We start from the raw sequence: 57428 nt of genomic DNA, 5'->3' as shown, positions 1-57428 counted from the left end.
TCGTCATAAGCGGGATCAATCTGTTCAGCCTCAAGGGGCGGCGCTTTCGCATTGGTCAGGCGATTTTCGAAACCACGGGCTGGTGCCAGCCGTGTGCGCGCCTGCAAAACAACCTTGGCCCGGGCACGTTCCAGGCTGTGCGCGGGCATGGCGGAATCACTGCGCGAGTGTTACAAAGCGGGATCATTCGCCTCGACGATGGCGTGTCTGTCGAACCGGTCCCCGACAGTGGCTATGCTGCGTTCAATCCCGGTTGAAAACCGCTGTAGCGTGTTCTCATTCAGTAACGTCTACCTGACGAGGCCTTTATGACCAGCCGCCTGAAACCCGAAGACCAGAAGCATGTCGAAGAGTACCTGCAGTTGTCCCAACACCGTGTCGAGCGCCGGCCATTCCGGCCGTGGATGCTCCTGGTGCTGGTGCTGGCAGTGACCATTGGTCTGGGCCTGTTGAGCCGATTTATCAGTTACCTGACGCTATGAGCTGCATCGCGCTCGCTCGGGTAACCACACCGATTTCCTTTAAAAACCTTGCGAGCTATCCCTATGTCCCATCGTATTGTCATTGTCGGCGGCGGCGCCGGCGGTCTGGAGTTGGCTACCCGTCTGGGTAAGACTCTGGGCAAACGCGGCACCGCCAGCATCATGCTGGTCGACGCGAATCTCACGCACATCTGGAAACCGCTGCTGCACGAAGTGGCCGCCGGATCGCTGAACTCTTCCGAAGACGAACTCAACTATGTCGCTCAGGCCAAATGGAACCACTTCGAGTTCCAGCTGGGGCGCATGAGCGGGCTCGATCGTGAGCAGAAGAAGATCCAGCTGGCCGCCACCTACGACGAAAACGGCGTTGAACTGGTCCCGGCGCGGGAAGTGCCCTATGACTCGCTGGTGATCGCGGTAGGCAGCACCACCAACGATTTCGGCACCCAGGGCGCCGCGCAGCACTGCCTGTTCCTCGACACCCGCAAACAGGCCGAGCGTTTCCACCAGCAACTGCTCAATCACTATCTGCGCGCCCACGCCGGGCAGACCGATGTGGTCGAGCAGATCAGCGTGGCTATCGTCGGCGCGGGCGCCACGGGTGTGGAACTGGCGGCCGAGCTGCACAACGCCGCCCATGAACTGGCGGCTTACGGTCTGGACCGGATCAAACCGGAAAACATGCACATCACCCTGATCGAAGCCGGGCCACGGGTGCTGCCAGCGCTGCCTGAGCGCATCAGCGGGCCGGTGCACAAGACCCTGGAGAAACTCGGGGTCAACGTGATGACCAACGCCTCGGTCAGCCAGGTCACCGCTGACAGCCTGATCACCGCCGATGGCAACGAGATCAAGGCCAGTCTGAAAGTCTGGGCCGCCGGGATCCGCGCACCGGGTTTCCTCAAGGATATCGACGGTCTGGAAACCAACCGCATCAATCAGCTACAAGTGCTGCCGACGCTGCAGACCACCCGCGACGAAAACATTTTCGCCTTCGGTGACTGCGCCGCCTGCCCGCAACCGGGCTCGGATCGCAACGTTCCACCACGGGCCCAGGCTGCGCACCAACAGGCGTCGCTGCTGGCCAAATCGCTGAAACTGCGCATCGAAGGCAAAACCCTGCCGGAGTACAAGTACACCGACTACGGCTCGCTGATTTCGCTGTCGCGCTTTTCGGCGGTGGGTAACCTGATGGGCAACCTGACCGGCAGCGTGATGCTCGAGGGCTGGCTGGCACGGATGTTCTACGTGTCGCTGTACCGCATGCACCAGATGGCGCTTTATGGGCCGTTCCGCACAGCGATGCTGATGCTCGGCAGCAAGATCGGACGCGGCACCGAGCCACGCTTGAAGCTGCACTGATGTAAAAACACCGTGGGGGCGGGCTCGCCCTCACGGTGTTTTGTTTTCTACTGTATCTGCCCTCGCTTTCCCCACCTTCGCTTACAAACGCCCCGCTCCTCGACACAGACGCGATACACCGCCACCGCTTAATGGCCACACCCGAGCACACCTGCTCCGGCTTGATCGCCCTTAACGTGTGGTTGCGCAGTGCAACCGAAGGAGAATGCAATGTCCCGTACTTCGAAAATCGGCAAAAACTCCCTTGGCCTGGTCGGTGCCGTACTGGCCGGCGGCATGATGCTGTCCGGCTCGGTGTTTGCCGCGCAACCGCTGGCCCAGGGCTACATGGTCGCTTCGGCCGAGACCTCGGTGAAAACCCCGGAAGGCAAATGCGGTGAAGGCAAATGCGGCGATGCGTCGATGGCCAAGACCGACACCGATGGCGACGGCAAGGTCTCCCGCGCCGAGTTTCTGAAAGTTGCACCGAAGTCCGACTTCGACAAGATCGACACCAACCACGACGGCTTCATCGACGAGCAAGAGGCGTACAACAACGTCAAAGCCAATTTCGAAGCCAACGGCAAGAAAATGCCGAAAGGTCTGTTCGAACACCTGAAAGACCAGGACGGTGCCTGATTTTTCAGACGCTCGACAAAACAAAGCCGCGCTTTCTCTGACGAGAAGCGCGGCTTTTTCACGCCTGCATGATTACAGCTGGAAGCGTCGCACCATGCCCTGCAGGGCATTGGCCAGTTGCGACAGTTCATGGCTCGACGCATTGGTTTGATCGGCACCCGCCGCCGAGCGCACCGACAGATCGCGAATGTTCACCAGGTTGCGATCCACTTCCCGCGCCACTTGCGCCTGCTCTTCGGCGGCGCTGGCGATCACCAGATTGCGCTCGTGGATTTCGTGTACCGACGCCGTGATCGCCTGCAACGCTTCACCGGCCCGCTCGGCCAGCACCAACGTGGTGGCCGCCCGCGAGGCACTGGCCTGCATCGACTCCAGCGCCAGGCTCGAACCGTTGCGCATGCCCTGCACCATTTGCTCGATTTCCTGGGTCGATTGCTGAGTGCGATAAGCCAGCGCGCGAACCTCATCGGCAACCACCGCAAACCCGCGTCCGCTCTCCCCGGCTCGCGCTGCTTCGATGGCAGCGTTGAGCGCCAGCAGATTGGTCTGCTCGGCGATCGCTCGAATCACGTCCAGCACTTTGCCGATGTCCTGCGACTGGTTGGCCAGCGATTGCACCAGTTCGCCGGTGTGCTCGACTTCGCTGGCCAAGGCGTTGATGGCCCCAGCAGTTTCGCTGACCCGTTCCTGACCCAACTGCGCCGATTCGCTGGACTGGCGGGTGGCGTCGGACGTCGACACCGCATTGCGGGCGACTTCCTCAACCGCCGTAGTCATCTCGTTGACGGCGGTGGCGGCCTGTTCGATTTCGTTGTTCTGCTGTTGCAGTCCTTGCGTGCTGTCGTGGGTGACCGCGCTCAGTTCGTCGGAAGCGGTCGCCAGTTGCGTGGCCGAGCCGCTGATGCCCTGCAGGGTTTCGCGCAGGTTCTGCTGCATGGTTGCCAACGCCTTGAGCAACCGGCTGACCTCATCGTTGCCGTGAGTTTCGATCGGGCGGGTCAGATCGCCTCTGGCGACGTGCTCGGCCGCATCGACAGCGACGCTCAGGGGGCGGACGATGCTACGGGTGAGCAACATGGCCAGGGCCACCGTCGCCAGCGCCGCCAGAGCGATGAACAAGGTCACGATGGTGCGCGAGGTTTCGTAGTGGGCCGCAGAGTTCTGGCTTTCGGCGGCGACCTGGCGGGCGAACAGATCCGCCAGGTCGTTGAGTTGTTTGCCGGAGCCGTCGACCACGGTTTTCATGTCCACCAGCAGCAGTTTGGTCAGCTCGTCGCGCTTGCCCTGCTCGGCGAGGGTGAACGACTGGGCGATCCCGGTGCGGTAGGCGGCAAAGGTTTTCTTGAACTGTTCATACAACTGCTGACCTTCCGGGGTGGTCACCAGTCGATCATAGGCGGCGATTTTTTCGCTCAACTCTTTGTCCCGGGTGTCCATCTGGCTGCGGTACGTGGCGATGTTGGCCGGATCCTGATCCAGAGCCATGCGTAGGGAGATGGTGCGGATGCGCAGCATGATCTCGCGAATTTCGTCGCCGCCACGAATGCTCGGCAACCACTGCGTTTCCACCGCCACTTCACTGTCGCGGATGCTCGACATCTGCCCCAGCGCGAACACCCCGAGCAACGCCACCAGTAACGCGATCAGGGCAAAGCCCAGAGCGGCGCGGGGAGCAATATTCAACTGACGAAGCAACATGACGAACGCCCTTTTTCTTGTATTGGCAGAATTCAGGGGCGTTTGATTCAGCAGGCCCCTTTCGTTAGCGGGCTATCGGCAAGTTGTATGACGACTTGAATGAAACATTTCCGGAGGGCAAAAAAAATCCCCGTATCTTTCGATACGAGGATTTTTAATATGGTCGGGGTAAGGGGATTCGAACTCCTGACATCCTGCTCCCAAAGCAGGCGCGCTACCGGACTGCGCTATACCCCGGTAAAAAAAAGGCGATCTTTCAAAGATCGCCTTCTTCGATCAGCGCTTTTGGCCTCTGATCTTAAGATTCGATCCCAGTGTTACCTGGTTTCAAAAATGGTGGGTCGTGTGGGATTCGAACCTACGACCAATTGGTTAAAAGCCAACTGCTCTACCAACTGAGCTAACGACCCAAAAATGGTCGGGGTAAGGGGATTCGAACTCCTGACATCCTGCTCCCAAAGCAGGCGCGCTACCGGACTGCGCTATACCCCGGTTTGAAATTGGCTCCGTGACCAGGACTCGAACCTGGGACCCAATGATTAACAGTCATTTGCTCTACCGACTGAGCTATCACGGAACTACACATTTCAATTTACTACGGTGAAACTTGCAGCTTCTCGACATCGTTTTCGCATCGCTGCGTTCGTGTGTCTGAGGCGCGCTATTCTACAACCTAGAACACCTCTGTCAACCCCCTAAATTGCTTTCAAGTTAATGATTTGCAACTTATTTCAGATTTCTGCCCAGTGAGCTGAAACCCTGTTGGTGACTGACTGCGGGGCGCACTTTACAAGCCTTTTCCTTTGAGTTCAACAGCCTGGCGAAAAAAAAGGCCTCGCATTGCGAGGCCTTGATGACGACACCACCGTCGGGCGTCAGTTGAACGTGATCTCGTCGTTCTCCACGACGCCGGTCGCGGTCTCGCCTGGCAGGAAACGTCCCGACAGAATCAACTGTGCCAGCGGGTTCTCGATCCAGCGCTGGATCGCCCGCTTCAGCGGCCGTGCACCATAGACCGGGTCGTAGCCGACGGCAATCAGCTTGTCCATCGCTTCCGGGCTCAGTTCCAGCTTCAGCTCGCGCTCGGCCAGACGGCTGCGCAGACGGCCCAGCTGGATCTCGGTAATGCCCGCGATCTGATCCCGCGCCAATGGCTCGAAGATCACTACTTCGTCGACGCGGTTGATGAACTCCGGACGGAAATGGGTGGAAATCGCATCCATCACCGCTGCCCGTTGTGCTTCACGATCACCGACCAGTTCCTGGATCTGCATCGAACCGAGGTTGGAGGTCATGACGATCACGGTATTGCGGAAGTCCACCGTGCGGCCATGGCTGTCGGTCAGACGGCCATCCTCCAGCACCTGCAGCAAGATGTTGAACACATCCGGGTGCGCCTTCTCGACTTCGTCCAGCAGGATCACCGAGTAAGGCTTGCGCCGTACCGCTTCGGTCAGGTAACCGCCCTCTTCGTAGCCGACGTAGCCCGGTGGCGCACCGATCAGCCGTGCCACGGAATGTTTCTCCATGAACTCGGACATGTCGATCCGCACCATCGCCTCTTCAGTGTCGAAGAGGAACTCGGCCAGCGCCTTGCACAGCTCGGTTTTACCGACACCGGTCGGGCCGAGGAACATGAACGAGCCGCTCGGACGATTCGGGTCGGACAACCCGGCCCGGGAACGCCGCACCGCATTGGCTACCGCCACCACCGCTTCGTCCTGACCGATCACGCGCTGATGCAACAGGCTTTCCATCTTCATCAGCTTGTCGCGCTCGCCTTCGAGCATTTTCGACACGGGGATGCCGGTCCACTTCGAGACGACCTCGGCGATCTCTTCTTCGGTCACCTTGCTGCGCAGCAACTGGTTTTCGCTCTTGCCGTGCTGGTCGACCATTTGCAGGCTGCGCTCCAGATCCGGGATCACCCCGTACTGCAACTCGGCCATGCGGTTCAGGTCGCCTTTACGGCGCGCGGCTTCCAGTTCCTGACGGGACTGTTCGATCTTCTGCTGAATCTGCGCAGAGCCCTGCACCTCGGCTTTTTCCGAGTTCCAGATTTCTTCCAGATCGGAGTACTCACGCTCGTGGCGATCGATTTCTTCCTGGAGTTTCTCCAGACGTTTCTTCGCCGCGTCGTCACTTTCTTTCTTCAGTGCCTGGGATTCCACCTTCAGTTGAATCAGGCGCCGCTCCAGGCGATCCAGCACTTCCGGCTTGGAGTCGATCTCCATGCGGATGCGGCTGGCCGCTTCGTCGATCAGGTCGATCGCCTTGTCCGGCAGCTGTCGGTCAGTGATGTAACGATGGCTGAGCTTGGCTGCCGCGATGATCGCGCCGTCGGTGATCGCCACCTTGTGGTGAACCTCGTAACGCTCCTTGAGGCCACGCAGGATCGCAATGGTGTCTTCTTCGCTCGGCTCGTCCACCAGCACTTTCTGGAAGCGCCGCTCGAGGGCCGCATCCTTCTCTATATATTGGCGGTACTCGTTGAGCGTGGTCGCGCCGACGCAATGCAGCTCACCACGGGCCAGAGCCGGCTTGAGCATGTTGCCGGCGTCCATCGAGCCTTCGCCCTTGCCGGCGCCGACCATGGTGTGCAGTTCGTCGATGAACAGAATGATCTGCCCTTCCTGCTTCGACAGCTCGTTGAGCAGCGCTTTCAGGCGCTCTTCGAACTCGCCGCGATACTTGGCGCCGGCAATCAGCGCACCCATATCGAGGGACAGCAGGCGTTTGCCACGCAGGCCGTCCGGCACTTCGCCGTTGATGATGCGCTGGGCCAGCCCTTCGGCAATCGCGGTTTTACCCACGCCAGGCTCGCCGATCAGCACCGGGTTGTTCTTGGTGCGGCGTTGCAGGACCTGAATGGTGCGACGGATTTCATCGTCACGGCCAATCACCGGGTCAAGCTTGCCTTCTTCGGCGCGCTTGGTCAGGTCGACGGTGTATTTGTCCAGCGCCTGACGCGATTCTTCGTGGTTGGCGTCATTGACCGCTTCACCACCGCGCAGGTTGTTGATCGCATTTTCCAGCGCTTTTTTGCTCACGCCCTGGCCGAGCAGCAACTTGCCGAGCTTGCTGTTCTCGTCCATCGCGGCGAGCAGCACCAGCTCGCTGGAAATGAACTGGTCGCCCTTCTGCTGGGCCAGACGGTCGGCCTGATTGAGCAGACGCGCCAGATCCTGCGACATGTTGACGTCGCCGGTCGGGTTCTGGATTTTCGGTAATTGATCGAGCTCTTTGGTCAGCTCTTTACGCAAGCTGTTGACGTCGAAGCCCACCTGCATCAACAGGGGTTTGATCGAACCACCCTGTTGTTCAAGCATGGCTTGCATCAAATGCGCCGGCTCGATGGCTGGATGATCGTGGCCGACGGCCAAAGATTGGGCATCGGACAACGCCAACTGCAATTTGCTGGTTAAACGGTCTATACGCATGGGTCACCTTCCTTTTGAGCAGGCCGGACCTAAAAAACCATCCTGAATAAAGAAACCTGCCAGATACCGCTATAGATGCGGTCGATTCTGGAAGATTCAAGCGTCAGGGAGTTGATGCAGGTCAGAGAGTTTAGCGGGTAAGCCAGACTAAAGAGGCGAAGCGACCAGTGCGAGGCGCACGGCGATAGGAAAAGAAGCGCGGATCGGCCACTGTACAGAAACCGCCACCATAAACAGCGGTTACACCGCGGACTGCCAGACGCAGCCGCGCCAGCTTATAGATGTCAGCCATGAACTTGCCGGCGTTGTGGCTCGGGACAAAGGCTGTCTCGGCTTCGGGCAATTGATTGATGAACACCTCCCGGACTTCCGGGCCGACTTCAAAGGCTTGCGGGCCGATGGCCGGGCCGAGCCAGACCAGAATGTCTTCGGCAGGCACATCCAGACTGTCGAGGGTAGCCTCCAGCACGCCGGCCGCCAATCCACGCCAACCGGCGTGAGCGGCAGCAACGCGAGTGCCGGCACGGTCGCAGAACAGCGCCGGCAGGCAATCGGCAGTCATCGCCGCACAAGCGATACCGGGCGTTGCCGTCCAGCTGGCATCCGCCGTGGCCACCACGGACGGATCAGCATGCGCCACGGCAATCCCGTGCACTTGCTGCAGCCAGGCAGGTTTTATAGAGAAGTGTTCGGTCAGACGCCGACGGTTTTCGGCGACGGCCTCCGGGCGGTCATCGACATGATCGCCCAGGTTGAGGCTGTCGAACGGCGCCTCGCTGACGCCGCCCTCGCGGGTGGTGACACAGGCCTTGACGCTGGCCGGCGCGGGCCAGTCCGGCGTCAGCCAGTTCATCCGACGAATGCCTCGCGATCCTGCTTGAGCAGGGTCAGCAGCCACACCAGATCTTCCGGCAGCGGCGATTCCCAGCTCATGCGCTCACCGGTGGTCGGATGATCCAGCTCGAGGAACCGCGCGTGCAGGGCCTGACGCGGGAAGTGCTTGAGGGATTCGACCATGGTCTGGCTCGCGGCCGGCGGAATGCGGAAACGACCGCCGTACGCCGGGTCGCCGACCAACGGGAAGTTGATGTGCGCCATGTGCACGCGGATCTGGTGAGTACGACCGGTTTCCAGCTTCACCCGTACGTGGGTGTGGGAACGGAAGCGCTCCAGCACGCGGTAGTGGCTGACGGCCGGCTTGCCGCCTTCCATCACCGCCATGCGCTGGCGCTGCTGGCCGTGACGGCCGATCGGGGCGTTGATCTTGCCGCCGGCGGTCACCACGCCGATCACGATGCACTCGTAGATCCGGCTGACGCTGCGGCTTTGCAGCTGCGCGACCAGCTTGGTCTGCGCCTGAATGGTCTTGGCCACCACCATCAGACCGGTGGTGTCCTTGTCCAGACGATGCACGATACCGGCGCGCGGGACATTGATGATGTCCGGCACGTGGTGCAGCAAGGCGTTGAGCAAGGTGCCATCAGCGTGACCGGCAGCCGGGTGCACCACCAGGCCCGCAGGCTTGTTGATCACCAGAATGTCGTCGTCTTCATAGACGATGTCGAGTTCGATGTCCTGAGCGACCCATTCACCCTGGGCCTCCTGCTCGGCAGTGAGCTCAAGGATGGCACCGCCATGAACGATGTCGCGCGGGCGGATGACCGCCCCGTCCACAGTCAGGCGACCTTCTTTGATCCAGGCGGAAAGGCGCGAGCGCGAGTGCTCGGCGAAGAGTTGGGCGGCGACTTGATCGAGGCGTTGGCCGCCCAATTCGGACGGCACCTCTGCGCGAAGTTCAATTTTATCGGACATGCTCGGACTGGGCGTCGGCTACAGCCTTTGGTTTCGGCTGCGCGCTTGTGGTTAAATACGGCGTCTTTTGCCCCGGGGCTTTTCAACGGGGCGCTCATCATAACAGGACGGCCCCGCCCAAGACAGCGGCCGTCATAGGGACGCAAGCCGCCATGCAAGTGAAACACCTGCTGCTGATCGCCATCCTCGCATTGACCGCTGCTTGCTCATCGAAGGAAGTCGTAGACGAAAACCTGAGTGAAGCCGAGCTGTACCAGCAGGCTCAACAGGACCTGGACAACAACAGCTACACCAGCGCCACAGCCAAGCTGAAGGCTCTGGAGTCGCGTTATCCGTTCGGTCGCTATGCCGATCAGGCGCAGCTGGAACTGATCTATGCCAACTACAAGAACGCCGAGCCGGAAGCTGCAAAATCCGCCGCCGAGCGTTTCATTCGTCTGCATCCGCAGCACCCGAACGTGGATTACGCCTACTACCTCAAGGGCCTGACCTCGTTCGACCAGGACGTCGGCCTGCTGGCGCGCTTCCTGCCGCTGGACATGACCAAGCGTGACCCGGGTGCCGCCCGCGACTCCTACAATGAGTTCGCCCAGCTGACCAGTCGCTACCCGAACAGCCGCTACGCGCCGGACGCCAAGCAGCGCATGATCTACCTGCGCAACCTGCTGGCTGCCTACGAAATCCACGTGGCCGACTACTACCTGACCCGTCAGGCCTATGTCGCCGCTGCCAACCGTGGTCGTTATGTCGTGGAAAACTTCCAGGAAACCCCATCGGTCGGTGACGGCCTGGCGGTGATGACCGAAGCCTACCAGCGTCTGCATCTGGACGAACTGGCGGCCACCAGTCTGGAAACCCTGAAGCTCAACTACCCGAACCACCCGAGCCTGCAGGACGGTCAGTTCGTGCCTCGCGTTGCCGAAGCCGACAACCGTTCGTTCCTGAGCAAGGCCACCCTGGGTCTGATCGAATCCCGTCCGCCGCTGCCGCCGGGAGAGACCCGCGCCAACCAGGACGTGCAGAAGCAGTTCCAGGACGCGAAAGACGCAATCCCGAACGAGCTCAAGCCGAAAGACGAAAACGGCGACGTGATCGAAGAGCCGGAACCGGAGTCGAGCGACAGCGACCGTTCCATCTTCAGCTACATGACCTTCGGTCTGTTCGACTGATCACTGCGGTGATGCCAAAAAGGGAGATCTTCGGATCTCCCTTTTTATTGCGGCGTGTGATTGGGCTGTGCGCCTGTCGGGTCCTTGGCTAAACTGCCGAATCATTAGCCGAAAAGCCGCCCATCATGCTTCGTTTACTGTTCTGGATTGCCTTGATCGCCGCTGCTGTGTGGTTGTGGCGCAAATTCAAGGCCCCCGCCTCGTCCACCCGATCGCCTCGCGAACAGGATGCCGCGCCGATGGTGCGCTGCGCCCATTGCGGCGTGCACCTGCCCCGCGACCGCGCGCTGAACCTTCAACAACAGTGGTATTGCAGCCAGGCTCACCTTGAGCAAGGCCCCGGTTCCAGTGCTCGCTGAGGCTGACAACGCCGACAGCAAACAGGCCCAGCGACTGCTGCGTCTCTATCATCTGTACCGTTTAAGTGTCGGCATCACCCTGGTGTTGCTGATCTCCAGCAACATGGACAACCGCCTGCTGACCTCGGCCAACGACGAGTGGCTGCGCAATGGCAGCTGGTTGTACCTGGTGCTGAACATCCTGCTGGTGGTGTTCCTCGAGAACATCCGCCGCCCGGCCCAGCTGTTCGGCCTGGCACTGGTCGACATTCTGCTGCTGTGCGGCGTGTTCTATGCGGCCGGCGGCGTGGCCAGTGCGATTGGCAACTTGCTGATCGTTTCGGTGGCCATCAGCAACACCTTGCTGCGACGACGTATCGGCTTGCTGATCGCCGCCATCGCCACCCTCGGCATCGTCGGGCTCAGCTTTCTGCTGAGTTTCAGCCATTCCCTGAGCGCCAACGACTATCTGCAGGCCGGCACCCTCGGCGCCCTATGCTTCGCGGCGTCATTGCTGGTGCAAGGATTGATGCGCCGTCTCGAAGTCAGTGAGAACCTGGCCGAGCTGCGCGCCAGCGAAGTGGTGGGGCTCGAAGCCCTCAACGCGCTGATCCTGCAACGCATGCGCACCGGCATTCTGGTGCTCGACGAACAGCGCCGGGTGCAACTGGCCAATCACAGCGCCAGGACCCTGCTGGGACAAACGCAGCTTGAAGGCGACTTGATCGATGAGCACTCGAGCGCATTGGTCGAACGCCTGCAACTGTGGCTGAACAACCCGACCCTGCGCCCGCAAAGCCTGAAAGTCGCCGGCAACGGCCCGGAGCTGCAGCCGAGCTTCATCGCCCTGGAACAGAGCCCGAACCGCCAGACCCTGGTGTTTCTCGAAGACCTCGCCCAGATCGCCCAGCAGGCCCAGCAATTGAAACTGGCCGCGCTGGGCCGCCTGACTGCCGGTATCGCCCATGAAATCCGCAATCCGCTGGGAGCCATCAGTCATGCCGCGCAGCTGTTGCAGGAATCCGAGGAACTCGACGGCGCGGATCGGCGTCTGACGCAGATCATTCAAGACCACTCCCAGCGCATGAACCGAGTCATCGAAAACGTCCTGCAACTGTCCCGCCGTCAGCAGAGCGCGCCGCAACGGCTGGATCTCAAGCCGTGGCTGGAGCAGTTCGTCAGCGAGAGCCGCGAACAGGCCGGCGAGCGCCAGCACATTCATCTGCACATCGGCCCGGGGGATTTCCGCACGTTGATGGATCCCGGCCAGCTCACGCAGATTCTCGACAATCTGTTACGCAACGGCTGGCGCCACAGCGCCCTGCTGCACGATCCGGCCGAGGTCTGGCTGACGCTATCCATCGACCCCGAGAGCACGCTGGCCGTGCTCGAAGTGCAAGACAACGGCCCCGGTGTGCCGCTCGATCAACAGGCTCACCTGTTCGAACCGTTCTTTACCACCAGCAGCCAAGGCACCGGCCTTGGGCTTTATCTGTCCCGTGAGCTGTGCGAAAGCAATCAAGCGCGCCTAGACTTCAAATCACGCCAAGGCGGCGGCTGCTTTCGCATCACCTTTGCTCACGGACGGAAACAAAGTTGAACACGAGCCCACGGCAAAAAATCCTCATCGTCGACGACGAGCCGGATATCCGCGAACTCCTGGAAATCACCCTGGGACGGATGAAACTCGACACCTTCAGCGCACGCAATCTCGCAGAAGCCCAGGCGCTGCTGCACCGCGAGACCTTCGATCTGTGCCTGACCGACATGCGCCTGCCCGACGGCACCGGCCTGGAACTGGTGCAGCACATTCAGCAACGTTATCCCCAACTGCCGGTGGCGATGATCACCGCCTATGGCAGCCTGGAAACGGCGATCAACGCCCTCAAGGCCGGGGCTTTCGACTTCCTGACCAAACCGGTGGACCTGACGCGCCTGCGCGAGCTGGTCGGCTCGGCGTTGCGTATGCCGGCGCCGGGCAATGTCTGCACTTCGATCGACCGGCGGCTGCTCGGCGATTCACCGCCGATGCGCAACCTGCGCAAACAGATCGACAAACTGGCCCGCAGCCAGGCACCGGTCTACATCAGCGGCGAGTCTGGCAGTGGCAAGGAGCTGGTGGCCCGATTGATTCATGAACAAGGCCCCCGCGCCAATCAGCCGTTCGTGCCGGTGAACTGCGGGGCGATTCCTTCAGAGTTGATGGAGAGCGAGTTCTTCGGCCACCGCAAAGGCAGTTTCAGCGGTGCAGTGGAGGATAAACCAGGACTGTTTCAGGCGGCCCATGGCGGCACACTGTTTCTCGATGAAGTGGCGGATCTGCCGCTGCCGATGCAGGTCAAGCTGCTACGGGCGATCCAGGAAAAAGCCGTGCGCAGCGTCGGCGGGCAACAGGAAACCGTGGTCGATGTGCGCATCCTCTGCGCGACGCACAAAGACCTCGATGCGGAAGTGGCTGCCGAGCGTTTCCGTCAGGATCTGTATTACCGGCTGAACGTGATCGAACTGCGTGTGCCGTCCCTGCGCGAACGTCGCGAGGACATCGAAGCGTTGGCCGGCCATGTGCTCAAGCGCCTGGCCAATGGCACCGGGCAACCGGCGGCACGTCTTCACCCCCATGCACTCGAAGCGCTGAAAAACTACCGTTTTCCGGGCAACGTGCGGGAGCTGGAGAACGTGCTTGAGCGGGCACACACCCTGTGTGAAAACCGCACGATCGAGGCCGAGGATTTACGCCTGAGTGAAGGTAATGGCACCGCTGAAGGCGGCATTGCCGATCTCACGCAGATCGACAATCTGGAAGACTATCTGGAAAGCGTCGAACGCAAACTGATTCTGCAGGCGCTGGAGGAAACCCGCTGGAATCGCACGGCGGCGGCGCAGCGGTTGAGTCTTTCGTTTCGGTCGATGCGCTACAGGCTGAAGAAACTGGGCCTGGATTGAGGGCCCCTTAGCGGGCAAGTCGAATCGTCGCACCGCCGCTCCCACAGTTTTGTGCCGTGCTCAACTTTTGAGTAAAGCGCCGTACCCTGTGGGAGCGGCGGTGCGACGATTCGACTTGCCCGCGAAAGCGATTTATCAGGCCCCCCTAAAAAACTGACTAGATCCGTCCGGCCGGTGCATACGGCGCCGGATCAATGATCGGCGCGCGCCCCAGCATCACATCGGCAAACAACTGACAGGACGCCGGCGCCAGCACCAGCCCATTGCGGTAATGCCCGCAGTTCAGCCACAGACCGTCAAACCCCGGAACCCGGCCAATGTAAGGGATGCCCTCGGGCGAACCCGGTCGCAGCCCGGCCCAGTGCCCCACCACTTCGGCATCGGCCAGCGCCGGTAACAACTCGACTGCCGATGCCTTAAGGCTTTCCAGCGCGCTGTCCGTCGGGGTCTTGTCGAAGCCTTCGTGCTCCAGCGTACTGCCGATCAGAATATGCCCGTCGCGGCGCGGAATCGCGTAGCGCCCCTTGGCCAGCACCATGCTCGGCAGGAAATCCGCCGCGCACTTGTAGAGAATCATCTGGCCCTTGACCGGTTCCACCGGCAGCGACAGGTCCAGGGTCTTGAGCAGTTCGCCGCTCCACGCACCTGCGGTGAGAACGACCTGATCACCGGGGATCACACCAGTGGAGGTCTGCACGCCCACCACCCGCTCGCCATCACGGACAAACCCGCTGACTTCGCACTGCTCGTGAATCGTCACGTTCGGCAACGCCTGCAAAGCCGCTTTCAAAGACTTCACCAGCCGCGGATTGCGCACGTTGGCCACATCGGCCATGTAGATCGCCCGGGAAAAGCCGCCACCGAGCACCGGCACCGCATCATGCGCCGCCGAGATATCCACAGCCCGTAGCGGACGGTCCTCCCGCGCGGCCCAGGCCAGCGCTTCGGCTTCGTCATCCAGATCCAGCCAGTACAGGCCGGTGGTGTGCACTTCGGGATCGACCCCGGTATCGGCAAACAGACGCTCGCCCAGCTGTGGATAAAAATCCTGTGACCAATGCGCCAGCGCGGTGACGGCCGGACTATAGCGCCACGGGTACAGCGGAGAGACGATACCGCCGCCGGCCCAGGACGATTCCTGGCCGACGCTCGAACGATCCAGCAGCACCACGCTGCCGACCTCGGAGGCGAGGTTGTACGCCGTAAGCAGGCCAATCACCCCGCCACCGACAATCACCACTTGCTGTTGCCTGGTCATGTTTGATCCAACCGTAAAAAAGACAGTGGGCGCAAAAGGCGCCCGAAATAATGCGGCTCAGCGGCCCCAGCAATCCTTGGTGGTCAGCCCGGTGGTCGCGTTGTTCATGCTTCTGACACCGGTGTTGGTGAGGGTGAAATCCCCGCACTTGTCAGTGGCCATGGCCGTGCCGGTCTTGCGGGTCGCGGTCAGCAGGAAGGTCTGATCGGTGATCGTCGGCGTGATGGTGTAGAAATCGTTGCCGGTGCTCAACCCGGTGACACCGGTGTAGACGTTATTCTTCGAGTAGAAGCGTTCGAGGATCTGTGCCTGCTCCGACAAAGTGCTGACGACGTCGGCACGGCGGCCCTTCTTCACGTATTCGGTGAGACTCGGATAGCCGATGGTGATGACGATACCGATGATCGCAATCACGATCATGATTTCGATCAGGGTGAAACCTCGGTTGGATCTGCGCATGCCTCAACTCTCACTTACTGTATTTGTCGCCACATTATGCGACGGCTGCCGCCGCCGGATTTTTCCACCAGGGTGGTGATACCGCCACTGGAATCGTTCACGACCTTGCGTGATGCACCGTTGACGATGGCGTTCAGGGTCGGGATACCGCCGGTGAACACCACGCCGCTGGAAATCGTGTCGTTGCTGTCGACCACGCCATCGGCATTGGTGTCGAGCACCGCGTAGTTGAGCATCTTACCGCTGAACGCATCGAGTTCGATCAGTTTGCCGGTACCGAAACTGGAACACGGGTCGGTGGTATCGACACTGGCCGTGGTGAACACGATGCGTCCCAGCACCAGACTGGCCTGATTGATCACCCGTTCGCCAGTCAAGGCGTTGTTGTACACCAGCGGCAGATACCAGCCCTTCTCCGCCGGATAAGTCGTGTCGTTCTGGCTGGTGGTGACGAACTGCCCGGTACTGCCGGAGAACACCCCGGTAATCGCCTGCGCCTGCAAACTGCTGACCGTGATCTGGCCCGACCCGCCATCGGCATCCCACACCGAATAGAACGCCTGCAAATCCTTGTTGGTCTTGTCGGCGGCTTCGTTGAACTTGCCGGTGCCAACGAAAATCTGTTTGCCGCCCAGAGCGTTGTCCGCCAGTAACGGCTGCGCGGTGATCGGCTGACTCGTCCCGCCGGCCGTGGTGAACAACGGCTTGCCGGAAAAAGCTACGCCCCAGCTGTCGGAGGACGTGGCGCTCAGGTCGAACTTCCACAACCGCCCCTTCAAGTCACCGCCATACGCCGCCTGCACCACGTTCTGCGAATTGACCCGCAGCTTCACCGAGGACAAGCCGTTGGCGGTTTCCGTACTGTCGATGACGATTTTCTTGATCAGCGAGCCGTCACGCACATCCAGAACATACAGCGCCGCCACCCCGGAGTTGCTGCCGTAACCGTTGGCAATGAACGCCGCCCAGCGACCATCGGCCAAGCGTGCCACTTCCGGACGGGCATAGGCATAACCCAGATCATTGAAAGCGTTGGAAGTGCTGGCAGTGGCCGGCGCGCTGACTTCCCACAAGGCACGAATGACGTTGCCCGCCGAGGCGTCGAATAGTTGAAGCCCATAGAAAGTCTTGCCACCGGCTCCTGTCCCGCCGATGGCCAGGGTTTTCCAGGCCGTGCCGAATTGCGCATCGAACACACCGATCTGACCATCCACCAGAAACTTGTGGCTGACGCCATTGACGTAGTTCGGATCGGCAATCAGGCGCAGCGAGGGCAATACGCTGGACGGCATGTAGGCATAGCGTCGGGTACCGTTGGCCGAGTTGATGACGCTGACAAATCCGTCGTTGGCGTTCACCACCAGGCTGGCATTCATGTTCGAAGCCTTGGTGGTCAGGTAGGTGCTGTAGGTGGTGTCACCGGCCAGATCGGAAGCGGTTTTTTCCGTGGGCGAAGCCAAAACGAGCGGCGAGTTGATGATGTCTCCGAGCAACACGCTGCGCACTTTGAGCCCGGCCTTGTTGTTGCCCTTGCTCCATTCGACCAGGTCGATGCCGCTGATGCCGGTAGGCAAACCCTGGCTGAGAACGGTCTGCTGGGCCGGGGAGAAGTTGCCGTAGGCCAGCGTCACCGCCGCGTTGTTCAGGGAGTTCCACGACTGGTAGGTCGGCGCGGTGGCACCGGGCACGATGGCCGTGTCGGTGGTCCACAATACCGCCGAGGTGCTGACCGCCCCGGCCGAGGTAAAACCAAAGGACTTGATCGTGCCGCGCCAGTCCTTGGGGTCATAGCTGGTCTGGAAATAACTGGTGCCGCTCGCCAGCGTGGTGCCACTGGCCACGCCGCTGCCGCCGGAACCGGCCTTCGAGGTGATGTCGCTCAACGCCGAAGACAGCGCGGCATTCAGGCCGGCGCTGTCGGTCGCCTGGTAGTAGCGGCCCTGTCCGTAATCGGCGGCATCCGAGAGCATGTCGTTGGAAGCGGTGAAACCCACGGTGTAGGTGTTCATGTTCTGCCTGGGGAAATCCACCGCGTTCCAGCTCTTGCCCGCTGCATCGGTGCCGGTGGAACGCATGTCGATGTCGAAGGCGAACTTGGCGATATCGTCCAGATACAGCGTATCGCCCTCCCCGTCCCCGTTGAGGTTGTTCCCGTCATTGTTGATGCCGTCCCAGTTCGGCAAGCGGCTGCCACCCAGCGGGTCGTTGCTGGGAAAGGTGCGGTCATAGGTCGGCAAACCATCAGTGATCACCACCCCGTAGTTTTTCTGGCAGCGGTACTGGATCGGGCTGGTGTAAGTGCTCGGCGTGCTGTTGTAGTACGGCGCCATCCCGCGCATGTAGCGGGTGATTTCGTAGTAGGTCTCGGCCAGCGGCGTGTTGGCCACCGCGCTCAGGCCGTTGATCGAGGAAATCAGTGCGTTGTAGTTGGTGTCGGCCTGGGCCTGGGTCACGCTGCCGCTGACCGGTGACAGGTCGCTGACGGAGCGGGCAATGAAACCGCCGTTGCCGGGGTTGTTGCTGGTGGCCGGATTGAAGGTGGCCAGGCCCATGCGCAGGTTGCGGTTGCTGGTGACCAGTGCGGTGGAGACGTTGCGCGCCACGTTGATCCGGTAATCGTTGGGAATCGCCCCGGTGGTGAAGTCGCGTGTGCCGTTGTTGATCGCCAGACTCACCACGTAGGAAATGTAATCCGCCGAATAACGGGTATTGCCGCTGCCCACCGGATCCGGCAGCTTCAGGCAGAGCGGTGTCAGGCTGTTGTTGTAGAACGCATAGGCGCCGCCGGAGCAGCCGGAGGTCGGCAGGCTCGACAGAAAGATCGTATCGCCGGTAATGGCGGTCGAGCTCAGACACAGGCCGATGACCGCGTTGCACTGACGGGCCGGCGTGCGATCCACGGTCGGATCGAACCCTGCTGCATAGATGATGCTATTCATGCTGCCCGAGTCGTCGATCATCAACATGACGTTCGGTGGCACGGCGGCCGCGCTCAACAGTGGCGAGTCGGACGGCGTGAAAGCATACGCCGGTGCCGCCAGATAGAGCCCGGTCAACATGCCGAGCAGCAGCGACAACCCTTTGAAGCGTCGCTCAGTACTTCGCATAGACACTCTCCACCACACTGCGCGAAGTGCCGGCGATGCCGACGGCCGTGACCCGGTACAACGTCGCCGAGGTGTTGCTCGGTACGTTCACCGCCGTCAGGGTCGTGCCGATGTTCTGTACTCCGTAAAACCCGCTGCCGGCGGCGATCCAGGTGACCCCCGACGTGGAATTGAACCCGGCCGCGCTGACCACCGAGGACTCCGCCGGCGGCGCGCACTGGGTAGGGCTGGCGCACACCGCCAGCGCGTAGCCATCCAGTTGCACCGCACTTTCGCCGATGCGCAGCGCCGCCTCGGCAGTCTGGAACGATTGATTGCGCAAACTCACGCTGCCGGCCATTTTTTCCTGCAGGTTGGCGCTCTGCATCGATGACAGGCCGATCACCGTCAGAAGTAGCAGAAACACCAGACTGACCAGCAGCACCATGCCGCCCTGGGACCGCCGCCGATGGAGAGAAACGTTCATCGTTCGCCCCTCACTGCAAGCGGTTGCGCAAGGCGGCAACCACGTTGAAGGTTTGATTGCTGACCCGGTTGTTCGGGTCAGTGAGGGTCAGGCTCAGGCGCACGCTGCGAATCCGCGCCGGATCACCGGGGTTGGCGCTGTAGGTGGACGCCGCAACATCGGTCGCGGAACTCGCCAGACCGAACGTCACGGTAAATGCACTGACGTTGTTCACAAGCACCTGTTGGGCCGGATTGCCGCTGCCAGTGCCCATCAGAATCTGGTTGTTGCTGAAGCTGTAGACCAGCCGACGGATCGGGAACGCGATCTGCCCCGTCGCTGCCGCCCGTGCGCCGGTATAAGCAATGGCGCTGTTGCGGCAATCGGAGACCACCGTCCAGGTCGGGGTCCCGCCCGCACTGCCGACATCAGCGGTGACCAGGGTCAGCTTGAGGTTGGCGTTGTCCCAACTGATAGGCATGATCTGGGCCGCCGTGAAATCCCCCGCCGAGCTGGAATCGGTAATCGTGCCCAGGCAGCCGAACATGCCCACCATGCGCAGCTCCTGAATCATCTTGCTCAGCACAAACCGCGCGTCCTCCTGCATGGCGGCCGCACTGTTCTGAGTGACGTAAGTGTTCTTCGCCGCCAGGAAGATCTGCACCACGCCGAGCACCACGATCAGCCCCAGCGCCAGAGCGACCAGCATTTCGATCAGGCCGAAACCCAGGTTTTGGCGCTTCATGGTGTGGTCACCGGATCGACCGCGGCGCGACTGGTCAGGACGAAGCTGCGGGTTGCACCGGTCGTATTGGCGGCGCGCGCGTCACTCCAGGTGATGGTGATGGTGTACACGCGCTGATTGAGGGTGATGCTGCCGGTGGCGGTCGGGCCGCCGAAATTGACGATGTTGGTGCTGAAATCGTAGAGATCCTGATCCCGGGCGGCACTCAGATTGCCCGTGGTCGGTGGTGTCACGGTGTAGTCGGCGCCGGAATTGGCGCGAATCCGGTCCATCATGTCGTAGGCGATGAAACTCGCCTGGCTGGTCATCCGCGAGCTGTCGGTGTACTTCAGCGCATTGAGCTGAACCGCCGCCGCGCCCAGCAACCCGACCGTCAGAATCAACAACGCGACCAGCACTTCGATCAGCGTCATGCCCTCCTGTGCGTGCTTGCTCCCTGCCCTCATCCGCAACTTCCACCCAATTGAATTCGTCCGTTCAGACACACGTTCAGCGTCCTGCTTTGCGTGCCCAGCGTGTAACTGATCACCACCGCCGTGGATGGCGCCGCCAGCCCGCCCAGATTGTTGAAATCCAGCGCGGTCACCCCAGAGGGTAGCGTCAGAGTCGCACCGCTGCTCATTGCTGGAACAACCCGCAATACATTGGCCGGAGTGCCAGTACTGTCGTAGACCGACAACTCGCCGGTCCAGACACTGCCGCCGGCGCTCGGCCGCAAGCGAGTGGTGACGCCCCGGTTGATCGCCTCGAGCCTGGCGTAGTTGAGGGCCCGTTGCAGGTCGCCGACCTCGGTGTCGGCCTTGCTGCCCTGCACCGAACGGGTGAATGCCGGCACCGCCATCGTGATCAGGATCACAAACACCGCGACCGCCACCAACAGCTCGATCAGCGTGAAACCTTTTGTACGATGATCCATCGATGCCCTCCGTTGCCGTCGGCTATACCTGTACAAACCTAGAACATTCGACCGGCATGCGCCGGTTGATTTACCGCGTGCGGCGCACGGATTGCGCCGCCATGCACAATCCAGGGAGGAGGCGCACATGCCGCAACAGGGTTTCAGTCTGGTCGAACTGCTTATGGGACTGGCGATCGGCGCAATTGTTCTGTCGCTGGTCAGTCCGGCGCTGGCGGACTTCACCGAATCAAACCGACGGCAGCAGGCCGCGCAGTCTCTGCTCGACGGGATTCGTAATGCCCGGAGCATGGCCATCACGCGCAACCAGAGCGTGGTGATTCATGGCATCAACGGTGACTGGGGTCAGGGCTGGCGGATCATTCTGGATCTCAATGGAAAGGGGCCGGCGGATGCGGGTAATCCATTGCTGATCGAGCAGGCGAGTGATGGAAATATACCGATTGTCGGCAACTGGCTGGTGAGCCGGTACATACGGTTCAGCAGCCTGGGCCAGCCACTGGTGCCGGACCGCAAGTTTCAGGCGGGGACGATACATCTATGTTCGGCTCGTGAACCGGTCAGCCAGCTCCAGGTGGTGCTGGCGGCGACCGGTCGCGTACGCCTGGCCAGCCAAAAGGCTGAACAGGCGTTGTGCCGAAAGGATAAAGCGATCAGATCGAACGGACGCGCAGCTCTTTAGGCATCGAGAACGTGATGTTCTCCTCACGCCCGGCCAGTTCGTCGGCGCCGGTGGCGCCCCAGGCCTGCAACTGCTGGATCACGCCACGTACCAGAACTTCCGGGGCGGAGGCGCCGGCGGTGATGCCGATACGCTCGACACCGTCGAACCAGCTCTTCTGCAGGTCTTCGGCGCCGTCGATCAAATAAGCCGGCGTGGCCATGCGCTCGGCCAGCTCACGCAGGCGGTTGGAGTTGGAGCTGTTCGGGCTGCCCACCACCAACACCACGTCGCATTCGTCGGCCAGTTGCTTGACCGCGTCCTGACGGTTTTGTGTGGCGTAGCAGATATCGTCCTTGCGCGGCCCGCCAATGGCCGGGAAACGCGTACGCAGCGCATCGATGACACGGCTGGTGTCATCCATGGACAACGTGGTCTGGGTGACAAAGGCGAGCTTGTCGGGGTTGCGCACCTGCAACTCGGCGACATCCTTCTCGTCTTCGACGAGGTAGATCGCGCCGCCATTGCTGGCGTCGTACTGGCCCATGGTGCCTTCGACTTCCGGGTGACCGGCGTGGCCGATCAGGATGCATTCACGGCCGTCGCGGCTGTATTTCGCGACTTCGATGTGCACCTTGGTCACCAGCGGGCAGGTGGCGTCGAACACTTTCAGGCCACGGCCGGCGGCTTCGCTACGCACAGCTTGCGAGACGCCGTGGGCACTGAAGATCACGATGACATCGTCCGGCACCTGATCCAGCTCTTCGACGAAGATCGCGCCACGACTGCGCAGGTCTTCGACCACGAACTTGTTGTGCACCACTTCATGACGCACATAGATCGGCGGGCCGAAGACTTCCAGGGCGCGGTTGACGATTTCGATCGCCCGGTCCACGCCGGCGCAGAAGCCACGGGGGTTGGCGAGTTTGATTTGCATGCTGTGCCTCGTGTCTTGCGCGCAAGAAAATAGATCATTGCAATCCCTGTGGGAGCGGGCTTGCTCGCGAAAGCGGTGTGCCAGACAACTTTTATGTTGAATGTCAGTCAGCATTCGCGAGCAAGCCCGCTCCCACAGGGGTTCTGCTGTGTTACTCAGAGCGCTTTGACGGAGAAGATTTCCACGTCAAAGGTCAGCGTCTTGCCAGCCAGCGGGTGGTTGAAGTCAACGGTCACTTGCGCGTCGTCGAACTCTTTCACCACACCCGGCAGCTCAGTATTGGCCGCATCGTTGAAGATCACCAGCAGCCCCGGCGACAGTTCCATGTCCGCAAACTGCGAACGAGGGATGATCTGTACGTTTTGCGGGTTCGGCTGGCCGAAGGCGTTTTCCGGCTCGACGGTCAGGGTACGCTTGTCGCCAGCCTTGAAGCCGAACAGCGCAGCCTCGAAACCCGGCAGCAGGTTGCCGTCGCCGACCTTGAAAGTCGCAGGGGCTTTGTCGAAAGTGCTGTCGACCGTGTCGCCGTTCTCCAGGCGCAATGCAAAGTGCAAGGTGACTTCCGTGTTCTGGCCGATGCGTTGCTCAGCCAATACCTGTTCAGTCATGAACGGCTTCTCCGGTTTTTTTACTTTTGAACATGTCCAGTGCCAGCATCACCGCACCAACGGTGATGGCGCTGTCGGCGAAGTTGAATGCCGGGAAGTACCAGCGGTTCTGCCAGTGCACCAGAATGAAGTCGATCACATGGCCCAGGGCAATGCGGTCATAAAGGTTGCCCAGTGCGCCGCCCAGCACCAGCGCCAGCGCGATGGCCAGCCAGGTTTCGTTGCGGCCCAGGCGCTTGAGCCAGACCACCAGCACCGCACTGACCACAATCGCGATCAGCGCGAACAGCCAGCGCTGCCAGCCGGAGCTGTCCGCGAGGAAGCTGAAGGCAGCGCCGGTGTTGTAGGCCAGGGTCCAGCTGAAGTAATCAGGGATGATCACGATCTGCTGGAACATCTCGAGCTTGCCTTCGAAGTAGAACTTGCTGGCCTGGTCGATGACCAGAACCAGCAAGCTCAACCAGAGCCAGCTCAGCCGTCCGAAACGGCCAACGGCATTAGGCATAGTGACGAACCTCGCCGGCGCCATCGATGTTGTCCACGCAACGGCCGCAGATTTCCGGATGCTCCGGGTTCACGCCAACGTCTTCGCGGCAGTGCCAGCAACGGGCACATTTCGGGAAGGCGGATTTGACGATCTTCAGCTTCAGGCCGCTGACTTCGGTGGCCACAGCGTCGGCCGGAGCCTGCACGAACGGCGCAACTGTGGCAGTCGAGGTGATCAGGACAAAGCGCAGCTCGTTGCTCAATTTGGCCAGGTCGGCAGTCAGCGCGTCTTCGGCGAACAGCGTCACTTCGGCTTGCAGGTTGCCACCGACGGCCTTGGCCGCGCGCTGGATTTCCATCTCTTTGTTGACCGCCACCTTCACTTCCATGATGCGATCCCAGTACTCGCGACCCAGCTCGAAGCCTTCCGGCAACTCGGTCAGGCCTTCGTACCAGGTGTTGAGCATCACCGATTCGTTGCGCTCGCCCGGCAGGTATTGCCACAGCTCGTCGGCGGTGAACGCCAGGATCGGCGCGATCCAGCGCACCAGCGCTTCGGAGATGTGGAACAGCGCGGTCTGGCACGAACGACGGGCCTTGCTGTCGGCGCCGGTGGTGTACTGGCGATCCTTGATGATGTCCAGGTAGAAACCACCCAGCTCCTGCACGCAGAAGTTGTGGATCTTCGAGTAGACGTTCCAGAAACGGTATTCGCCGTAGTGCTCTTGCAACTCGCGTTGCAGCAGCAGGGTGCGATCCACCGCCCAGCGATCCAGCGCCAGCATGTCTTCGGCCGGCAGCAGATCGGTGGCCGGGTCGAAGCCGGTCAGGTTGGAAAGCAGGAAACGCGCGGTGTTACGAATACGACGATAGGCGTCCGCGCTGCGCTGCAGGATCTGCTCGGACACGGCCATTTCGCCGGAGTAGTCGGTCGACGCGACCCACAGACGCATGATGTCGGCGCCCAGGGTGTCGTTGACTTTCTGCGGCGCGATCACGTTGCCCAGGGACTTGGACATCTTGCGGCCGGACTCGTCCACGGTGAAGCCGTGGGTCAGCAGCTCGCGGTACGGCGCGTGGTTGTCGATGGCGCAACCGGTCAGCAGAGACGAATGGAACCAGCCACGGTGCTGGTCCGAACCTTCCAGGTACAGGTCGGCACGCGGACCGGTCTCGTGGCCCATCGGGTGCGAACCGCGCAGGACGTGCCAGTGGGTGGTGCCCGAGTCGAACCAGACATCGAGGGTGTCGCTGATCTTGTCGTACTGCGGCGCTTCATCGCCCAGCAGTTCGGCCGCGTCGAGTTTGAACCAGGCTTCGATGCCTTCGACTTCAACGCGCTTGGCGACTTCTTCCATCAGCTCGACGGTACGTGGGTGCAGTTCACCGCTTTCCTTGTTCAGGAAGAACGGGATCGGCACGCCCCAGTTGCGCTGACGGGAGATGCACCAGTCCGGACGGTTGGCGATCATCGAGTGCAGGCGCGCCTGGCCCCAGGCCGGAACGAACTTGGTGTCTTCGATGGCTTTGAGCGAGCGTACACGCAGGGTGTCGCCGCTGACTGGCTCCTTGTCCATACCGATGAACCACTGCGCGGTGGCGCGGTAGATCAGCGGGGTCTTGTGGCGCCAGCAGTGCATGTAGCTGTGTTCGATGACGGTGGTGTGCAGCAGCGCACCGACTTCGGTCAGTTTTTCAACGATGGCCGGGTTGGCCTTCCAGATGAACTGGCCGCCGAAGAATTCCAGCGACGGCACGTAGACGCCGTTGCTCTGTACCGGGTTGAGGATGTCGTCGTTGACCATGCCGTATTTCTTGCAGGTCACGAAGTCGTCCACGCCGTAGGCCGGGGCGGAGTGAACCACGCCGGTGCCGGCGCCCAGTTCCAGGTAGTCGGCCAGGTACACCGGCGACAGACGGTCATAGAACGGGTGACGGAAATTGATCAGTTCCAGCGCCGAACCCGGTGCGGTGGCCAATACGGTGCCTTCGACGCCGTAACGGGTCAGGCAGGATTCGACCAGTTCTTCAGCCAGCACCAGCAGCTTGTCGCCGATGTCGACCAGGGCGTAGGTGAATTCCGGATGAACGTTGAGCGCCTGGTTGGCCGGGATGGTCCACGGGGTGGTGGTCCAGATCACGATCGAGGCCGGTTTGCCCAGCGACGGCAGACCGAATGCGGCGGCCAGTTTGGCCTCGTCAGCGATCGGAAACGCTACGTCGATGGTCGAGGACTTCTTGTTCTCGTACTCGACTTCCGCTTCGGCCAGGGCCGAACCGCAATCGAAGCACCAGTTCACCGGTTTCAAGCCCTTGAACACGAAACCGCCCTTGACGATTTCGGCGAGGGCGCGGATTTCACCGGCCTCGTTCTTGAAGTTCATGGTCTTGTACGGATTGGCGAAGTCGCCCAGGACGCCGAGGCGGATGAACTCGGTCTTCTGCCCTTCGATCTGCTCGGTGGCGTAGGCACGGCACAGTTCGCGGGTCTTGTCCGCGCCCAGGTTCTTGCCGTGTGTCACTTCGACCTTGTGCTCGATCGGCAGGCCGTGGCAATCCCAGCCCGGGACATACGGCGCGTCGAAGCCCGACAGGGTCTTCGAGCGGATGATCATGTCCTTGAGAATCTTGTTCAGTGCGTGACCGATGTGAATCGTACCGTTGGCGTACGGAGGGCCGTCGTGCAGGACGAACTTCGGACGATCCTTGCCAATCTCGCGCAACTTTCCGTACAGGCCAATACTGTCCCAGCGCTGCAGGATCTGCGGTTCGCGCTGTGGCAGGCCGGCCTTCATTGGGAAGGCGGTGTCCGGAAGGTTTAGCGTGGCTTTATAGTCGGTCATTTAAGGCTCTTCATTAGCGATGGGCGCTAGGTGCGGCTAGTGCACGGGCGGCGGCGACATCCGCGCTGATCGCCGTTTTCAATGCCTCCAGGGAGGCGAAACGCTGCTCTTCACGCAGCTTCTGGTGGAAAACCACCGTCAAACGCCGGTCATACAGATCGCCGGCAAAATCTAAAAGATGGACTTCAAGGTGGGCCTTGCCATCACCTTGGACCGTGGGCCGAACGCCGATATTGGCGACGCCGGGCCAGGTCTTGCCGTCGATGTCGACGTCGACCAGGTAAACCCCGGTGAACGGCACGCGACGGCGTTTCAGTTGAATGTTCGCCGTGGGCGTACCCAGTTGGCGGGCCAGTTTCTGGCCATGCAGCACGCGACCGGCAATCCGGTACGGGCGGCCGAGCAGACGCTCAGCCAAAGCAAAATCGGCGGCGGCCAACGCGTTGCGCACCTGAGTGCTGCTGACACGAATGCCGTCCAGCTCGACGGTTTGCGCGGCTTCGACGGTAAAACCGTGAACCTGGCCGGCCTGCAACAGGAAATCGAAATCGCCGAGGCGGTCGCAACCGAAGCGGAAATCATCACCGACCTCCAGATGCTGCACGCCGAGGCCATCGACCAGGATGGTATCGACGAACTCGCTGGCGCTGAGCTTGCTCAAGCGCTGGTTGAAGGCCAGACACAAGACCCGGTCGACACCTTCAGCGGCCAGCAGTTGCAGCTTGTCGCGCAACCGGGCGAGACGCGCCGGCGCGGTCTCCGGGGCAAAAAACTCCCGTGGCTGCGGCTCGAAAATTACCACGCAGCTGGGTACGCCCAACTCGAGCGCACGCTCACGCAGTCGGGCCAGGATGGCCTGGTGACCACGGTGAACACCGTCAAAGTTGCCAATAGTGGCGACGCAGCCCCGATGCTGGGGGCGCAGATTGTGGAGGCCTCGAACCAGCTGCATAACGCGCTTCTTGCTCATAAAGTGGCCGATTATAACCACACCCGACGGCCGACGACAGGCAACACCGTAACCCAAAGTGATCGAGCCGACAAAACTGCCGGCTCGCGCCCGTCTTTCAGGGGTGAAACCTCAGCTCAAGGCCTTGCGATTGAAGTCGCGCAGGCGGAAACCGAGCAGCAGCAACATGCCGAAGTAAGCGATCACGCCGGCAACCACCAACGCGCCCAGACGCAGGAAGCGCTCAAGCATGTGGCCCTGATCCCACGCGGGCATGAAATGCATGCCGATCAACAGCACGGCCGACATCACCGCCACCGCAACCACCAGCTTGAAACCGAACTTCAGCCAGCCCGGCTGTGGTTGATACATCTGTTGCTTGCGCAGTTGATAGAACAGCAGCCCGGCGTTCAGGCAGGCACCGGCGCTGATCGCCAACGCCAGACCGGCGTGGGCCAGCGGACCGATCAACACCAGGTTGAACAGCTGCGTCACCACCAGGGTGAAGATTGCGATTTTTACCGGTGTCCGAATGTTCTGTTGCGCATAAAAGCCCGGCGCCAGCACTTTGATCACGATTATCCCGAGCAGACCGACAGAATAGGCAATCAATGCCCGCTGCGTCATTTCCGCATCAAACCCGCTGAACTGGCCGTACTGGAACAGCGAAACCGTCAACGGCTCGGCCAGGATCCCCAGCGCCAGCGCACACGGCAGCACCAGCACGAAGCACAGGCGCAGGCCCCAGTCGAGAATCCGCGAATATTCGTGGCGATCCTTGCTGGCGTAGGTCTTGGCCAATGTCGGCAGCAGGATCGTGCCCAGCGCCACACCGAGCACACCGGACGGCAGCTCCATCAAACGGTCTGCGTAATACATCCACGACACCGAGCCCGCCACCAGGAACGAGGCGAAAATAGTGTTGATGATCAGGGAAATCTGGCTGACCGAGACGCCGATGATAGCCGGCAACATCTGCTTCATGACCCGCCAGACACCGGTATCGCGCAGATTCAGGCGCGGCAGTACCAGCATGCCGATCTTTTTCAGGTGCGGCAGTTGGTAGAGCAGCTGCGCGAGGCCGCCGACCAGCACTGCCCAGCCGAGGGCCATGACCGGTGGATCGAAATACGGCGTCAGGAACAGCGAAAACACGATCATGCTGACGTTGAGCAGGGTCGGCACGAATGCCGGCACCGAGAAACGGTTCCAGGTATTGAGGATCGCACCTGCCAGGGAAGACAGGGAGATCAGCAATATATAAGGGAAGGTCACTCGCAGCAGGTCGGAGGTCAGCTGGAATTTTTCCGGGGTATCGGTGAAACCCGGCGCTGTGGCCCAGATCACCCAGGGCGCGGCAATCATGCCCAGCGCGGTGACCAGCGCCAGCACCAGCGTCAGCAGACCGGAAACGTAGGCAATAAAGGTGCGGGTCGCCTCTTCGCCCTTCTGGCTTTTATACTCGGCCAGGATAGGCACAAAAGCCTGGGAAAACGCGCCCTCGGCGAAAATCCTGCGCAGCAGATTGGGCAGTTTGAAGGCGATGAAGAAGGCGTCGGTCGCCATTCCGGCGCCGAAGGTGCGGGCGATGAGCGTGTCGCGAACAAACCCGAGAATCCGGGAAAGCATCGTGATAGAGCTGACGGCGGCCAACGATTTGAGCAGATTCATTGAAGGAATGTGTGCCTGTCGATAAACAGCAGGCGAATAACGCGCCCACTTGTGCGATACTCCGCGCCGCAACAGCACAGAGCCAAAGCTCGCGAGTTTACAGGTCACACGCCGGAAAGAAATATCCCGTCGCACCACGCCTACCACTTAGCGGAACGTTTCAAGCGCCCTTGACAAGACTTCAACTCATCGGCATGATTCGCGGCCTATTTTGTTTGCTATTTCCTAAAAAGTCTTTCGAGGAGCTCGACGGTGGCCAACTCACCTTCCGCCAAAAAACGTGCAAAACAGGCTGAGAAGCGTCGCAGCCACAACGCCAGCCTGCGTTCCATGGTTCGTACCTACATCAAGAATGTAGTTAAGGCCATCGACGCAAAAGACGCTGAAAAAGCTCAAGCTGCATACGTTCTGGCTGTGCCAGTTATCGACCGCATGGCCGATAAAGGCATCATCCACAAGAACAAGGCTGCTCGTCATAAGAGCCGTCTGAATGGCCACGTCAAGGCACTGAAAGAAGCTGCCTAAGCGACGTAGTCATTAAAAAACCGACCTCAGGGTCGGTTTTTTATTGCCTGCGATTTGCTCTGATTTCGGTAAATCGCAGGCAAAAAAAAGAGGAGCCAACCGACTCCTCTTTTTTTACGCGTGATTAATGAGCTGACGCCCACGGCAAAATCGGAATCGCAGTCACCGCATTCTGCGGACTACCCTCGATCAGACGATCACTGTAGACCAGATAGACCAGCGTATTGCGCTTCTTGTCGAGGAAGCGCACCACCTGCATGGTCTTGAACACCAGCGAAGTGCGCTCCTTGAAAACCTCTTCGCCATCCTTCAACTCGCCCCTGAAGTTGATCGGCCCGACCTGGCGGCAAGCAATGGACGCCTCGGCACGATCCTCGGCCAGACCCAACCCACCCTTCACACCACCGGTCTTGGCGCGCGACAGGTAGCAGGTCACACCCTCGACCTTCGGATCATCGAACGCCTCGACCACGATCCGGTCGTTCGGCCCGACAAACTTGAACACCGTCGACACCTGGCCGATTTCCTCGGCCGAGGCCAGCAACGGCAACACCATCAACAAGCCCAACAATCCTTTTGCCATACGCATCGCGTTTTTCCTTACACCAGAATCAGGTTGTCACGGTGAACCAGTTCCGGCTCAGCCATGTAACCCAGCAAACCGACAATCGCATCCGACGACTGACCGATGATTTTTTGTGCTTCCAGCGCGCTGTAATTTGCCAGGCCACGGGCAATCTCTCGACCGTCCGGCGCCACGCACACCACCATTTCGCCGCGACGGAAACTGCCCTGAACCAGTTTGACCCCGACCGGCAGCAGGCTTTTATTGCCCTGAGACAGAGCGGAAACCGCGCCATCATCCAGCACCAGCGTGCCACGGGTTTGCAGATGACCGGCCAGCCACTGCTTGCGCGCCGCGAGCATGCCGCGCTCAGGCGACAGCAGCGTACCAATCCGCTCACCCGCCTTCAGGCGATCGAGCACGCGCTCCAGACGCCCGCCGACAATGATGGTGTGCGCCCCGGAACGCGCCGCCAGACGCGCCGCGCGCAGCTTGGTCTGCATGCCGCCACGCCCCAGCGCACCACCGGTACCGCCCGCCACCGCATCCAGCGTCGGATCATCGGCGCGCGCTTCGTAAATCAGCTGGGCGTCAGGGTTATTGCGCGGATCGGCGTCGAACATACCGTCGCGATCCGTCAGGATCACCAGCAGATCGGCCTCGACCAGGTTGGCCACCAGCGCTGCAAGCGTGTCGTTGTCGCCGAAGCGGATTTCGTCGGTGACCACAGTGTCGTTCTCGTTGATCACCGGGATGACTTTCAGCTCGACCAGCGCGCGCAAGGTGCTGCGGGCGTTCAGGTAGCGCTTGCGATCGGACAGGTCGTCGTGGGTCAAGAGAATCTGCGCGGTGTGCCGGCCATGCTCGGCAAAGCTCGATTCCCAGGCTTGCACCAGACCCATCTGACCGATTGCAGCGGCGGCCTGGAGCTCGTGCATCGCACTGGGTCGCGCGGTCCAGCCGAGGCGACTCATGCCCGCCGCCACTGCCCCGGAGGACACCAGCACCAGCTCGACGCCGGCCTCGTGCAAAGCCACCATCTGCTCGACCCAGACACTCATTGCCGCGCGATCCAGCCCTTTGCCATCCGCCGTCAGCAAAGCGCTGCCGATCTTCACGACCCAACGCTGCGCACCTGTCACCTTGCTCCGCATCATCTTCAACCTTAGCTTGAGGGCAGCGCGACCTGGCACTGCCCGTGACGTTATTCGTGGTTCTTCGTGACCAACAATCGATTTCCAGATACTAAAACGCCGCTCGATTGAGCGGCGCTTAAGTTTACTGCAACGAATCAGTCACGCACGTAAATGATTTCCGGACCGTCTTCGTCATCCACATCTTCTTCGTCCCAGTCATCGTCGCCGATGTCGTGGACCGACTTCACGCCGCTGCGACGCAGGGCACGCTTGTCATCCAGCGCCTGCAACTGCGCACGGGCTTCGTCTTCGATGCGCTGATCCAGATCGGCCAGCTCTTCCTTGTAGGCCGGGTCATTGGCCAGGCGATCGGCACGATCTTCCAGATAACGCATGATGTCGCGCGTCAGGCGCTCGGTGCCTTCTTTGGCGATGGCGGAGATCACGTAAACCGGACCAGTCCACTCCAGACGATCGACGATTTCCTTGACCCGCGCTTCGTGCTCTTCTTCGAGGATCTGGTCGCACTTGTTCAGCACCAGCCAGCGATCACGCTCGGCCAGCGACGGGCTGAACTTGATCAGCTCGTTGACGATCACTTCAGCGGCGTCCGGCGCGCTGCTTTCATCCAGTGGCGCCATGTCGACGAGGTGCAGCAACAGACGGGTACGCGCCAGGTGCTTGAGGAAACGAATACCCAGGCCAGCACCGTCGGAAGCGCCTTCGATCAGACCCGGAATGTCGGCGATGACGAAGCTTTTCCAGCGATCGACGCTGACCACACCAAGGTTCGGCACCAGGGTCGTAAACGGGTAATCGGCAACTTTCGGCTTGGCAGCCGACACCGAGCGGATAAAGGTACTTTTACCGGCGTTCGGCAGACCGAGCAGACCGACGTCGGCCAGCACTTTCATTTCCAGTTTCAGGTCGCGCTGCTCGCCCGGCTTGCCCGGCGTGGTCTGGCGCGGCGCACGGTTGGTACTGGATTTGAAACGGGTGTTACCCAGACCGTGCCAGCCGCCCTGCACCACCATCAGTTTCTGACCGGCTTTGGTCAGGTCGCCGATGACTTCCTGGGTGGCGGAGTCGATCACGGTGGTGCCGACCGGCACGCGCAGGATCAGGTCTTCACCCTTCTTGCCGGTGCAGTCGGTGCTGCCGCCGTTGGAGCCACGCTCGGCATCGAAGTGCCGGGTGTAACGGTAGTCCACCAGGGTGTTGAGGTTTTCGTCGGCCATCATGTAGATGGAACCGCCGTCACCGCCATCACCACCGTTCGGGCCGCCGTTTTCAATGAATTTTTCCCGACGGAAACTCATGCAGCCATTGCCGCCGTCGCCAGCCTTTACGCGGATCGATACTTCATCAACAAACTTCATAACCAACGCCTCTCGCCGTACGGACGAGCCGAAAAACAATCAAGACATAAGACTCTTGCAAAAATGAGCGCAGCGACCCCAATCCACGACCTGCATCGCACGCCGGCAGCCCATACAAACAGCTTTGCAAGAGACTCACCCCACAAACGAAAAAGCCCCGTCGCAAGACAGGGCTTCTCCAGCACTCTCGCAGTTAGGCTGCGACAACGCTCACGTAACGACGACCGAAGGCGCCTTTTACTTCAAACTTGATCACGCCTTCGATTTTCGCGAAGAGGGTGTGATCCTTACCCATGCCAACGCCGTAACCAGCGTGGAATTGGGTACCGCGCTGACGCACGATGATGTTGCCGGCCTTGATGACCTGGCCGCCATACATCTTCACGCCAAGGCGTTTGGCTTCTGAGTCGCGACCGTTACGGGTACTACCACCAGCTTTTTTGTGTGCCATGAGTTCAATTCTCCTAGTGAGGAATTAGGCTGTAATTAAGCCTGAATACCGGTGATTTTGATCTCGGTGAACCACTGGCGGTGGCCCATACGCTTCATGTGGTGCTTACGGCGACGGAACTTGATGATGCGGACTTTATCGTGACGACCTTGGGAGATCACTTCAGCCTTGACGGTTGCGCCAGCAACAACAGGTGCGCCGATGTTCACGTCGTCGCCGTTGGCGACCAACAGAACGCGGTCAAAAGTCACGGATTCGCCAGTGGCGACTTCCAGTTTTTCGATCTTCAGGTATTCACCTTCAGCGACCTTGTATTGCTTACCGCCGGTAACGATTACTGCGTACATGGTATTTCTCCGATAATCCTGCTCACCCAGCTCTTTATAAGAAGAGGTATTGGCTGGCATGGCTGCATGGGGCTGGAACGGCCCAAGTGCAATTGCGTAAGGCAGGTGCTGCCCAGGAAGTTCAGGGTGCGCGATTGTACGCAAGCCTTCGAAGTCATGCAAGGGGCCGTCCATCGCGCCTTGACAGGCCCGGACGTGGGTCCTAGCATGCCGCGCAACCCTTCTGGAGCACCTGTCGCTGATGCAACCCCAAGCTTTCTACCGCGCGGTGGCGGACGATTTTAGCGCCGTCGACGGCATCATCAAGAAGCAGCTGACTTCCCGAGTGCCGCTGGTATCGAAAATCGGCGATTACATCACGTCGGCCGGCGGCAAACGCCTGCGTCCTTTATTGGTGCTGCTGTGTGGCAAGGCCCTGGGTCGCGAAGGCGACGACATGCGCCTGCTGGCCGCCACCATCGAATTCCTGCACACCGCCACCCTGCTGCATGACGACGTGGTCGACATGTCCGGCATGCGCCGTGGCCGCTCCACCGCCAACGCCATGTGGGGCAACGCCCCGAGCGTACTGGTGGGCGACTTCCTGTACTCGCGTTCGTTCGAGATGATGGTCGAACTGGGCTCGATGCCGGTGATGAAGATCCTGTCTCAGGCCACGCGCATCATCGCCGAAGGCGAAGTGCTGCAACTGTCCAAGGTCCGCGACGCCAGCACCACCGAAGAAACCTACATGGAAGTCATCCGCGGCAAGACCGCGATGCTCTTCGAGGCTTCGACCCACAGTGCCGCGGCGCTGGCCGGTGCCACCGCCGAGCAGAGCGAAGCCCTGCGCACCTTCGGCGATCACCTGGGCGTGGCGTTCCAACTGGTCGACGACCTGCTCGACTACAAGGGCGACGCCGAAACCCTGGGCAAGAACGTCGGTGACGATCTGGCCGAAGGCAAGCCGACCCTGCCGCTGATCTACACCATGCGCGAAGGCACGCCAGAGCAAGCCGCACTGGTACGCCAGGCGATCCAGAAAGGCGGGATCGAAGACCTGGAAAGCATCCGCATCGCCGTGGAAGCCTCCGGTTCGCTGGAATACACAGCGCAACTGGCCCGTGATTACGTGGCCCGTGCGATCAAGTGCCTCGACGCGCTGCCGGCCAGCGAATACCGCGATGCGCTGGTTGAGCTGAGCGAGTTCGCGGTCGCCCGCACGCACTGATCAGCATCGCGTCATCTAAAAACCGCAGCCTCCGTTGGAGCCTGCGGTTTTTTGTTGCCTGCCATCGGCGGCTAAAACCCTATACAATGTGCGACTTTTAGCGATCCCCTCTCCAAGGAGCCTTAGTGAGCACGTTGCCACCCTGCCCGAAATGCAATTCCGAATACACCTACGAAGACGGCACCCAACTGGTGTGCCCGGAGTGCGCCCACGAGTGGTCTGCCGGCGGTGAAGCCGAAGTGGCGTCCGATGATGCCGTGAAGAAAGATTCGGTCGGTAACGTCCTGCAGGACGGCGACACCATCACCGTGATCAAGGACCTGAAGGTCAAGGGCACCTCGCTGGTGGTCAAGGTCGGCACCAAGGTCAAGAACATCCGCCTGTGCGATGGTGATCATGACATCGACTGCAAGATCGACGGCATCGGCCCGATGAAACTCAAATCCGAGTTCGTCAGAAAAGTCTGAGTCTGCTGTCTTCCATCCCGCGCCCGCCGTGGGATGGAGCTTCGCCCTCCCCCGCAATCCCCAACAAATCCTCGCAATAGCCAAACGCCAGCCGTTTTGACCTTACGCAATCTTTACCCGCAAAAAATCACAAACCGCCAATAGGCGCTTGCTATTTGACGAATAAGAATTATTCTCATTGAAACCTTTCAATGGAGATGAGACCCATGACTTATTTGATCGACGCCTGGCTGGATCGCCCGCATCCGTACCTCAGGATCCTGCATCGGGAAACCGGTGAAGTCTGTGCCGTACTGGAAGAAGAAGCCCTGCACGAGTTGCAGGATCAAGGGGATCTGGATGTCAGCGGCCTGAGTTCCAGCGAGCCATTGGTGCTCAAGGAGCTGGTGCGCAATCTGTTCCTGTTCTGCTATGCCCGGGCCTTGCGCCCGACCAGTGAACTGCACAACAAGATCGAAGTATGAGAACGGCGGAGAAACCCTGCACAAGCCACGCTTGTGCAGGGTAACGGGATTACAGAACGTCGAGCAGCTCGACGTCGAACACCAGAACGCTGTGCGGCGGGATGCTGCCAACGCCTTGAGCGCCGTAAGCCAGTTCGCTCGGCACGTACAGACGCCATTTGCTGCCGGCATTCATCAGTTGCAGGGCTTCGGTCCAGCCAGCGATAACGCCGCCCACCGGGAATTCAGCCGGCTGGCCACGCTCGTAGGAGCTGTCGAACACAGTGCCGTCGATCAGCGTGCCGTGGTAGTGAGTACGCACGGTGTCTTCACGGGATGGCTTGGCGCCTTCACCTTGAGTCAGCACTTCGAACTGCAGGCCGGAAGCCAGGGTGGTGATGCCTTCTTTCTTGGCGTTTTCAGCCAGGAATGCCAGGCCTTCGCCGGCGGCGGCTTCAGCCTTGGCAGCGGCTTCGGCTTGCATGATCTCGCGGATCACCTTGAAGCTGGCGGACATGGCTTCCTGGCTTACACGGCTTTCCTTACCGGCGAATGCGTCGGTCAGACCGGCCAGGATGGCGTCCAGGCTGACACCCGGTGGCGGGTTGTCGCGCAGCTGGTCACCCAGCTGACGGCCGATACCGTAGCTGACGCGGGTTTCGTCGGTGGACAGATTTACTTCGGACATGACACTGCTCCGCTGTGCGGACGGCCTCAGGACCTGCCGTGCGTACACAGCGCGTCCCGGCGCGCCCGGAACCAAAAGGGCGAGCAGACTAGCACAGATGTTCCGGCATTGATCAGGCCCCAGGGCCTACAGCGCGGATCGCCAGGCCAGCGGCACCTTCAGGCTTTCTTCGCCACTGGCGCCAAGACCGCACATTTCATCGTGCACCGAGGTGTGCACCAGGTTGAACGGCAGCACCGGAAAGTTATGCAGCACATCCCGGGCATGCTCGACCGAACGCAGCGTCAGCATATTCCCCTGCGGATCGCTCAGCGGATACGCCGCGCCATGCATCCGGGCCTCAAGCAGATAGATCCCGCCTTCCATGGAGATCAGGTTCAGTTCGTCGACCTTTCTGGCGACGGCAAACGCATTCAACTCTTGCAGGTTCATGAACGCACCTCACGCGGTGACGAGCCTTGAGACCTACAGGGATATGCCTCGGCGAATCAAAGTACAAGCCACAAACGACACCGCCCGTCTGTTTCGCAACAGACGGGCGGTTTTGTTACAGCAATCGTCAGCTCATCAGTGCTTGGTGAGCTTGTCCAGATAACCCATGGCAAACGCCGAGATCACGAAGGTCATGTGGATGATCACGTACCACATCAGGTGCTCGGGATCGACGTTCTTGGCATCCATGAAGATCCGCAGCAGATGGATCGAAGAGATTGCAACGATCGACGCCGCCACTTTCATCTTCAGCGACGAGGAGTCCATGGTGCCCAGCCAGCTGAGCTTTTCCTTGCCTTCATCGATGTTCAGCTCGGAGACGAAGTTCTCGTAGCCGGAAATCATCACCATCACCAGCAAGCCACCGACCAGCGCCATGTCGATCAGCGACAGCAGCACCAGAATCAGCTCGGACTCGGCCATGGAGAAAACGTTGGGAATGACATGAAACACTTCCTGGAAGAATTTCAATGCCAGCGCCAGCAGCCCCAGGGACAGCCCGATGTAGATCGGCGCCAGCAGCCAGCGCGTGGCGTACATTGCATTTTCGATAAAGCGTTCCATTGACTCTCACACAAGAAGGGTTGAAATCGGCGGCGAGTATACCAGCCGCCCATGACAGCCAGAAACCGCCCGGAAATCCGCCACCTGCGTGTGTGTGTCAAAGTTTTTCTGCTAGTGTCCAAACCATTGACAGCCCAGCGACAGTGCACAGGAAGACGGGAAATGGATGTGCGATTGCCGATAACGACTGCCGGAATTTGCTTTGCCCTGTTGCTTGGCGGGTGTTCGCCCGGCGATGAAAAGCCTGCCGTCAGCCTCGAGGAAAAGACCGCGCAGTTCGAGCAGTCGCTGGACGCCATCACCGACCCCAAACTCAAGGACGCCGTGACCGAACTCGGCGGTTCGCTGCTGTTGCTCGAACGCGCGCAACAGAAGCTCGACAACAAACCGTCCATTACCGAATACGGCGAAGACGCCCTCGGCGTGCTCAGGCACTACCCCACGCCGCAGACGCTGGTCGATACCTTCATCAACGGCCTGTTCGTGCTGCACAAGGATTCCAGTTCCGATTACCTCACCGATCTGCAACCGGTGTTCCCCTTCAATCTCAACATCCCCGGCGGCTTTCTGTTCCCCCATGGCGTGGAGTGGCACTCGGTGACCCTGAGCAACAAACGGGTGATTGCCTATCAACCGGAATGGTCGGAAACCGATCCGGGCATTCAGCTCAGTCCTTCCAGCTCCAACGTCACCAACCCCGATGACCTGACTGTCACTTACCCGTTCATCGAGGGTTTGAATGTCGACAAGAAGAACCTGCCGCGCCCGGTCAGCCTGCAAGGCCAGGTGGAAGTCATCGTCCCGAAACGCCTGCACAGTTTCAATCTGGATAAAAAGGACGTCGGCCAGACCCGCTCCGACGGCAACCTCAGCGTGACCTTGCTGAAACTGGACACACACTACGCCGAACTCGAGTTCAGCAACCAACTGCCGCTCGCCCCGGAAGTCGCCAATACCCGGCTCAATCCGTTGATCGTCCAGGCCCGCGATTCGACGGGCCAGTTTCTGGTGCGCGCCGGCGCCATCAATGAAAACCCCGAGCAGGTGGCGTTCTATCAAAAGCAGCTGGCCTACCTGCAACAGCAAAAAGCCTGGAGCGAGACGCTGGAAAAAAAGCTGGACGATGAACAACAGGCCTTTGAACAGCAGCATCCGCGCCACTACAACAAGGTGTACTTCAACGGCCCGATCGACACCCTCGAAGTCAGCCTGCTGGATTTTTCCGAAGCAACCGTCACCCGTAAGGCGCTGGATTTGCCCGTGCGCGAATTCGATCCGCACACCACGGAAAAAACCGTGCAGCCGCTCGACCTGCCGATCACCGTCTACGATGACCTCGCGCCCGACTGGCTCAAGGGCGCGTCCCTGACTGAAGAACAGCTGAAAAGCGGCGTTCATATCCGTCAGTCGGTTGAAGAGCCGAGCGCCGCGCGCATCGAATTCGACCACCGCAAAACCTTCAACGATGAAATGCTCGGCGACGACTTCAGCCCCGGCGAAAGCCCGGTGACGTTCTTCACTGAAAAACACAATGGCAAACTCGACGAGCCGATCGAACTGCCGCCCGAGGCGTATCAGGTCGACCCGCTGCAGGCGACCATCACCTACGACCTGAACCTGTTCCCGGAAACCCCGGCGATTGCCGTCGGCTCGATGCCGTTGTTCCTGGCCACGGTGGACAAACAGGCTTATGAAGCCAAGGCCCTGCCTAAAGGTCTGGAAATCAGGAACAACGCATTGGTGGTGGATTTGAAGCGATTCCCCGCCAACGAATGGCGATTCTTCGTCAAGGACGACAGCGGTCATTACCTGAAGCGGATTCTGTCGGTCAGCCACAACGCGAGCGCGGAAGGGCCGGCGTTATTCGGCGTGCATTATTTCTACGGCCGTCCGACGCACGTGGAAACCTACCAGCGAACCGACCTCGCCACCGTGCAATACGGCTTTGAGGTCAAACTCGACAAGGCGCAGACCCAGGGCGCTGCGCCCTGATCGGCGCTGATGATCGGCACTCTAGTGATCGAAAGTGCCGATGCTGCGTCCGCGTCCACCGTTGATCTGCCGCAACTGCGCCTGCAGATGCAACGACCAGATCTGTGGATCATTGGCCAGTTCATAGCCGTGCATCGTCAGGCTTTCAACGATGGTGTCGAGAATCGACTCGGCGGCGATCGGCCCGTGAAACGGGCCCTGGGCCTTGATGGCGGAAGGTTGTTCACCGGCCATGCCGGCGGCGAAGAGCAACGTCCACATGCCGTTATCGCCGGCCAACGGCTTGATGGCGCATTCGATACGGGTCACGAGACCCAGGCACTGACGGGTGAGGCAGAGGTTGCGCGACATGGCGGCGACCCTCGGTAAAGCCGGTGTTCAGCCCTTGCTGAAGAGCTGTTTCGATCCAGTGATACTGTCGATGTCCTTGAGCAGAGAATAGAAGAAAAGTCCGCCGCGCAAGCCGCACAGAACCAGAAGGCGCCGAATGGTCATTGTGTGAATATTGACGCCAGACTGATGGCACTTTTGCCGACGTTCGCGACAAAACAAAAACGGGAGCCCAAGGCTCCCGTTTTTTTTACTGCCGCCTGACTTAAGCAGGCTTGGCCTCCGCCAGCGCCTCCTGCGCCAGTTCCTTTTCGGCCTCTTTCAGATCCTCTTCACTGATCATCTCGGCAATCACCCGCAGGCGCTCCACCACCCGCGCATTGACGCTGCCTTCCGGGAATTCGCCCTGTTCGTTCGGCTCACCGGCCGGCTCGCCTACCAGCAGGCTCAACGCTTCGTCGGCCTGACGCACCGCGTAAACGTGGAACTGCCCTGCACGCACCGCCGCCAATACTTTTTCATCAAGCATCAGCGTGGCAACGTTGGCCTGGGGAATGATCGCGCCCTGCTCGCCCGTCAGCCCGCGTGCTTCGCAGAGACGGAAGAAGCCTTCGATCTTCTCGTTGACCCCGCCCACCGCCTGCACTTCACCGAACTGGTTGATCGAGCCGGTGATCGCGAAGCATTGCTTGAGCGGGGTTCTCGACAACGCCGAAATCAGTGTGCACGCCTCGCCCAGCGACGCACTGTCGCCATCGACGTAGCCGTAGGATTGCTCCAGCGCGATGCTCGCGGAAATCGCCAGCGGGAATTCCTGGGCGTAACGGCTGCCCAGATACCCGGTGAGGATCATCACGCCCTTGGAGTGGATTGGCTGACCGAGATTGACCTCCCGCTCGATGTCGACGATGCCGCTGCCGCCCGGGTACACCGTGGCGGAAATCCGCGCCGGCACGCCGAACGCCGAGTCGCCGACTTCGAGCACGGTCAGGCCGTTGCACTTGCCGACTGCGGCGCCGTCGGTGTCGATCAGAATGATCCCCGCCAGCATGTCGTCGAGAATCCGCGCCGACACCCGGCCGGTGCGGGTGGCCTTGGCCTTCAGGGCACGCTCGATGTGGCCGGCGTCGGTCATTTCATCGTTGGCCAGATGCCGGATGAAATCCGCCTCGCTGACCAGCTGGAACAGATCGCCGATCCGCGCTGACAAACGCCCCTGGTGCTCGGCCAGACGCGCGCTGTAAGTCGCCAGACGCGCCACCGCGTCGGCGGTCAATGGCGCCATGCCTTCTTCCGAAGTGCGGGTCTTCAGCAACTGGGCGAACTGTTCCAGGCTTTCGTCGACCATCGGGATGTCTTCGTCGAAGTCCACCAGAACGCGGAACATCTCCTGGAAATCCGGATCGAGGTCCTGCAGCGTGTAATACAGCTGACGCGCGCCGATGATGATCACTTTGACCTGCAACGGAATGTGCTGCGGGTTGAGCGTCATGGTGGCGAAACGGCCCATCTCGCCCAGCGGCGATTCCATCTTCAGCTTGCGCGATTGCAGGGCGCGCTTGAGCGCATCCCAGACAAACGGCTCGCCGAGCATTTTTTCCGCTTCAAGAATCAGGAAACCACCGTTGGCGCGGTGCAACGCACCCGGACGCAACTGGCGATAGGTGGTGTAGAGCGCGCCCTGATCGGTGGTGTACTCGATGCGGCCGAACAGGTTTTCGTAGGTCGGATGCGGCTCGAAGACCACCGGCGCACCGCCGCTGGCCGGATGGCCGACCACCAGGCTCGGCGCATATTGCTCTTCCAGCAGCTTGCGCGCGACGGCGTCGGTCTTGCTGTCATCGACCAGTTGCTCGACCACGGTTTTCAGCAGATAGACCTGCATCGCTTGCAGGTAACCGCAGACGGCCGCATTTTCCGCGTACTTTTCCGACAGCGGTGCGAGCAAGGGCTGCAAGGCCAGAGTGATGGTTTCTTCGTTGAGCTGACGCAGCTGGTTGCTCGACTCGCGCTTCCATTGCGGCAGGCTGGCGAGCTCTTCGTTCAGGCGCTCTTCGAGGCCGGAGATGTCGTCATGAAAACGCTCGCGTTCGGCCTCCGGCAACTGGGCGAACTCGGCTTCGTCCAGCGCCTTGCCTTCGAGCATCGGGGTGAAGGCGATGTTGCTGCTGTCGCGGTACAGGGCGACGTCTTTTTCCAAAGCCAGACGTTCGATGACATCCAGTGCCTTGTCGTAGCGCTGGTTGAAGGCGCGGTCGATGGCGCTTTTCTTCTGCTGGTAGGACGGGTGCTCGAACACCGCAGGAAAGGTCGCCAGCAGGTTGTCGATGAGGCCGTTGATGTCGCCGATGAAAGCAGCGGCGCTGCCCGATGGCAGCTCCAAAGCGCGGGGTTCGCGCGGCTCATCGAAATTGTTGACGTAGACCCAGTCCGCCGGGGTCTGCAGGCGTTTGCCTTCGGCCTTCAGGTAGCGTTTGACGAACGAGAAACGGCCGGTGCCGGGCTCGCCCATGACAAATACGTTGTAACCGGGGCGTGGCATGGCCACACCGAACTGCAAGGCTTCGACCGCACGTTCCTGGCCGAGCACACCGCGAAAGGGCTCCAGATCATTGGTGGTAGTGAAGCTGAACTGTTCAGCGGAAAACGGACGGGTCAGCGCTTCGGGCGCTAGACGCAAGCTGGCAGCAACAGGATCAGGCATCGGGCTTCCTTAACAATCAGGCGGGGCAGATAGCGGCATTCTGGCGCTGCCCGAGCCCCACTGGCAAGGCGCGCCACACGACAAAGCATAGACAACCGCCCTGCACGCGGCGCCGCCCCGTGAAACCGGGGTTTATTCCAAATATTGTGCAAAAACTCACGGAACCCTCGGAACGTGCCTAAACTCCAAACTGCGCGGCTGGAACTAATACCGGCCCACTGGCTTCGTCTGGATCTGTTTCGTACAGAGCTTGGGGGCCAGAACCCTGTCCATTGGTATGCACACAAAGAGAACAAAGCTATGAAACGGATTCTTCTCGGTACTCTCTTCACCGCTGTATCCATCAACGCCATGGCGCAAGCTCCAGGCGGCCCGGATTGCGGTTGGGGCAACATGCTGTTCGAAGGTCAGCGTGGCACCCCGGCACACTTCCTGGCATCTACCACCAACGGCACCTCCGGCAACGCGACGTTCGGCATGACGTCCGGCACCAACGGCTGCTCCACCAACGCTTCGCTGACCTATGGCGGCAAATCCTGGTTTGCCATGAATGGCATGATGAACGAGCTGTCCGAAGACATGGCAAAAGGCAACGGCGAAGCGCTGACGACCTATGCCGTGGTACTGGGCGTGGCGCCGGAAGACCGTGCGCACTTCGCCGCCGTCACTCACGAGCACTTCCAGCAGATCTTCAGCAAGGCTGACGTGACCGCTGAAGACGTGCATACCAACACCCTGGCCGTTCTGAAGGCAGACCCACGTCTGGCCAAGTACGCGACTCAGGCTTAAGCTCGACCCACCCGCTTCCTTCGGGAAGCGGGTTTTATTTTTTCGGCCCGCCCTTCCTGGGCTTTGTTTCTTTTCGACTTAAGTTGCCATTTATGCTCAAACGCCTTGCCTGGCTGGCGCTGTGTGTCTGCGCCCCGCTGTCCGCCGCGCCTCACATCGACCCTCAACGTTTGCAGCAACTGGCCAACGACCGCTTCTGGATTTCCCTCGGTCATTACGAAACCGCCAAACTCGGTGGCTGGCGCAGCTACGTCAGCGACAAAAAATTCTTCCTCGCCCCCGACGGCAACGAACACCCCGACCATGAACTGGCCGCCACCGTGCAGGCGTTGTACGCCCCGGCCAGTCTCGGTGAGCGACACGCACAGTGCGTTTACCCGGCACGCACCCGCTGGTTGAAAGATCAACTGAACCTGACCGACTTACCGGCGCCGGACTGCGCCGAATTCAAGAAATGGTTCAAGGACGTCTCGCCCCACAGCGCAGTGATGATTTTCCCGGCAGCCTATCTCAACAGCCCGTCGTCGATGTTCGGCCATACCCTGCTGCGCATCGACCAGGCCGACGTGCAGAGCGACAAGACTTCGCTGCTCAGTTACGCGATCAACTTCGGCGCCTACATCGAAGGCTCGGACAACAGCATCCTGTACGCCTGGAAAGGCCTGATGGGCGGTTATCCGGGATTGTTCGCGCTGGTGCCCTATCAGGAAAAACTCTCGGAATACCGCAGCCTGGAAAACCGCGACCTGTGGGAATACCGGCTCAATCTGACGCAAGCCGAAACCGCGCGCATGGTCGAGCATGTGTGGGAGCTGAAGCAGATCCAGTTCGACTATTTCTTCTTCGATGAAAACTGCTCCTATCGCCTGCTCGAACTACTGCAGGTAGCGCGCCCAAGCCTGCGCCTGACCGAGCAATTCCCGCTGACGGCGATCCCCACCGACACCGTCAAAGCAGTGAAGGAGGCCGGACTGGTCGAGCACATCGAATACCGTCCGTCCCGCGAGCGCGAATTGCTCAGCCGCGCCGAGCCCCTGAGCGGCGAAGAACAGGACTGGGTGCTGAAAGTCAGCGCCGACCAGCAGCAACTTCAGGACCCAGCCTTCCAGGCCCTGCCCCGGGATCGCCAGGCGCTGATTGTTGACGCGGCGTATCGGCTGGAGCGCTACCGCGCCAACGGCCAGGAGCGTGATCCACAGCGAGCGCAACGCAGTTTCGAATTGCTGCGAGCGATCAACAAGAACCCGGCGCCGGAGCTGCAAATTCCCCAACCGGGTCTGCCCGAAGACGGCCACGAATCGCGCACCTGGCAGGCCGGTGTCGGCACTCGCGGCGATCGCGCGTTTGGCGAGTACGGTTTGCGCATGGCCTATCACGACCTCAACGACAACGCCGAGAGTTTCCCCCTCGGCGCGCAGATCGAAATCCTGCAGATGAAGCTGCGCCAGTACGAAGGTAATCACTGGCAATTCCAGCAACTGGATCTGGCGACCATCCGCTCGCTGACACCGCGCAATGCGCTGTTGCAGCCGTTGTCGTGGCAGGTCACCGGTGGTCTTGAGCGTGTACCGGGCAAGCATGATGACGAGACGCTGGTCAGCCACGTCAACGGTGGCGGTGGCGGCACGTGGGCGCTGGGTGACGATGTGCTGGGTTTTGCCCTCGGCACCGTGCGCGTTGAACACAACAATGATTTCGCCGAGTTCGTTTCCCCCGCAGGCGGTTTCAATACCGGCGTTTTGTGGAAAAACCCGTTGGGCAATCTCAGCCTGGAGGCCAAAGGCGATTACTTCTTCAATGGTGAAGTGCGCCGTAGCCTGAGCCTGAATCAGCAGTGGGAACTGTCGCGCAACCTCGGCCTGCGCCTGAGCGCCCAGCGTGAGTTCAGCCATCTGGCCACGCCGGAGACCGAAGTGATGCTGGAAGTGAAGTGGTATCACTACTGAGGTTTTGATCTTTCTTTCACGCCCCATCGACGAATCCGCTTCTAGACTTTCCCTATCAGCCGTTTAACGGCCCGGGAGAGTGTGATGTGGCGGTGTGCGGTGTTCGCGGGCGTGTTGCTGTTGCTGGGTGGCTGTCAGAGCACCCACCAAGACTTGATTGCCAAGGGTTATCCACCGGCGTTCGCCGACGGTTTCGATGACGGGTGCATCAGCGGTCGTCAGGCGGCCGGTTCGATCAGCGGCGAGTTTCGCAAGAACGTGCCGCGCTATCTCAAGGACAAGCAATACGCCGAGGGCTGGAGCGACGGCTTCCGTCAGTGTCAGGCGATGCTGGAAAACAAGGATCGCGAACAGTATCGCAACGAGCACTGGGACGAACGCGAGCGCGCCTGGCAGCAGGAGAAGGATCAGGGCGCCGCGCGGGCTTATCGTTCGCAGTAGGTCGCTTCCAGACATCCAGCGAAACCTTTTGCCTGCGACCATGGCCCAACGGCTATAACAGGAGCCCACCATGAGTCGCGCTTTCGTCAACGAAGACAACGCTGCTGCGCAAGCCGATCAGCCGGTCGAGCGGCAGGTCAGCACACAGCCCAATTACGTCACGCCGCAAGGGTTTGCCCAGTTGCAGGCGAAAGTCGCCGAGCTGCAAAGCCTGCACGCCGAGCAGTCGGCCAAGGGCGAACAGGCTGACAAACAGCGGCTGGCCGATCTCGAACGGGATTTGCGTTATTTCAATCAACGGGTCGGCAGCGCTCAGGTCGCACCGGCCCCGACATCTACCGACAAAGTGCAGATCGGCAGCTGGGTGACCTACGCCGACGAACACGACACCGAGCACCGGGTGCAACTGGTCGGTGAAGACCAGGCCGATGCGGCCAACGGCCTGATCAACTGGGCCTCACCGCTGGGCCGTGCGCTGCTTGGCGCGCGGATCAACGATGAAGTGCTGTGGCAGCGCCCGGCAGGCGATCAACTGATCGAAGTGATCCGCATCGAGCGCTCTTGAACCCGGTTGCTTAAACCACGCCTTGGGCGAGCATCGCGTCGGCGACCTTGACGAAGCCGGCAATGTTCGCGCCTTTGACGTAGTTGATCCGGCCGTTTTCCTCGCCGTAGTGCACACAGGCGTGGTGGATCGACTGCATGATCCCGTGCAACTTGCTGTCCACTTCGCCCCCGGTCCACAGCAGGCGCATGGCGTTCTGCGACATCTCCAGCCCACTGACCGCCACGCCGCCGGCATTCGAGGCCTTGCCCGGCGCAAACAGAATGCCGGCCTCGATAAAGATATCCACAGCCTCAAGGGTGGTCGGCATGTTCGCGCCCTCGGCCACGCAGATGCAGCCGTTGCGCAGCAAGGTGCGGGCGGATTCGGCGTCGAGTTCGTTCTGGGTCGCGCATGGCAGCGCGATGTCGCACGGCAACGACCATGGCAGTTGACCGGCGCGGAACTCCAGGCCGAAGGCGGAGGCCAATTCGCTGACCCGCCCACGCTTGACGTTCTTCAGTTCCAGCAGCGCCAGCCACTGTTCTTCGCTCAGGCCCGCCTCGCAATACAGCGTGCCTTCGGAGTCGGACAGGGAAATCACTTTGCCGCCCAGGTCCATCACCTTGCGGGCTGCGTATTGCGCGACGTTGCCGGAACCGGAGATCGCCACACGCTTGCCTTCGACGGTCTGCCCGCGACGCTTGAGCATTTCCTCGGCGAAGTACACGCAACCGAAACCGGTGGCTTCCGGACGGATCAGACTGCCGCCGTAGGTCATGCCCTTGCCGGTCAGCACGCTGGTGAACTGGTTGCTCAGGCGCTTGTACTGGCCGAACAGGAAACCGATTTCCCGGGCGCCGACACCGATATCGCCTGCCGGCACGTCCACGTCGGCACCGATGTGCCGGTACAGCTCGCTCATGAATGCCTGGCAGAAACGCATGACTTCGGCGTCGCTCTTGCCCTTCGGATCGAAGTCCGAGCCACCCTTGCCGCCGCCCATGGGCAATGAGGTCAGGGAGTTCTTGAAGGTCTGTTCGAAGGCGAGGAATTTCAGCACGCCCATATTCACCGAAGGATGGAAGCGCAAGCCGCCCTTGTACGGGCCGATGGCGCTGTTCATCTGGATGCGGAAACCGCGATTGACCTGCACCTTGCCCTGATCGTCGACCCACGACACCCGGAACACCACCGCCCGCTCCGGCTCGCAGATGCGCTCCAGAATCCCCGAGGTCAGATAGTGCGGATTGGCTTCAAGAAACGGCCACAGGCTGCGCAGGACTTCTTCGACGGCCTGGTGGAATTCGGGTTGATCCGGATCGCGTTTTTTCAGACGGGCGAGGAAGGATTCGACGGATTCGATCATGGGAAAAGTCTCGGCAGATTTGTTGTCGTTGGAAGCGATTGAGCCGGACTGTAACAAACGATCTGTACACAGCAACAGACAAAAATGTCGCATTTATGAAAACAAATAGTACACAAGGTATAAAACAGTCTGCATTGCAGGCAAAAAAAGCGGAGCCCGAAGGCTCCGCTGTTTCATGCAACCAACCCGTAATCAGGCCAGTTTCTTGTGGCGTACCCGGTGTGGCTGGGCCGCTGCTTCGCCGAGGCGCTTTTTGCGATCGGCTTCGTACTCGGTGTAGTTGCCTTCGAAGAACACCGCTTGCGAGTCGTCTTCGTACGCCAGGATGTGAGTTGCGACGCGGTCAAGGAACCACCGATCGTGAGAGATCACAATGGCGGCGCCCGGGAAGTCCAGCAGGGCTTCTTCCAGGGAACGCAGGGTTTCAACGTCGAGGTCGTTGGACGGTTCGTCGAGCAGCAGGACGTTGCCGCCCTCCTTCAGGGTCAACGCCAGGTGCAGACGACCGCGCTCACCACCGGACAGGTCCTTGACGAACTTCTGCTGATCGCCGCCCTTGAAGTTGAAGCGACCGACGTAGGTACGCGACGGGATCTCGTAGTTGCCGATGCGGATCTGGTCGGAACCGTCGGAGATCTGCTGGAACACGGTCTTGCTGCCGTCCAGGTCCTCGCGGCTCTGATCCACGCAGGCCAGTTGCACGGTTTCGCCGATCTCGATGCTGCCGGAGTCCGGGGTTTCCTTGCCCATCAGCATGCGGAACAGGGTCGACTTACCGGCACCGTTACCGCCGATCACGCCGACGATGGCGCCTTTCGGCATGGAGAACGACAGGTTGTCGATCAGGACGCGATCGCCATAGCCCTTGGTGACGTTCTTGAATTCGATGACCTTGTCGCCCAGGCGCGGACCGGCCGGGATGTAGATCTCGTTGGTTTCCGAACGCTTCTGGAATTCCTGCGACTGCATTTCTTCGAAGCGTTGCAGACGAGCCTTGGATTTCGACTGGCGGGCCTTGGCGCCTTTGCGCACCCACTCCAGTTCTTCCTTCATGGCTTTTTCGTGGGCCGATTGCTGCTTGGATTCCTGGGCCAGACGATCGGACTTGGCTTCCAGCCAACCCGAGTAGTTGCCTTCGTAAGGAATGCCCGCGCCGCGGTCGAGTTCCAGAATCCAGCCGGCAACGTTGTCCAGGAAGTAACGGTCGTGCGTGATCGCGACCACAGTGCCCGGGAAGTCGTGCAGGAAGTGTTCGAGCCAGGCAACGGAGTCGGCGTCCAGGTGGTTGGTCGGTTCGTCGAGCAGCAGCATGTCCGGGGCGGACAGCAGCAGACGGCACAGGGCCACACGACGTTTTTCACCACCGGACAGGTGTTCAACCTTGGCGTCCCAGGCCGGCAGACGCAGCGCATCGGCGGCGACTTCCAGCTGGCGCTCCAGGTTGTGACCGTCGCTGGCCTGCAGGATCGCTTCGAGCTTGGCCTGTTCGGCGGCCAGCTTGTCAAAGTCGGCGTCCGGGTCGGCGTAGGCGGCGTAGACCTCGTCCAGACGCGCTTGCGCATCCTTGATCACGCTGACCGCTTCCTCGACCACTTCACGCACGGTCTTGGTCGGATCCAGTTGCGGTTCTTGCGGCAGGTAACCGATGTTCAGTTCCGGCATCGGGCGCGCTTCGCCTTCGAACTCGGTGTCGACGCCGGCCATGATTTTCAGCAGCGTGGATTTACCCGAACCGTTGAGGCCGAGTACGCCGATCTTGGCGCCGGGGAAGAAAGACAGCGAAATGTTTTTCAGGATTTCCCGCTTCGGCGGAACAACTTTGCCCAGCCGATGCATGGTGAAGACGTATTGAGCCATGGAGAACCTTGGGTCAGTGACAGATGAATGATTGGAGCGCAGGCGATGCCCGGCCAGACCGATGCGCGTCGTTCACTTGATGGTCATCAATGCGTGCGCGCTGAAAAAGTCTGAGTCTAGGAGCTGGAACGCTCCCGCGTAACCGGCAAAGCTACCTTAATGACGGAAGGCAGTCCAGCCGAGTGGGGCTGGCACTTCGCCACAACTCAAGGCATGCTAGCCGCCCCTTGGGCGTCCGGCTTATAGTGCACGTCGCGCCAGTCCAGCCAGACCGCAGGATTACAGCTTGTCCAACGTCACTCCGCCAGCCTCTGTGAGCAGCACCCAACCGGCGCCCGGCTCGTCCCTGCGCGGAACCTTGAAAGGCGCGCTGGCGACGCTGGTGCTTTTGCTGCTGGCGCTGCTGTTCTGGCAACTGCTCGATCAACTGCGTGAAACCCAGAAAAACCAGCGTCAGTACACCATCGACTACACCGCCGACCTCGCCGCTCAGGTCAGCCTGAACATGGCGCTGAACGCGCAGATCGCCCTCAACCTGCTACCGATCGTCGAACAACCGCAGTCGGCCGACGAACAGCAGGCACTCCTGCGCAAACTTCAGAAATCACTGCCCGACCTGCGCAGCCTGGCCCTGCTCAGCCCGTCCGGAAAGATCCTCAGCGACAGCGCCGCCGACAGCCATGACGCCGATTACCTCAGCGATCTGGTGCGCCGCAGTCGCGCTCAGGCGCATTACTTCAGCAACGACGAAGACGGTTCGGTGGTGCATCTGCTACTGCATCAGGCCAGTGGCAGCACTCGCGGTTACTGGGCGCTGCGGCTGACACCCACCTTCTTTAAAGCACTGACCAAACAAGGCGAAACAGGCATCCGTCCTCTGTGGCTGGTGGAAAACCGCATCAACCATCAGATCATCAGCCGCGACGAAGCAATGCCCATCGGCAGCACCAGCGTCCTGACCCCGGACGATCTGGCCAACAGTGTGCTGACCGTGCCGCTGAGCAGCAGCGACTGGCAACTGCGTGGCCTGTTCGACCGCCAGCATGTGCTCGAACAACTGCTGCCGGCGTTCATCGGCAAATGCCTGTTGGGCCTGGCGCTGTCGCTGCTGCCGTTTATCGCCCTGCTCAACATGCGTCGCCGTCAGCGTCAGGTGCATGAGGGGCGTCGGCGTTATCAGGATATTTTCGAAGGCACCGGCGTGGCATTGTGCGTGCTGGATCTTTCGGGGCTCAAACAGGTTTTCGAAAGGGCCCAGATCCAGACCAGCGACCAGCTCAAGGCTTGGCTCGACCAGCCGGCACAGCGCCAGCAATTGCTCCACGAACTGCGGGTGACCGAGGTCAACCAGGTCGCGCTGCAACTGCTCAACGTCAATTCCTGCGACCACGCCTGGCAACTGTTGATCGACGGTCAGCCGCACAGTCAGTGCGCCATCGGCAATCAAGTGCTGGACGCCGTGCTCCAGCAGCAAAAGCAGCTGGAACTGGAAATCAAGTTGCCGGACATCAATGGCCGCGACCAGCACCTGTGGCTGGTGCTGCGCCTGCCTCAGGAACAGCACGACTACAAGGCCGTGATCCTGAGCATCAACGACATCACCAGCCGCAAGCTGATCGAACTGTCGCTGCTGGAGCGCGAAGGTTTCTGGTCGGATGTGGTGCGCACCGTGCCGGATCATCTGTATGTGCAGGACGTGATCAGCCAGCGGATGATTTTCAGCAACCACCACCTCGGCCAGACCCTGGGCTACAACCGCACCGAGCTGCATCAGATGGGCGAGTATTTCTGGGAAATTCTCCTGCACCCGGAAGACGCCGACTATTACCATCGCTCGCGGCAGATGCAGCGTCACGCCGGTTACAGCCAGTTGCTGCAATGTCAGTTGCGCTTCCGTCATCGCGACGGCGAGTGGCGGCGCTTCGACATTCGCGAACAGGCGCTGGCTCGGGACAAACACGATCAGGTCACGCGGATCATCGGCGTGGCCAAGGACATCACCGAGCAGATCGAAGCCAGCGAGTCCCTGCGCGACAGCGAACAACGCTACCGGATGCTCGCCGAAAGCATCAGCGACGTGATTTTCTCCACCGACAGCAAGCTCTCGCTGAACTACGTCAGCCCCTCGGTGCAGGCAGTGCTGGGCTATGACGCCGAATGGATTTTCCAGAACGGCTGGCAGTCGACCATCGCCAACCCGCAGCAACTGAGCGGCATCTATCACCTGATGGATCGCGTCAGCAAAGCCCTGGGCAAACCCGAGCAACTGGTGATTTTGCGCAGCCAAGTGCAGACCCAGCTGTTCCTGTTCGACTGCCTGCGCGCCGACGGCCGCAAGATCCCGATCGAACTGCGCCTGGTGCTGGTGTGGGACGAGCATGGCGCCTTCGAAGGCGTACTCGGGGTCGGTCGCGACATCAGCCAGCAACGCCGCGCCGAGAAAGACCTGCGGATGGCGGCCACGGTATTCGAGCACTCGACCTCGGCGATCCTGATCACCGACCCGGCCGGTTACATCGTGCAGGCCAACGAGGCATTCAGTCGGGTCAGCGGTTACGCGGTGGGTGAAGTGCTCGACCAGTTGCCGAACATGCTGACCGTCGACGAACAGCAGGACGCACACCTGCGCTACGTACTCAAGCAGTTGCATCAGCACAGCACCTGGGAAGGTGAAGTCTGGCTCAAGCGCCGCAACGGCGAGCACTACCCGGCGTGGGTCGGCATCACCGCCGTGCTCGATGACGAGGGCGATCTGGCCAGTTACGTGTGTTTCTTCAGCGACATCAGCGAGCGCAAGGCCAGCGAGCAGCGGATCCACCGCCTCGCCTACTACGACGCCCTGACCCACCTGCCGAACCGCACGCTGTTCCAGGATCGTCTGCACACCGCGCTGCAATCGGCCGAACGGCAGAAGTCGTGGGTGGTGCTGATGTTCCTCGACCTCGACCGTTTCAAACCGATCAACGACTCCCTCGGCCACGCCGCCGGCGACCGCATGCTCAAGGACATGGCCACGCGTTTGCTGGCGTGCGTCGATGATGACGACACCGTGGCGCGAATGGGCGGCGACGAATTCACCCTGCTGCTGCAACACCGCTCCAGCCGTGAAATGGCGCTGAACCGTGCGATCCACGTGGCCGAACAGATCCTTGGCAGTCTGGTACGACCGTTCGTACTTGAGGGACGCGAGTTCTTCGTCACCGCCAGTATCGGCATCGCCCTGAGCCCGCAGGACGGCAACGAACTCAGCCAGTTGATGAAGAACGCCGACACCGCGATGTACCACGCCAAGGAACGCGGCAAGAACAACTTCCAGTTCTATCAGGCCGACATGAACGCCAGTGCGCTGGAGCGTCTGGAACTGGAAAGCGATCTGCGCCACGCCCTGGAGCAGAACGAATTCGTGCTGTATTACCAGCCGCAGTTCAGCGGCGACGGCAAACGCCTGACCGGCGCCGAAGCCCTGCTGCGCTGGCGTCATCCGCGTCGCGGGCTGGTGCCGCCGGGGGATTTCATCCCGGTGCTCGAAGAACTCGGGCTGGTGGTGGACGTCGGCGACTGGGTGATCAGCGAAGCCTGTCGCCAGCTCAAGACCTGGCACCAGAGCCGCGTGCGCGTGCCGAAAGTCTCGGTGAACATCTCGGCGCGGCAGTTCTCCGACGGCCAGCTCGGCACGCGGATCGCCACCATCCTCAAGGAAACCGGCCTGCCGCCGGCGTGCCTGGAACTGGAGCTGACCGAAAGTATCCTGATGCGCGAAGTCAGCGAGGCGATGCAGATACTTGCCGGCTTGAAGAACCTCGGTCTGAGCATCGCGGTCGACGACTTCGGCACCGGTTACTCGTCGCTGAACTATCTCAAGCAATTCCCGATCGACGTGCTGAAGATTGACCGCACCTTCGTCGATGGCCTGCCGTCCGGCGAGCAGGACGCGCAGATCGCCCGGGCGATCATCGCCATGGCCCACAGCCTGAATCTGGCGGTGATCGCCGAGGGCGTGGAAACCCATGAGCAACTGGACTTCCTGCGCGAGCATGGCTGCGACGAGGTTCAGGGTTATCTGTTCGGGCGGCCGATGCCGGCGGGACGGTTCGAGGCGCAGTTCAGCAATGATGCGCTGTTCATGTTCGACTGAGACTTTGTGGGGAAGCCATCGCCAGCAGGCTGGCTCCCACAAGGATTGATGCCGATCAGGGAATTTGCAGGCTATCGCGATTACTGTGGGAGCCAGCCTGCTGGCGATTTGGCCGGCACAATCACCGTATATCCACGCATGAACGCCACTTGTCTGCGACATGATGTCGTTTCATATGCCATCCAAAACCCGTTGGGTTAGAATGCCCCCCTTTTCTGCCCCCGATCCTTGAGGACCGCCATGTTCAGCCGTGATTTGACTATTGCCAAGTACGACGCCGATCTTTTTGCCGCCATGGAGCAAGAAGCCCAGCGCCAGGAAGAACACATCGAGCTGATCGCTTCGGAGAACTACACCAGCCCAGCGGTGATGGAAGCTCAAGGCTCGGTACTGACCAACAAGTACGCCGAAGGCTACCCGGGCAAGCGCTACTACGGTGGTTGCGAGTACGTCGACGTTGTTGAGCAACTGGCCATCGACCGCGCCAAGGAACTGTTCGGCGCCGACTACGCCAACGTTCAGCCGCACGCCGGTTCCCAGGCCAACGCCGCTGTCTACCTAGCCCTGCTGTCGGCCGGCGACACCATCCTGGGCATGAGCCTGGCTCACGGCGGTCACCTGACCCACGGCGCCAGCGTGTCCTCCTCCGGCAAGCTGTACAACGCCATCCAATACGGCATCGACGCCAACGGTCTGATCGACTACGACGAAGTCGAGCGCCTGGCTGTTGAACACAAGCCGAAAATGATCGTGGCCGGTTTCTCTGCCTACTCGCAGATCCTCGACTTCCCACGCTTCCGTGCCATCGCTGACAAGGTGGGCGCGTACCTGTTCGTCGACATGGCTCACGTGGCCGGTTTGGTCGCCGCTGGCGTCTACCCGAACCCGGTTCCGTTTGCTGACGTGGTGACCACCACCACCCACAAGACCCTGCGCGGTCCACGGGGTGGCCTGATCCTGGCTCGCGCCAACGCCGACATCGAGAAGAAGCTGAACTCCGCCGTATTCCCGGGCGCCCAGGGTGGCCCGCTGGAGCACGTGATCGCCGCCAAAGCGATCTGCTTCAAGGAAGCCCTGCAGCCTGAGTTCAAGGCTTACCAGCAACAAGTGGTGAAAAACGCCCAGGCCATGGCCAGCGTGTTCATCGAGCGCGGTTTCGACGTGGTTTCCGGCGGTACTGAAAACCACCTGTTCCTGCTGTCGCTGATCAAGCAGGAAATCTCCGGTAAAGACGCCGACGCCGCTCTGGGCAAAGCGTTCATCACCGTGAACAAGAACTCCGTGCCAAACGACCCACGCTCCCCGTTCGTTACCTCCGGCCTGCGCTTCGGTACTCCGGCCGTGACCACTCGCGGCTTCAAAGAGGCTGAGTGCAAAGAGCTGGCCGGCTGGATCTGCGACATCCTGGCAGACCTGAACAACGAAGCGGTGATCGACGCCGTTCGTGAGAAAGTCAAAGCCATCTGCAAGAAACTGCCGGTGTACGGCGCTTGATTGCGACGTAAAACCGCAGCATGAAAAACCGGCCAAGTGATTGGCCGGTTTTTTTTTCGCCCGGATTTTTTCAAACGCTTGAATCGCTCAAGAATGGGACTTGCCGCCCAGCTGGTCAGACCGGTCATGCCAATTCGTCATTTTTCACTTGCGATCCGTAAAAAACAGCGCCTAGACTGCACCCGCACTGGACATACCGGTAAGACCACAATAATTAAGTCCTGAATCTGATGCGCTTCGCGCACGGCAGCCAGGACACCGACCAGGATTCCTCCCATGCTCAGATGGTGCTCGCGTTCAATCTTCCTCCAAGTGGTTCTCGGACTGATGCTCGGCATCGTCTGCGGGCTGACCCTTCCTGAATACTCGGCCCAGCTCAAACCGCTCGGCGACGGTTTCATCAAACTGATCAAGATGCTCATCGGCCTGATCGTGTTCTGCGTGGTGGTCAGCGGCATCAGCGGCGCGGGCGATCTGAAGAAGGTCGGGCGTATCGGCCTCAAGTCGGTGATCTACTTCGAAGTGCTGACCACCATCGCCCTGGTGATCGGTCTGGTGTTCGCCTTCACCACCGGGATCGGCAGCGGCGCCAACATCCATCTGGAGCAACTGTCCGCCGCCGACATGGGCGACATCGCCGAACGCGGCCAGCACATGCACACCACCACTCAGTTCCTGATGGACCTGATTCCGACTTCGGTACTCGGCGCCTTTGCCGACAACAACATCCTGCAAGTGCTGTTGTTCTCGGTGCTGTTCGGCAGCGCGTTGAATCTGGTGGGCGAAGCAGCTTCCGGAATCTCGCGGCTGATCAACGAACTGAGCCATGTGATCTTCCGCATCATGGGCATGATCGTGCGTCTGGCACCGATCGGCGTGTTCGGCGCCATCGCCTTCACCACCAGCAAATATGGCCTTGATTCCCTGCAACACCTGGGCAGCCTCGTCGGCTTGTTCTACCTGACCTGCATCGCCTTCGTCGCGCTGATTCTCGGTCTGGTGATGCGCCTCTCGGGCCTGCGCATGTGGCCGCTGCTCAGGTACCTGCGTGAAGAACTGCTGATCGTCATGGGCACTGCGTCCTCCGATGCCGTGCTGCCGCAGATCATGCGCAAGCTGGAACATCTGGGCATCGGCAGCTCGACCGTCGGGCTGGTGATTCCCACCGGTTACTCGTTCAACCTCGACGGTTTTTCGATCTACCTGACGCTGGCCATTGTGTTCATTGCCAACGCCACCGGTACACCGCTGGCCATGACCGATCTGCTGACGATTTTGCTGGTATCGCTGATTACCTCCAAAGGTGCCCACGGCATTCCGGGTTCGGCGCTGGTGATTCTCGCGGCCACGCTGACGGCCATCCCGGCGATCCCGGTGGTCGGTCTGGTGTTGGTGCTGGCGGTGGACTGGTTCATGGGCATCGGCCGGGCGCTGACCAACCTGATCGGCAACTGCGTTGCCACCGTGGCCATCGCCCGCTGGGAAAAGGACATCGATGTGCAACGGGCGAACAAGGTGCTCAACGGCGAGCAGGGCTATAACTTTCAGCCGAGAAAAACCGTCGCTCAAGCGGCAGCCAAAGAATTCTGAATGACCGCCGTGCCTGCGCCAATGCAGGCACGGCACATGGAGCGAACCCGTGATTACTTCATCAACCGTCGTCAACTCAGTGGTAGAAAAACTTCGGGCGGCGCTGGCCCGTGGTCAGTGGCGCTCCGGCGAGATGCTGCCGGGCCAGCGCGAACTGGCCGAACAACTGGGCATCAGCCGCCCGAGCCTGCGTGAAGCGGTGATCGTGCTGGAAACCCTCGGTCTGGTGCGCTCGATGCCAGGCAAAGGCGTGGTGGTGCTCGACGCCCAGGCCAGTGACAGCCAAAGCCACGACAACGCGGTAGCCGGCGCCAGTCTCGAAGACGTGCTGCAACTGCGCTACACCCTCGAGCCGTTCATCGTCGGGCTGGTGGCGCAGTCAATCAGCAGCAAGGAAGTCGGGCAACTGCGCCTGACCCTGATGGACATGCGCGAAGCCCTCGAAGCGGGCGACAGCGAGGCCGGAGTCAGCGCCTACATCGCGTTCCACGAGGAGCTGTTCACCCTGACCTCGAACCCGATTTTCCAGAGCGTGGTGCAACAGACCAGCAACGCTCTCAAGCAAAGCGCCGAAGTGCTGCGCAATTCGCCGGAGCACCTGGCCGAACGCCTTGAAGAAAACGAAGCCGTGGTGCGCGCGATCCGCAGCAAGAACAGCGCCCAGGCCAGTGCCGAAATGCGCCGGCACATTTTGCGTGAAGGCCAGCGGATGGGCATCGAGCTGAATATTCCGGATGACAACCTGAGCCACTGAAACGCCTCACACAGGAGACCGGCCATGAACAGTCTTGCCACGCCGTCGCACCCTCGCCCGACCTCGGCGGCCCTGCCCTTCTCCCGCCTGCACGCGCCGGTGGACGACCTGTATCCGCGCCTGTTCGACGCAATCCTCGAACAGCGCCTGGATGCCGCCAGCCGCTTCACCGAAGAAAGTCTCAAGCAGATGTTCGGGGTCAGCCGCGCCGATGTGCGTCGGGTGCTGACCCAGCTGTCCCACGAACAGATCATCGTGCTGCGGACCAA

At 60.7% G+C, this 57428-nt stretch carries 52 protein-coding genes and 4 tRNA genes (2 of these 56 only partly in view); 23 read left to right on the top strand and 33 right to left on the bottom strand.

The window, feature by feature from the left end; genetic code table 11:
* From CAF76_RS24055 to CAF76_RS24040, 4 genes are all read left to right on the top strand, one after another.
* Positions 1-257 carry the 3' portion of an MOSC domain-containing protein gene (locus CAF76_RS24055; RefSeq protein WP_085612627.1) on the top strand. The gene continues 271 nt to the left of window position 1, outside the view, so only the last 257 of its 528 coding nucleotides appear in the window; its start codon lies off the left edge, out of view; the stop codon is at positions 255-257.
* 51 nt (positions 258-308) lie between these two features.
* On the top strand, positions 309-482 hold the full coding sequence (locus CAF76_RS24050) for a DUF3094 family protein (RefSeq protein WP_042561123.1): 174 nt from the start codon (positions 309-311) through the stop codon (positions 480-482).
* 63 nt (positions 483-545) lie between these two features.
* Complete coding sequence (locus tag CAF76_RS24045) at positions 546-1844, top strand: NAD(P)/FAD-dependent oxidoreductase (RefSeq protein ID WP_085648744.1); 1299 nt, start codon at positions 546-548, stop codon at positions 1842-1844.
* A gap of 210 nt (positions 1845-2054) precedes the next feature.
* On the top strand, positions 2055-2462 hold the full coding sequence (locus CAF76_RS24040) for a hypothetical protein (protein ID WP_064599501.1): 408 nt from the start codon (positions 2055-2057) through the stop codon (positions 2460-2462).
* Positions 2463-2534: 72 nt separating this feature from the next.
* On the opposite strand, the gene CAF76_RS24035 is transcribed toward CAF76_RS24040, so the two are convergent.
* The 8 genes from CAF76_RS24035 to rluD all read right to left on the bottom strand — a co-directional run bounded on the left by CAF76_RS24035 (position 2535) and on the right by rluD (position 9412).
* On the bottom strand, positions 2535-4160 hold the full coding sequence (locus tag CAF76_RS24035) for a methyl-accepting chemotaxis protein (RefSeq protein WP_085648743.1): 1626 nt from the start codon (positions 4158-4160) through the stop codon (positions 2535-2537).
* Positions 4161-4320: 160 nt separating this feature from the next.
* Positions 4321-4397, bottom strand: a tRNA-Pro gene (locus CAF76_RS24030).
* A 97-nt stretch (positions 4398-4494) separates the two neighbouring features.
* Positions 4495-4570 (bottom strand) — tRNA-Lys (locus CAF76_RS24025).
* 5 nt (positions 4571-4575) lie between these two features.
* A tRNA-Pro gene (locus CAF76_RS24020) sits at positions 4576-4652 on the bottom strand.
* A gap of 9 nt (positions 4653-4661) precedes the next feature.
* Positions 4662-4737 (bottom strand) — tRNA-Asn (locus tag CAF76_RS24015).
* A gap of 298 nt (positions 4738-5035) precedes the next feature.
* The gene (clpB, locus tag CAF76_RS24010) at positions 5036-7600 is read right to left on the bottom strand and encodes an ATP-dependent chaperone ClpB (RefSeq protein WP_064382092.1); all 2565 of its coding nucleotides are present in this window, start codon (positions 7598-7600) and stop codon (positions 5036-5038) included.
* A 130-nt stretch (positions 7601-7730) separates the two neighbouring features.
* Positions 7731-8453 carry a peptidoglycan editing factor PgeF gene (gene pgeF, locus CAF76_RS24005; protein WP_085648742.1) on the bottom strand — a complete coding sequence of 241 codons (723 nt, stop codon included), beginning with the start codon at positions 8451-8453 and terminating at the stop codon, positions 7731-7733.
* Positions 8450-9412 (bottom strand): 23S rRNA pseudouridine(1911/1915/1917) synthase RluD, encoded by a 963-nt coding sequence (rluD, locus tag CAF76_RS24000; protein ID WP_011335991.1) that lies wholly within the window; start codon positions 9410-9412, stop codon positions 8450-8452. Before rluD ends, pgeF begins: the two co-directional genes overlap by 4 nt.
* 152 nt (positions 9413-9564) lie before the next feature.
* On the opposite strand from rluD, the gene CAF76_RS23995 reads away from it, so the two are divergent.
* The 4 genes from CAF76_RS23995 to CAF76_RS23980 all read left to right on the top strand — a co-directional run bounded on the left by CAF76_RS23995 (position 9565) and on the right by CAF76_RS23980 (position 13862).
* A complete protein-coding gene (locus CAF76_RS23995) occupies positions 9565-10581 on the top strand; it encodes an outer membrane protein assembly factor BamD (RefSeq protein ID WP_007959566.1) in 1017 nt (338 codons plus the stop codon).
* A 125-nt stretch (positions 10582-10706) separates the two neighbouring features.
* The gene (locus tag CAF76_RS23990; RefSeq protein ID WP_085648741.1) at positions 10707-10940 is read left to right on the top strand and encodes a PP0621 family protein; all 234 of its coding nucleotides are present in this window, start codon (positions 10707-10709) and stop codon (positions 10938-10940) included.
* On the top strand, positions 10930-12519 hold the full coding sequence (locus tag CAF76_RS23985; RefSeq protein ID WP_085648740.1) for an ATP-binding protein: 1590 nt from the start codon (positions 10930-10932) through the stop codon (positions 12517-12519). The genes CAF76_RS23990 and CAF76_RS23985 overlap by 11 nt, the downstream gene beginning before the upstream one ends.
* Positions 12516-13862, top strand: a complete 1347-nt coding sequence (locus tag CAF76_RS23980; protein ID WP_064599509.1) for a sigma-54 dependent transcriptional regulator — start codon at positions 12516-12518, stop codon at positions 13860-13862. Before CAF76_RS23985 ends, CAF76_RS23980 begins: the two co-directional genes overlap by 4 nt.
* A gap of 157 nt (positions 13863-14019) precedes the next feature.
* On the opposite strand, the gene thiO is transcribed toward CAF76_RS23980, so the two are convergent.
* From thiO to CAF76_RS23945, 7 genes are read right to left on the bottom strand one after another with little or no spacing between them, the layout of a single operon-like run.
* Positions 14020-15120, bottom strand: coding sequence for a glycine oxidase ThiO (thiO, locus tag CAF76_RS23975; protein ID WP_085648739.1), 1101 nt, complete (start codon positions 15118-15120; stop codon positions 14020-14022).
* 57 nt (positions 15121-15177) lie between these two features.
* Positions 15178-15579 (bottom strand): type IV pilin protein, encoded by a 402-nt coding sequence (locus tag CAF76_RS23970; protein ID WP_085648738.1) that lies wholly within the window; start codon positions 15577-15579, stop codon positions 15178-15180.
* Between the two features lie 14 nt (positions 15580-15593).
* Positions 15594-18686, bottom strand: coding sequence for a pilus assembly protein (locus tag CAF76_RS23965; RefSeq protein ID WP_085648737.1), 3093 nt, complete (start codon positions 18684-18686; stop codon positions 15594-15596).
* A complete protein-coding gene (locus CAF76_RS23960; RefSeq protein WP_064382099.1) occupies positions 18673-19152 on the bottom strand; it encodes a PilX N-terminal domain-containing pilus assembly protein in 480 nt (159 codons plus the stop codon). The genes CAF76_RS23965 and CAF76_RS23960 overlap by 14 nt, the downstream gene beginning before the upstream one ends.
* A 10-nt stretch (positions 19153-19162) precedes the next feature.
* The gene (locus CAF76_RS23955) at positions 19163-19876 is read right to left on the bottom strand and encodes a PilW family protein (protein WP_085648736.1); all 714 of its coding nucleotides are present in this window, start codon (positions 19874-19876) and stop codon (positions 19163-19165) included.
* A complete protein-coding gene (pilV, locus tag CAF76_RS23950) occupies positions 19873-20322 on the bottom strand; it encodes a type IV pilus modification protein PilV (RefSeq protein WP_085648735.1) in 450 nt (149 codons plus the stop codon). Before pilV ends, CAF76_RS23955 begins: the two co-directional genes overlap by 4 nt.
* A complete protein-coding gene (locus CAF76_RS23945; protein WP_064599521.1) occupies positions 20319-20792 on the bottom strand; it encodes a GspH/FimT family pseudopilin in 474 nt (157 codons plus the stop codon). Before CAF76_RS23945 ends, pilV begins: the two co-directional genes overlap by 4 nt.
* Positions 20793-20919: 127 nt before the next feature.
* Here CAF76_RS23945 and CAF76_RS23940 point away from each other — a divergent pair, with 127 nt between their 5' ends.
* Positions 20920-21474, top strand: coding sequence for a GspH/FimT family protein (locus CAF76_RS23940; RefSeq protein ID WP_085648734.1), 555 nt, complete (start codon positions 20920-20922; stop codon positions 21472-21474).
* On the opposite strand, the gene ispH is transcribed toward CAF76_RS23940, so the two are convergent.
* The 6 genes from ispH to murJ form a co-directional block, all read right to left on the bottom strand.
* Positions 21446-22390 carry a 4-hydroxy-3-methylbut-2-enyl diphosphate reductase gene (ispH, locus tag CAF76_RS23935; protein ID WP_085612615.1) on the bottom strand — a complete coding sequence of 315 codons (945 nt, stop codon included), beginning with the start codon at positions 22388-22390 and terminating at the stop codon, positions 21446-21448. The two genes, CAF76_RS23940 and ispH, sit on opposite strands and share 29 nt — an antisense overlap.
* Positions 22391-22545: 155 nt before the next feature.
* Positions 22546-22983: an FKBP-type peptidyl-prolyl cis-trans isomerase gene (gene fkpB / locus CAF76_RS23930; protein WP_170928297.1), complete on the bottom strand. Its 438-nt coding sequence runs from the start codon at positions 22981-22983 to the stop codon at positions 22546-22548.
* A 7-nt stretch (positions 22984-22990) separates the two neighbouring features.
* Positions 22991-23503, bottom strand: coding sequence for a signal peptidase II (gene lspA, locus CAF76_RS23925; RefSeq protein WP_064118729.1), 513 nt, complete (start codon positions 23501-23503; stop codon positions 22991-22993).
* Entirely contained in the window at positions 23496-26327 is a 2832-nt protein-coding gene (gene ileS, locus CAF76_RS23920; RefSeq protein ID WP_085648733.1) for an isoleucine--tRNA ligase, read from the bottom strand. Before ileS ends, lspA begins: the two co-directional genes overlap by 8 nt.
* A 13-nt stretch (positions 26328-26340) precedes the next feature.
* Complete coding sequence (gene ribF, locus CAF76_RS23915) at positions 26341-27279, bottom strand: bifunctional riboflavin kinase/FAD synthetase (RefSeq protein WP_007959537.1); 939 nt, start codon at positions 27277-27279, stop codon at positions 26341-26343.
* Positions 27280-27408: 129 nt separating this feature from the next.
* On the bottom strand, positions 27409-28947 hold the full coding sequence (murJ, locus tag CAF76_RS23910) for a murein biosynthesis integral membrane protein MurJ (protein ID WP_085608700.1): 1539 nt from the start codon (positions 28945-28947) through the stop codon (positions 27409-27411).
* A gap of 252 nt (positions 28948-29199) precedes the next feature.
* Here murJ and rpsT point away from each other — a divergent pair, with 252 nt between their 5' ends.
* On the top strand, positions 29200-29472 hold the full coding sequence (rpsT, locus tag CAF76_RS23900; protein ID WP_003228351.1) for a 30S ribosomal protein S20: 273 nt from the start codon (positions 29200-29202) through the stop codon (positions 29470-29472).
* Positions 29473-29596: 124 nt separating this feature from the next.
* Here the strand turns inward: rpsT and CAF76_RS23895 are convergent, their stop codons facing one another.
* The 5 genes from CAF76_RS23895 to rplU form a co-directional block, all read right to left on the bottom strand.
* Complete coding sequence (locus CAF76_RS23895; protein WP_039771714.1) at positions 29597-30061, bottom strand: CreA family protein; 465 nt, start codon at positions 30059-30061, stop codon at positions 29597-29599.
* An 11-nt stretch (positions 30062-30072) separates the two neighbouring features.
* The gene (gene proB / locus CAF76_RS23890) at positions 30073-31191 is read right to left on the bottom strand and encodes a glutamate 5-kinase (RefSeq protein ID WP_039771715.1); all 1119 of its coding nucleotides are present in this window, start codon (positions 31189-31191) and stop codon (positions 30073-30075) included.
* Positions 31192-31328: 137 nt separating this feature from the next.
* Entirely contained in the window at positions 31329-32552 is a 1224-nt protein-coding gene (gene cgtA, locus CAF76_RS23885) for an Obg family GTPase CgtA (RefSeq protein ID WP_039771717.1), read from the bottom strand.
* Between the two features lie 193 nt (positions 32553-32745).
* Positions 32746-33003: a 50S ribosomal protein L27 gene (gene rpmA, locus CAF76_RS23880; RefSeq protein ID WP_003228360.1), complete on the bottom strand. Its 258-nt coding sequence runs from the start codon at positions 33001-33003 to the stop codon at positions 32746-32748.
* Positions 33004-33038: 35 nt separating this feature from the next.
* Positions 33039-33350, bottom strand: coding sequence for a 50S ribosomal protein L21 (gene rplU / locus CAF76_RS23875; protein WP_003228361.1), 312 nt, complete (start codon positions 33348-33350; stop codon positions 33039-33041).
* 241 nt (positions 33351-33591) lie between these two features.
* Here rplU and CAF76_RS23870 point away from each other — a divergent pair, with 241 nt between their 5' ends.
* From CAF76_RS23870 to CAF76_RS23860, 3 genes are all read left to right on the top strand, one after another.
* Positions 33592-34560 (top strand): polyprenyl synthetase family protein, encoded by a 969-nt coding sequence (locus CAF76_RS23870; RefSeq protein ID WP_007950962.1) that lies wholly within the window; start codon positions 33592-33594, stop codon positions 34558-34560.
* Positions 34561-34685: 125 nt separating this feature from the next.
* Positions 34686-35027: a zinc ribbon domain-containing protein YjdM gene (locus CAF76_RS23865; protein ID WP_007950963.1), complete on the top strand. Its 342-nt coding sequence runs from the start codon at positions 34686-34688 to the stop codon at positions 35025-35027.
* A gap of 206 nt (positions 35028-35233) precedes the next feature.
* Positions 35234-35491, top strand: a complete 258-nt coding sequence (locus CAF76_RS23860; RefSeq protein WP_007950964.1) for a hypothetical protein — start codon at positions 35234-35236, stop codon at positions 35489-35491.
* Positions 35492-35540: 49 nt separating this feature from the next.
* On the opposite strand, the gene CAF76_RS23855 is transcribed toward CAF76_RS23860, so the two are convergent.
* The 3 genes from CAF76_RS23855 to CAF76_RS23845 form a co-directional block, all read right to left on the bottom strand.
* Complete coding sequence (locus CAF76_RS23855; RefSeq protein WP_007950965.1) at positions 35541-36158, bottom strand: FKBP-type peptidyl-prolyl cis-trans isomerase; 618 nt, start codon at positions 36156-36158, stop codon at positions 35541-35543.
* A gap of 126 nt (positions 36159-36284) precedes the next feature.
* Positions 36285-36590 (bottom strand): DUF6482 family protein, encoded by a 306-nt coding sequence (locus CAF76_RS23850; RefSeq protein ID WP_064599536.1) that lies wholly within the window; start codon positions 36588-36590, stop codon positions 36285-36287.
* Between the two features lie 135 nt (positions 36591-36725).
* Positions 36726-37214, bottom strand: coding sequence for a TIGR00645 family protein (locus CAF76_RS23845; protein WP_007950967.1), 489 nt, complete (start codon positions 37212-37214; stop codon positions 36726-36728).
* 162 nt (positions 37215-37376) lie between these two features.
* Between CAF76_RS23845 and CAF76_RS23840 the strand changes: the two genes are divergently transcribed.
* A complete protein-coding gene (locus tag CAF76_RS23840) occupies positions 37377-39206 on the top strand; it encodes a hypothetical protein (protein WP_085648732.1) in 1830 nt (609 codons plus the stop codon).
* 21 nt (positions 39207-39227) lie between these two features.
* On the opposite strand, the gene CAF76_RS23835 is transcribed toward CAF76_RS23840, so the two are convergent.
* Complete coding sequence (locus tag CAF76_RS23835; protein ID WP_007950969.1) at positions 39228-39557, bottom strand: hypothetical protein; 330 nt, start codon at positions 39555-39557, stop codon at positions 39228-39230.
* A 244-nt stretch (positions 39558-39801) separates the two neighbouring features.
* Entirely contained in the window at positions 39802-42240 is a 2439-nt protein-coding gene (locus tag CAF76_RS23830) for a Lon protease family protein (protein ID WP_085648731.1), read from the bottom strand.
* 300 nt (positions 42241-42540) lie between these two features.
* Here CAF76_RS23830 and CAF76_RS23825 point away from each other — a divergent pair, with 300 nt between their 5' ends.
* From CAF76_RS23825 to CAF76_RS23810, 4 genes are all read left to right on the top strand, one after another.
* Positions 42541-43029, top strand: coding sequence for a DUF3015 domain-containing protein (locus CAF76_RS23825; protein WP_007950971.1), 489 nt, complete (start codon positions 42541-42543; stop codon positions 43027-43029).
* Positions 43030-43121: 92 nt separating this feature from the next.
* Positions 43122-44975 (top strand): DUF4105 domain-containing protein, encoded by a 1854-nt coding sequence (locus tag CAF76_RS23820; protein WP_039771730.1) that lies wholly within the window; start codon positions 43122-43124, stop codon positions 44973-44975.
* Between the two features lie 84 nt (positions 44976-45059).
* Positions 45060-45416 carry a hypothetical protein gene (locus CAF76_RS23815; protein ID WP_085648730.1) on the top strand — a complete coding sequence of 119 codons (357 nt, stop codon included), beginning with the start codon at positions 45060-45062 and terminating at the stop codon, positions 45414-45416.
* Positions 45417-45486: 70 nt separating this feature from the next.
* Positions 45487-45981 carry a GreA/GreB family elongation factor gene (locus CAF76_RS23810; protein WP_085648729.1) on the top strand — a complete coding sequence of 165 codons (495 nt, stop codon included), beginning with the start codon at positions 45487-45489 and terminating at the stop codon, positions 45979-45981.
* 10 nt (positions 45982-45991) lie between these two features.
* Here CAF76_RS23810 and gdhA read toward each other — a convergent pair whose 3' ends face one another.
* Both gdhA and ettA read right to left on the bottom strand, forming a co-directional pair.
* Entirely contained in the window at positions 45992-47329 is a 1338-nt protein-coding gene (gene gdhA / locus CAF76_RS23805) for an NADP-specific glutamate dehydrogenase (RefSeq protein ID WP_085648728.1), read from the bottom strand.
* Positions 47330-47521: 192 nt separating this feature from the next.
* Positions 47522-49186, bottom strand: a complete 1665-nt coding sequence (gene ettA / locus CAF76_RS23800; RefSeq protein WP_007950976.1) for an energy-dependent translational throttle protein EttA — start codon at positions 49184-49186, stop codon at positions 47522-47524.
* Between the two features lie 286 nt (positions 49187-49472).
* On the opposite strand from ettA, the gene CAF76_RS23795 reads away from it, so the two are divergent.
* The 5 genes from CAF76_RS23795 to CAF76_RS23775 form a co-directional block, all read left to right on the top strand.
* A complete protein-coding gene (locus CAF76_RS23795; protein WP_064599550.1) occupies positions 49473-53321 on the top strand; it encodes an EAL domain-containing protein in 3849 nt (1282 codons plus the stop codon).
* 240 nt (positions 53322-53561) lie between these two features.
* A complete protein-coding gene (glyA, locus tag CAF76_RS23790; protein WP_075948374.1) occupies positions 53562-54815 on the top strand; it encodes a serine hydroxymethyltransferase in 1254 nt (417 codons plus the stop codon).
* A 276-nt stretch (positions 54816-55091) separates the two neighbouring features.
* Positions 55092-56405 carry a C4-dicarboxylate transporter DctA gene (locus tag CAF76_RS23785; RefSeq protein WP_085612603.1) on the top strand — a complete coding sequence of 438 codons (1314 nt, stop codon included), beginning with the start codon at positions 55092-55094 and terminating at the stop codon, positions 56403-56405.
* Positions 56406-56454: 49 nt separating this feature from the next.
* A complete protein-coding gene (locus CAF76_RS23780; protein WP_064599554.1) occupies positions 56455-57159 on the top strand; it encodes a FadR/GntR family transcriptional regulator in 705 nt (234 codons plus the stop codon).
* Positions 57160-57183: 24 nt separating this feature from the next.
* Positions 57184-57428: the 5' portion of a GntR family transcriptional regulator gene (locus CAF76_RS23775; protein ID WP_085648727.1), read on the top strand. Its footprint extends 466 nt past the window's final position; only the first 245 of its 711 coding nucleotides appear in the window; the start codon lies at positions 57184-57186; the stop codon falls past the right edge of the window.

It is taken from the genome of Pseudomonas sp. B40(2017) (assembly GCF_002112855.1).
In the GTDB taxonomy this organism is placed as follows: domain Bacteria; phylum Pseudomonadota; class Gammaproteobacteria; order Pseudomonadales; family Pseudomonadaceae; genus Aquipseudomonas; species Aquipseudomonas pharyngis.
The sequence above is the reverse complement of the archived record's forward strand: the minus strand, read 5'-3'. Positions and strand labels throughout refer to the sequence as shown.

Excerpts from the sequence above, each read along its gene's own strand:
- CAF76_RS23845 (WP_007950967.1), bottom strand. The coding sequence starts at position 37,214 with ATGGAACGCTTTATCGAAAATGCAATGTACGCCACGCGCTGGCTGCTG.
- glyA (WP_075948374.1), top strand. The coding sequence starts at position 53,562 with ATGTTCAGCCGTGATTTGACTATTGCCAAGTACGACGCCGATCTTTTT.
- CAF76_RS23850 (WP_064599536.1), bottom strand. The coding sequence starts at position 36,590 with ATGAACCTGCAAGAGTTGAATGCGTTTGCCGTCGCCAGAAAGGTCGAC.
- lspA (WP_064118729.1), bottom strand. The coding sequence starts at position 23,503 with ATGCCTAATGCCGTTGGCCGTTTCGGACGGCTGAGCTGGCTCTGGTTG.
- CAF76_RS23860 (WP_007950964.1), top strand. The coding sequence starts at position 35,234 with ATGACTTATTTGATCGACGCCTGGCTGGATCGCCCGCATCCGTACCTC.
- gdhA (WP_085648728.1), bottom strand. The coding sequence starts at position 47,329 with ATGATCGAATCCGTCGAATCCTTCCTCGCCCGTCTGAAAAAACGCGAT.
- pgeF (WP_085648742.1), bottom strand. The coding sequence starts at position 8,453 with ATGAACTGGCTGACGCCGGACTGGCCCGCGCCGGCCAGCGTCAAGGCC.
- CAF76_RS23965 (WP_085648737.1), bottom strand. The coding sequence starts at position 18,686 with ATGCGAAGTACTGAGCGACGCTTCAAAGGGTTGTCGCTGCTGCTCGGC.
- CAF76_RS23835 (WP_007950969.1), bottom strand. The coding sequence starts at position 39,557 with ATGTCGCGCAACCTCTGCCTCACCCGTCAGTGCCTGGGTCTCGTGACC.
- CAF76_RS23990 (WP_085648741.1), top strand. The coding sequence starts at position 10,707 with ATGCTTCGTTTACTGTTCTGGATTGCCTTGATCGCCGCTGCTGTGTGG.
- ileS (WP_085648733.1), bottom strand. The coding sequence starts at position 26,327 with ATGACCGACTATAAAGCCACGCTAAACCTTCCGGACACCGCCTTCCCA.
- ettA (WP_007950976.1), bottom strand. The coding sequence starts at position 49,186 with ATGGCTCAATACGTCTTCACCATGCATCGGCTGGGCAAAGTTGTTCCG.
- CAF76_RS23895 (WP_039771714.1), bottom strand. The coding sequence starts at position 30,061 with ATGCGTATGGCAAAAGGATTGTTGGGCTTGTTGATGGTGTTGCCGTTG.
- pilV (WP_085648735.1), bottom strand. The coding sequence starts at position 20,322 with ATGAGGGCAGGGAGCAAGCACGCACAGGAGGGCATGACGCTGATCGAA.
- CAF76_RS24035 (WP_085648743.1), bottom strand. The coding sequence starts at position 4,160 with ATGTTGCTTCGTCAGTTGAATATTGCTCCCCGCGCCGCTCTGGGCTTT.
- proB (WP_039771715.1), bottom strand. The coding sequence starts at position 31,191 with ATGCGGAGCAAGGTGACAGGTGCGCAGCGTTGGGTCGTGAAGATCGGC.
- CAF76_RS23995 (WP_007959566.1), top strand. The coding sequence starts at position 9,565 with ATGCAAGTGAAACACCTGCTGCTGATCGCCATCCTCGCATTGACCGCT.
- CAF76_RS23970 (WP_085648738.1), bottom strand. The coding sequence starts at position 15,579 with ATGCGCAGATCCAACCGAGGTTTCACCCTGATCGAAATCATGATCGTG.
- CAF76_RS24050 (WP_042561123.1), top strand. The coding sequence starts at position 309 with ATGACCAGCCGCCTGAAACCCGAAGACCAGAAGCATGTCGAAGAGTAC.
- CAF76_RS24040 (WP_064599501.1), top strand. The coding sequence starts at position 2,055 with ATGTCCCGTACTTCGAAAATCGGCAAAAACTCCCTTGGCCTGGTCGGT.
- CAF76_RS23820 (WP_039771730.1), top strand. The coding sequence starts at position 43,122 with ATGCTCAAACGCCTTGCCTGGCTGGCGCTGTGTGTCTGCGCCCCGCTG.
- CAF76_RS23815 (WP_085648730.1), top strand. The coding sequence starts at position 45,060 with ATGTGGCGGTGTGCGGTGTTCGCGGGCGTGTTGCTGTTGCTGGGTGGC.
- ispH (WP_085612615.1), bottom strand. The coding sequence starts at position 22,390 with ATGCAAATCAAACTCGCCAACCCCCGTGGCTTCTGCGCCGGCGTGGAC.
- CAF76_RS23785 (WP_085612603.1), top strand. The coding sequence starts at position 55,092 with ATGCTCAGATGGTGCTCGCGTTCAATCTTCCTCCAAGTGGTTCTCGGA.
- CAF76_RS23955 (WP_085648736.1), bottom strand. The coding sequence starts at position 19,876 with ATGAAGCGCCAAAACCTGGGTTTCGGCCTGATCGAAATGCTGGTCGCT.
- CAF76_RS23810 (WP_085648729.1), top strand. The coding sequence starts at position 45,487 with ATGAGTCGCGCTTTCGTCAACGAAGACAACGCTGCTGCGCAAGCCGAT.
- rplU (WP_003228361.1), bottom strand. The coding sequence starts at position 33,350 with ATGTACGCAGTAATCGTTACCGGCGGTAAGCAATACAAGGTCGCTGAA.
- CAF76_RS23960 (WP_064382099.1), bottom strand. The coding sequence starts at position 19,152 with ATGAACGTTTCTCTCCATCGGCGGCGGTCCCAGGGCGGCATGGTGCTG.
- murJ (WP_085608700.1), bottom strand. The coding sequence starts at position 28,947 with ATGAATCTGCTCAAATCGTTGGCCGCCGTCAGCTCTATCACGATGCTT.
- CAF76_RS23825 (WP_007950971.1), top strand. The coding sequence starts at position 42,541 with ATGAAACGGATTCTTCTCGGTACTCTCTTCACCGCTGTATCCATCAAC.
- clpB (WP_064382092.1), bottom strand. The coding sequence starts at position 7,600 with ATGCGTATAGACCGTTTAACCAGCAAATTGCAGTTGGCGTTGTCCGAT.
- CAF76_RS23830 (WP_085648731.1), bottom strand. The coding sequence starts at position 42,240 with ATGCCTGATCCTGTTGCTGCCAGCTTGCGTCTAGCGCCCGAAGCGCTG.
- CAF76_RS23840 (WP_085648732.1), top strand. The coding sequence starts at position 37,377 with ATGGATGTGCGATTGCCGATAACGACTGCCGGAATTTGCTTTGCCCTG.
- thiO (WP_085648739.1), bottom strand. The coding sequence starts at position 15,120 with ATGACCAGGCAACAGCAAGTGGTGATTGTCGGTGGCGGGGTGATTGGC.
- rpmA (WP_003228360.1), bottom strand. The coding sequence starts at position 33,003 with ATGGCACACAAAAAAGCTGGTGGTAGTACCCGTAACGGTCGCGACTCA.
- CAF76_RS23870 (WP_007950962.1), top strand. The coding sequence starts at position 33,592 with ATGCAACCCCAAGCTTTCTACCGCGCGGTGGCGGACGATTTTAGCGCC.
- rluD (WP_011335991.1), bottom strand. The coding sequence starts at position 9,412 with ATGTCCGATAAAATTGAACTTCGCGCAGAGGTGCCGTCCGAATTGGGC.
- cgtA (WP_039771717.1), bottom strand. The coding sequence starts at position 32,552 with ATGAAGTTTGTTGATGAAGTATCGATCCGCGTAAAGGCTGGCGACGGC.
- CAF76_RS23940 (WP_085648734.1), top strand. The coding sequence starts at position 20,920 with ATGCCGCAACAGGGTTTCAGTCTGGTCGAACTGCTTATGGGACTGGCG.
- CAF76_RS23855 (WP_007950965.1), bottom strand. The coding sequence starts at position 36,158 with ATGTCCGAAGTAAATCTGTCCACCGACGAAACCCGCGTCAGCTACGGT.
- CAF76_RS23945 (WP_064599521.1), bottom strand. The coding sequence starts at position 20,792 with ATGGATCATCGTACAAAAGGTTTCACGCTGATCGAGCTGTTGGTGGCG.
- ribF (WP_007959537.1), bottom strand. The coding sequence starts at position 27,279 with ATGCAGCTGGTTCGAGGCCTCCACAATCTGCGCCCCCAGCATCGGGGC.
- CAF76_RS24045 (WP_085648744.1), top strand. The coding sequence starts at position 546 with ATGTCCCATCGTATTGTCATTGTCGGCGGCGGCGCCGGCGGTCTGGAG.